This is a genomic window from Sporobacter termitidis DSM 10068, from assembly GCF_900130065.1.
In the GTDB taxonomy this organism is placed as follows: domain Bacteria; phylum Bacillota; class Clostridia; order Oscillospirales; family Oscillospiraceae; genus Sporobacter; species Sporobacter termitidis.
This window is the reverse complement of sequence record NZ_FQXV01000009.1, coordinates 57,672-115,342: the sequence shown is the minus strand read 5'-3', so window position 1 is coordinate 115,342 and position 57,671 is coordinate 57,672. Positions and strand designations below refer to the sequence as shown.

Below are 57,671 nucleotides of genomic sequence, written 5' to 3'. Positions count from 1 at the left end.
ACCAAAAATCCTGATTCTCGACGACTCGACAAGCGCCGTCGACACAGGCACGGAGGCGCTCATACGCCGGGCCTTCCTGGCCGAGCTCCCTGAAACGACGAAGATTATCATCGCCCAGCGTATCTCGTCCGTCCAGGATGCCGACAAGATCATCGTTCTTGACGACGGCCTTGTCAGCGCGACAGGCACCCACGATACGCTCCTTGAAACAAGCCAGATCTACAGGGAAGTCTACGAGTCCCAGATGAAGGGGGGCAAAGTAAATGAATAATGAGAAGAAGAACCCGCCTGTCCGCCGCATGCCGTCCGGGCCGGGGAATCCGGGCGTGCCCGGCGCCATGGGCGGCAAGGTCCGGAAAGCGACGGTCAAACGCCTTTTCTCATATATGTTTCAGTATAAGCTGCACTTCATCGCCGTTGTCGTCTGCATCATCGCCAGCGCCGCGACCGGGGCCGTCTCGTCCCTGTTTCTTCAAAAGCTGATCGACGGCTATATCACGCCGCTTTTGATGGCGTCCGCCCCCGACTACTCCGGGCTTGTCCGGATCATCCTGCTGATGGCCGGTATCTATCTGGTCGGCGTTGTGGCGACGCTTTTGTACAACAGGCTGATGGCTGTGATTTCCCAGGGGGTCTTGAAAAAAATCCGGGACGACATGTTTGCCCGCATGCAGGCGCTGCCGATCAGATACTTTGATACACACTCCCACGGCGACGTCATGAGCCACTACACAAACGATACCGACGCGCTCCGGCAGATGATTTCCCAGGCGATCCCGCAGATATTCTCTTCGGTCATCACCTTGGTGTCCGTGTTTTTCGCCATGCTTTATATCAGCGTCTGGCTGACCCTTTTTGTGATTGCGTATATTTTTGTCATGAAAAAGGTCATCTCCGTGATCGCCGGCAGGAGCAGAGGCCATTTTGTCCGCCAGCAGGAGGCGCTGGGCGACCTGAACGGCTATATCGAAGAAATGATCAACGGCCAAAAGGTCGTCAAGGTGTTTTGCCATGAGGAGAAGGCTAAGGAGATCTTCGACGGGAAAAACAAGGAGCTCGAAATGAACGCCAGGCTCGCCAACAGGTACGCCAATATCCTGATGCCGATCCTGATAAGCCTCGGCTATGTCCTCTACGTTGTCCTGGCGATCGCCGGCGCGCTGATGGACATCGGCCACGTGCCGAATCTCAGCCTGACCGGCACAGGAGCCCTGACGCTGGGCATGATCGCCTCGTTCCTCCAGCTGTCCAGGAACTTCTCCGGGCCGATCGGCCAGGTGTCGCAGCAGCTCAACGCCATCATCATGGCCATGGCGGGCGCGGAGCGCATTTTCAAGCTGATGGACGAGGAGCCCGAGCAGGATTCCGGCTATGTGACGCTCGTCAATGTCAGGCGGGAGGGCGACGCGCTCGTGGAGACGGCGGCGCGGACCGAGCTGTGGGCCTGGAAGCATCCCCACACCGACGGCACGCTCACCTACACCGAGCTCAAGGGCGAGGTGCGTTTCTATGATGTGGATTTCGGCTACGAGGAAAACAAGCGCGTGCTGCATAACATATCGCTCTTTGCCAAGCCCGGGCAGAAGGTCGCCTTTGTGGGCGCGACAGGCGCCGGAAAAACAACCATCACCAATCTGATCAACCGTTATTACGACATTGCCGACGGCAAAATCCGTTACGACGATATCAACATCAACAAAATCCGGAAGAGCGACCTGCGCCGCTCCCTCGGCATCGTGCTCCAGGACGTGAACCTGTTCACCGGGACGGTGATGGACAACATCCGGTACGGCCGGCTGGACGCCACGGACGAGGAGTGCATCGCCGCGGCAAAGCTCGCCAACGCCGACGGTTTTATCCGCATGCTGCCGAAGGGCTACCAGACGGTTCTGTCCGGCGACGGCAGCGGCCTGTCGCAGGGCCAGCGGCAGCTGATCTCCATTGCCCGCGCTGCCGTGGCCGACCCTCCCGTCATGATCCTGGACGAGGCCACGTCGTCCATTGACACACGCACCGAGGCACACGTCCAGCGGGGTATGGATTCCCTGATGAAGGGCAGGACCGTCTTCGTCATTGCCCACCGCCTGTCCACTGTCCAAAACGCCAATGTCATCATGGTGCTCGAGCATGGAGAGATCATCGAGCGCGGCACCCATGAAGCGCTGATTGCCGAGAAGGGCAAGTATTATCAGCTTTACACCGGCGTTTTTGAGCTGGAATGATCGCCTGCCGGAAATACATCGGATGAATATCTAAAGCAAAAAAAAATTTAGATATAAGGAGACAAAATCATGGGAAAGTTTGATGATCTGGTTTTCGCGATTCCACAGGAGTTTCACGATTGGTACGGCTTTGCGTCCCCCCGGGGCTTTTTCCGCGGCACCACCATGATGCCAAAGGCCAAGCTCTACATGGATTTTACCGCGGTGACGGACGAGCTCGTTATGGAAGTGCCGCACACCCATCACGCCGTGGACGAGTACTTGGTTTTCACGGGCGCCGACCTGAACAACTTCTTTGAATTTGACGCGGAGGTGGACGTCTGGCTGGGCGATGACCCGGAGCGGATGGAGCTGTTTACCCTCACGCAGCCCACCATCATCCGCGTGCCGCCTAAGCTCTATCACTGTCCCGTCAATTTCAGGCGCATCACAAAGCCCATCGTCTTCTCGGCGGTCTATCTGGACGGCGACTGGTCCAAAATCAACCGCCGCGTCAATGCGGAGGGCCGTGAGGAATTTACATACGACGGCGCCGGCATCCGCCGCTGCGTACTGGACCGCGCCAAGGAATGTATTTACTGCGGCAAGTGCTTCTCCGCGGCGGCGAAGGAATATCTGGAAAAGGCCGAAAAGGAGGGCTCAAATGACGAGCGGATCGCGCCGTATTATGAAATGGCCAAGCTGCCGCGCACGGGGAAATACGACAAATACGTCCATCCCTACAAGCCTGAATATCACAATGATCCGAACTTTTTGAGCCCGCGGGCCGGCTTCAGGGGCACCAGCGAAATGACAGAATCCAGGCTCCGCTACCTTTATGATATCGTCCGGCAGGAGTGCACGGTGGGAGAGCTCCACATGCACCACGCCGTGGAAGAATATCTGATTTTCACCGGCGCCGATATCACCAGATTCTTTGACTTTGACGCCGAGATCGAGGTGCAGCTGGGCGAGGACCCGGAGCACATGGAGACCTATACGATCACAAAGCCCACGCTCATCCGCGTCCCACCGAAAATGTGGCACGGCCCCGTGGCCTTCAAACGCGTCGGCGCACCCATCAACTTCATGCCCTTCTATCCCTCCGGCGATTATGGCCGGGTTGTCCGTGAGCCGAAAGCTGACGGCACGGCGGCCTACGTCTACAAGGGCACCGACCTGCCGGAATAAAAGCACCGGGAACAAAGCAAGTAAAATTTCAAGAACCCCTGTGATCGCAAAGATCGCAGGGGTTCTGCCATTGAGTACGAGGAAAGCGCCGGCGGTCATTTCGACAGCTCGGCGTGGACCTGCCCGAGAAGCTCGGGGATTTTTAGCGACTGGGGGCAGTGGCGCATGCAGGCGCCGCAGGAGGCGCATTGATCGGCCCCCTGGCCCTCGGAGACATAGCTCCTCTGATAGACGAATTTGTCGATGGGGTGGGAGCCCAGAAGCTGATAGTTGTTATAGAGCTTGAAGATTTCGGGGATGCTCACATTTTTTGGGCATGGCATACAGTAGCGGCAGCCCGTGCAGCCGATGCTCCGCTTCGCTTCAAAGGTTTCCCGGATTTTTACGATCAGCGCCTGGTCCCCGGCCGACATGCACCCGGATTCCGCGCTTTCAAATATCCGCAGATTGTCTTTGAGCTGCTCCAGGCTGCTCGTGCCGCTCAGAATGACGGAAACCTCCGGCATATTGTAAAGCCAGCGGAAGCACCATTCCACCAGCGGGCGCTTGTCGGGATAAGCGTCGATGAGCTCGGCTACCTCCCGCGGCGTATTATTAATGAGATATCCGCCCCGGAGCGGCTCCATGATCACCGTGGCGAGCCCCTTCTCCGCGGCGTAGTGCAGGCCCTCCACGCCGACCTGATTATACGCGTCGAGGATATTGAGCTGGAGCTGGCACATCTCCCAGCTGAAGGCGTCGACGATCTCACGGAACGCGGCTGTGGTGCTGTGGATCGAAAAGGCCTTGTGCCGGATTTTGCCTTTCTCGATCATTCTGTCCAGAAATTTGAGCCCGTCGTATTTTTTGACCTTTTCCCAGTTGCCAGGGAAGAGGTTGTGCAGGAGATAAACGTCGATATAGTCCGTCCCGAGGCGTAAAAGCTGCTCGTCCAGGTATTTTTCAAAATCCTCATACTTCTCGATGTTCCAGATCGGGCTTTTTGTCGCCAGGTAAATCTTTTCCCTGTAGCCGCCCTTCAGCGCCTTTCCCGTGGTGGCCTCGCTGTCTTTATAGACATAGGCGGTATCGAGATAATTCACGCCGTGATCGATGGCGTACCGGACCGTCGAAACGGCTTCGCGCTCGTCGGGAGGAAAGCGCATGCAGCCCAGGCCAAAGCGCGACGCCTTGAGCCCCGTTCTGCCGTATTGCGTGTATTGCATTTATATCACTCCGTTTTTTATCACGATGAGCGCAGTATACAAGTTAAAGCGCGCTCTAAGTCAAGAGGTAAAAATAACTTTATATTGCTTAGAGTACGCTTTAAGTATTATAATTCAGATACAAAGGGAGGCGACAAATTTGGGCTATACGATCAAAGAGGTGTCGGAAAAATACAATATCACGCCGTACACGCTGCGCTATTATGAAAAAGAAGGGCTCATTCCTTCTGTCCATCGTGAGGAAAACGGACACCGGCAGTACAGCGACACGGACCTCGACTGGGTGCAGATCGTCTGCTGCATGCGCTCCACGGGCATGTCCATCGAGTACATCAAAAAGTACATCGACCTGTGCCTCCTGGGAGAGAACACAATCCCCGAGCGCCGCAAGATCATCCTCTGCCAAAAGGAGATCCTGGAAAATCACATCAACGAATATAAAAAGCTCCTGAGTGTGGTCAACAAAAAGCTCAGACACTACGACGAGCTGCAGGAAAATGAAGGACATGCCGTCCATGCCTGCCTTGGAGATTAATTTTAAGAGCTTGCGTTTCCCCGCGGACGCCGCCCTGTATCGGGCGACGTCTCAGACTGTCGATAAAGCCCTCCGGGCTTTATCGACAAGGGGATGCATGCGGCTCGCTCAGCCGCTCCGGCGGCAAACTCTGCGAGGCTCTCCCCGCTGTATGCAGATTTTTTGACAAGCTGGGACGCCGCCCTGCATCGGGCGGCGTCTGCTACTTTATTTCGCCGTACCGAATGAGGTCGGCTTTTAGGTTGACGTTTATTTTAACGGTCGGATAAATCGTTTTCCAGCCCTCCAGCCCGCCGATCGATTTCCAGTAGCTGTTGTGATAAGCATGGATTTTATCGCCGAACCCAAAAACGTCGCAATCGGCCTCCTGGAGCTTTTTGAAGACCTCGTTGAGCGTTGCCGTGATGCTGGAGGATAGGCTTTGCTCCATTCTGCTTTCAAATTCCTGCTGCGTTATATCGCCCCAGGTATATTCGTCAAGCGTTGCGCTCAATCTGATATCGAAGGAAACGACGGGCGTGTTGTTCTCCAGCCGGATGCTCTGCTTTGATTTGACTTTTCTTGTGAAGATGATGCCCTCCTTTTTTTGCGTCTCCACCCCTTCGGGCAGCGCAAACGTAATTTCAGAGCCTTTATTCTTGCCCATTGCCAAAAACAGGCAGGCCGTTTCGCGCGTGTCGAGCCGGCCCGTCATCTTATCCCTGTCGATGAGAGCGGAGCCCAGTACGCGTATTTTATCGTTCTCCAGCCTGATTAAAGGAACAATGGGGGATATCCCGGGCCGGACGTTTAAAATATCATACCTGACGATATTGGTGTCCGGGCAGTAGCCCGACTTGAAATTCCGTTCCAGCAGGTCGGCGAGGTAAAGGCTTATTCTGGGCTTTTCCGTGAATTGACTGCCCTTTTCCAATAGCTCACGCGCGCTGCCGTCCACAACGATAACTGTTGACTGTACGGTGGACCGCGTATCCCGTTCGAATATTTCGAGGTATTCCGAGAGCTTCCGCTCCTGTGCCAGATCGCTGCTGAACAAAACGTTTTGGATTTTGCCGCCTTCCACGTGCTTTGTGGACGATAATCGGCCTAAATCCCGCGCTTCCCTGACCAGGTAGGTTTCCTCGGAAAAGATATCCACTTTATAGTCGGCGCTTCCGTCCCCTTTATCGCTGTAACTGCCGCCGGAGTCGCTGATATTGGGGAAAACCATCGTATAAACGGTTTTTCCGTCGTTGGAGCTCAGGTCAAATCCGATTGACAGGGCAAACCCGATGTCCTCAAACGTATTTTGATCCTGGCAGCCGCTCAGCATGGCAATGACAATAAATACCGAGACCACCGAGAAAATATGGCGCTTCATACGCTGCCGCCCCCTTTCTTCCCTCTGATCACAGCAATGACAAGAAAGATAAGCGGTATCAGAAAACCAATAAAAATTGAAACAAAGCCGGATATATTTGTCAAAGTTAAAATCAGAATGTTGTCGTCCGTCAAAGAAACGACGATGATGATTAAAACGGCGATCACCGCCATCGGTATCAGCTTTGACTTGAACTGAAATATTTTTTGCGCGGAATCATATATCAAAAAGAGGTAGGTGTTGATGACAAGATTCATTCCTATGATCCACGCGGCGATAAAATAAAGATCGATTCGTTCAAGCACCGGCAGCCTGATGAGCCTGGCAAGACCCAGCAATGAATTGAACCGTTTAAAGACAAGCGCCTCCCCGAATATGCCGATGCTCGCAAGCATGATCAGGGTGAACAGGAGCGTGGTTATCATAAGTGACAAAGAGGCCCGGCGCGTCATTTCCCCCGGGTTTTTAATATATGGATTAATAAACGCGAGGGTTTCAAAGCCCACAAATGCAAACAGCGATGAGGGGACGGCCTTGAAAATACTTAAGAAGCCGTCCTCTGCTATGGGCAAAAGCGACGTGATCCGAAAATCACGGAGGTTTAAGATAATAAGGAAAAGAATCAGCGGGATAATGATATAGAGCAAAAAGTTAAATCTGCAAATATTTTTTAAGCCTTTAAGGGCCAAATAGAAGGAGGGGATAATTAAATAAACAGCCAGAATCCAGGTCGGCGTGGACCTGAAAAACCAGATGCCGACTCCCGCGAGAAACATCTCGAAATTCCCGATTGCCAAAAAGATCAGGCCGAGCAGCAAAATAATATTGACGATAAAGGCGATATATTTGCCGCAGACGGATGTCGATATGTCCAGTATCGACTGATTGTTGAATCTTTTGCCCAGGGTCATGATAACCCTGACGGCAATTAACAAAAACAGGCCGACAATAACGACGGATATCCAGCCGTCAAGACCGCCTGACGCGACGACGGCAGCGGGCAGGACCTGTATGCCGATGCCCAGCTGTGTGGCAACGAGGAGCGTTGCGGCCTGCTTTGCCGTTATTGTATTTTTATTGTTTATCTCCAGTGTAACCCCTGCCTCTTGTTTTGTCCTTCGGTCGGGCGATATCCGGGCGCAAGGAATAGCTGGTCAAGGGTCCCCGGATAAAGATATCTTTTAAATCCTTTGCTTTAAATGGTGCGATAGGCTGCAGGTACGGCTGCCCGTAAGATTCCAGGCTGACGAGATGCGCCATTGACAGTAAAAAATAAATAGCCACCCCCACAACCCCGAATAGCGCCGCGTTGATCATATAAATAAATCTGCTGACGCGGAGTATCAGCCCCATGTCGTACTGAGGGACGACAAAAGTCGCGATGGCGGTGATGCCGACAATAACCACCATAATATTGCTGACGATCCCGGCCTGTACGGCCGTCTGCCCCAGGACAAGGCCGCCCACAATGCCGATCGTCGGTCCGAGGGTGCTCGGCAGCCGTATGCTTGCTTCCCGCAATAATTCAAAAGAGACCTCCATAATCAACGCTTCAATGATCGGCGGGAACGGCACCCTCGACCTTGATTCGGCCAGCGGCACCAAAAGGTCCAGCGGTATGGTCTGATAGTGAAAGGTCAATATGGCGATATAGAGCGCCGGTAGGACGACGGCGATGGCGGAGCCGATAAACCGCAGCAATCTGAGGAACGAGCCGAAATAGAAGTTGACGTTATAGTCGTCCGGGGTTTGATAAAACTGAAAGTAATCCACGGGCAGGATCAGCGAAACCGGCGTGCTGTCTATAAGCAGCACGATGCGCCCTTCCAGGAGATTGGCGATAGCCTTGTCCGGCCGTTCCGTTGCCTGATGCTGAGGAAAAATCGAAAATGGATTATCCGAAATGAGCTGCTCGATAGTCCCGGCCGCGCCAATATTATCAAATTCTATTTTATTCAGTCTTTCTTCCACGCGCCCGATGATTTCGGGGTTTGCGATGTCCTCCATATATAAAATGGCAACAACGCTGCGGGATCTTTTGCCGATGGTCAGTTTTTTGACCTTCAGTTTTGAGGACGAGATTTTACTTCGGACAATCGCTATATTCCGTGAAGCAGACTCGACAAAGCCGTCGTGGTGCCCCTTTAAAATTCTTTCGGTTGTCGGTTCCTCGATCGGCCTGGCTTCAATCCTCTGCAGCTCAAAGCTGAAGGCATAATCCAGCCCGTCGATCAAAACGACGGTGCTGCCCCTGAAAATCTTGTCGACAGCCTCTTCCAAAATTAATATTCTCTCGTATCTGATAACAGGAAATACCCTGTTGTCCTTAAAGGCCTCGCTGTCTATATTTTTGAGCTTCAGCAGGGTGGGGAGGACGTCGCGCTGGATCAGGTCGTAATCAACCAGCCCGTCAATAAATAAAACATTGACATCCCGTCCGCCCGCCGTTTTGATCCTTGTGACGGCAAGGTCCCCACAGTCCCTGAGCTGCTCTTGCAGCCTTTCCATGTTTTTTACCAGGGACACATCGATTTCGATATTATCCTCAGGGCTTTCGGCCACCTTTGGTCTCCTGTTCCGCAACATGTCATACTCCTGAATGAAAAGAAAAAGTAATACTATTATTCTTCTCTTGGAGAATGAAAATTCAGACCCGTGTTCAGAGAAAAAGGCAGCCGTCCTCAGAGAGCGGCTGCCTTGGGATTTATTCGGCTTTTTATCGGCTTTTGTCACCTTGCACAGGACGGTCAGCGAGAGGCTCGGCGGTTCTTTACACCCTGGTGTCCATGAGGACGTTGATAACGGCCGGCATGCCGTTTTCAACGGCCTCCCGCCCGGCCAGAAGCGCGTCCTTCAATTCCTTCGGATCGGATACCGTTTTGGCGAAGGCGCCGCCGGCCGCGGCGGCGATCATGTCCAGCTGGGCCGGGGGGTCGAAGTCCGCCCAGAAGGTGTTGCACTGCTCGGCGCAGCCGCCGGGATGCTCGCCCTTGGTGATCATTTTCGGGGCGTTCCAGCCCCGGTTGTTGAAGATCACCGTCATAAACGGCGCGTTGTATCTCCGGGCCATCCAATATACGGCGGTGGGGCAGGAGAAGATATACGTCCCGTCGCCGGTCAGGGCCACGATGTCCTTGTCGGGGCAGGCCAGCTTCATGCCCACGGCCGCGCCGCCGTGCCAGCCCAGAGAGCTGCCGCCGCTGGAAAAGAGCGTACCGGGCTTTGTGCGCACGAGCTGGCGGTCCACCGCCGGCCGGTCCGTGATGGCCTCGTTTAATATGACGGTATCCTCGCTCACGACCTCGCGGACGCACCTGGCCACGAACGCCGAGGACATGACGCTGCCGTCCAGCGCGTCCTCCTGCCATTCGGCGCGCATTTCCCTGTGCCGCGCCGAAACCTTTTCCCGCCGCCGCTCGATCAGCTCGCGCTGCAAAAGCCCGGGATTTTCGGACAGCTTTTTGTTTATCTGCCGGAGCGCCGTGCAGGAATCGGCCTTCATAAAGCGTTCGGAGGGGATGTACCACAGAGGTATCGTCTCTTTCAGGGGGTCCACGTCCAGGTAGAAGACGCGGCAGTCCCTGCCCGGCTGGGCGGCGGCGGGTACCCAGGGCACGTCGCTGTCGATGACGAGCACCACGTCGGCGTCCTTTAAGAGGCTGTGGGAGTCAAAGCCCAGGTGCATCTCGTTGCCGCCGGGGAAGTTCATGTTGGCGTGATACATTTCGACCACGGGAATCGCCAGCGATGTGCTGAGGCGGACAAGCTCGCCGACGGCGGCGGCGTTCCGGCCGAGATAGGACGTGACGATGAGCGGCTTTACCGCGCCCAGCAGCGCGCTTGTCAGCGCGTCAAGGGAGTCGCCGTCCAGACTGCCCGGCGCGACCGGCGCCCAGGCTTTGAGGTCGGCGCCGATTTTCGCGCCCGGCTCCTCCAGGACCTCTCTGGACGCCATCGTGTAAACGGGGCCCTGGGGGTCGCTTTTGGCCAGCTGCAGTGCCCGCCAGACCATCTGCGGGATGTTTTTGCCGCTGCGGAGCTCGTAATTCATCTTTGTGTAGCCGCGGACGATGCCGGGCTGGTCGCCGGTGTTCTGGAGAAACTGGATCTGGGCATTCCGTCCACCCCGCAGCTCGCCCTCCATGGTGTAGGGAGAGACGCCGGCCAGGATATAGACAGGGGTCCTGCACCGGAACGCGTTGTGGACGGCGCCGCCGAGATTCTGCGTGCCCACGTCCACATGGACGAAAACGGCCTGGGGCTGCCCCGTCAGCTGGGCAAAGCCCTGGGCGGCGGAGAGCGCGGCGTATTCATGGGGGCTGATGATGACCTGGGGTTTTTTGAGGCCGGCAGCCTCGTACTTGGCCCAGCTCTCGATGATCGGCGGGTAATCCGTCCCCGAGTTCAAAAACACGTGGGTGACGCCGGCGTCCACAAGCGCGTCGGTCAGCGCGTCGGCGCCGGTATAAATCGTTTCGTTATCAGTGCATTCCAAGATAATCACTCCTCATCTTAAATCATGGACAGGGCGCTTTCCAGGTCGCGCACCCAGCCCGTTATGATATCCGAGTTCTCTTTCAGCTTTTTGGGGTCTTTTTCATAGCCCTGCAGCAGCTTGTGCTGATGCTCATAGTACGTTTTCAAAAGCGCCAGGTCCCGGCTAAAGCGGCGCGGGGCCGAAAAATCTCCGCGTTCCAGCGCGTGCGCCATCTGCTCCAGGGTGTTTTTCATATCGTCCGCCGACCGGCCGGCGGTTTTCTTGAAGTCCCGCAGCACCCACTGCCGCTCAAAGATATTCCGCTTGAGCCAGCCGTCATACTGGTCGGCATACGTTGCCAGTATCCGGCCGATAAGCGCCGGCACGGCCGCCCGTTCCGCCGCGTCATAATCGCGTCCGCCTTTATCCTCCTGCTCGCCGGAGAAAACCCCGGCGTCGATGAGCGCCTGGATCGCGCCGATTTCCTGCCCTCTGTACCGCTCCGCCAGCGCCACGGATATAGCAAAGCCTGTGCCGGCGGCCTCGGCGTCCAGCATTTTGCTCTCGTTCATTTTATAAAATTCGTCGGTGGAGATATTCATGTATCGCGCCACCGTGTCGATGCCGCGCTGGGCGGTCTCGGTTTTCACGAGCCCGGGGCCGATGGAATACGCGGCAATATTCGTATCCTCCAGCTCGGCGGCCAGGGTGTTGCAGAGCTCCACCTGCGCCGTTTTGAAAACCTCGTAGGCGCCCATGTATGGCGCCGCGCCGGAGGACGGCACAAAAACGATGGTCCCGGCGCCGCGCTTTTTCATCTCCGGCAGAAACCTTTCAACCAGCAGGAGCGGGGCCCGGAGGTTGACGGCGTAGCTCTTGTCCCATTCCTCGATGGCTACGCCGCCCACGGGGCCGAACGGTGTGACGGTGGCATTGTTGAAAAGGACGTCAAGCCGGCCGAACCGTTCCGTGATGAACGCGCATAAGCCGCCGAGCTGCTTTTCGTCGCTGAGGTCCGCCTCGAAAAAATGCGCCCGGTCCGTGTTTAATTCCGCGTTGATCCTTTTTTCGGCCCCGGCGCCTTTTTCCCGGTCGATTTCGGCGAGGATCACCTCGGCGCCGAGCCGGACGAGCGCGCGGCCGGCCTCAAAGCCGATGCCGCCGCCTCCGCCGGTCAAAAGGACGATTTTCCCCTCCAGGCTATCTTTCTTGAGGTTGCTTTTGTCAATAAGCATTATCGGCACCGCCTTCAGGCCTTATATTTCCATAACGCTATCGTATCAGAACAGCCGCGGCATTACAATATTTTGCTTGCCGAAACTGTCTTGTTTCAGGCTGATTTCAGTATTTGGCGATAGGATGGAACAAACATGCACCATCGTCGTCACTATATAAAAGGCCGCGGCAAAACACGATTTTTTGCGAAAACACGTTTTCAGACCGCCGGCCGATATGCTATACTCTATACTATAGACAAGTACTCAAGGATTGGAGAAAAAGATGCTGGACGGGATCTCTCTGTTGGATCTGATTCTGCACGTGGACAAGTTTCTGGACGTCATCACCGTCCAGTACGGCGTCTACGTGTATATTTTGATCTTCCTGGTGATTTTCTGCGAGAACGGAATTTTCTTCCCGCTGCCCGGCGATTCTCTGATCTTCGCCGGCGCGGCCTATGCCGTCAAGGGCCAGCTGAGTCTTTGGCTGCTTTTCGTCATCTGCTTCGTGGCGGCCGTGATCGGCGGCATCCTCAACTATTACCTCGGCGTGGCGGTGGGAAGAAAGATTTACGACCGCGCCAAGGGGCGGTTTATCAGCCGCGAGAATATCGACAGGGCCACCGCCTTCTACGCAAGGCACGGCGGAAAGGCCATCGTCTTCTCCAGGTTTATTCCCATCATCCGCCAGTTCACGCCCTTCGTGGCCGGCATCAGCAAAATGGATTTCCGGAAGTTTATGATCTGGAACCTGGTGGGCGTGACGGCGTGGGTGATCATTTGTGCCGCCATGGGCTACTTTTTCGGCAATATCCCGGTGGTCAAAGAGAATTTTTCGGCCGTCGTCATCGGCATCATCGTGGTATCGCTGCTGCCGGCGCTCATCGGCTTCCTGAGGACGAGAATAAAACGGGCCTGAGCCGCCCAACCCGTCCAAAAATAAACATCAGCCTTCGGGCTGATGTTTATTTTTGTGCGGGCGCGCCGTGGTTTTGTCTATAAAACGTGAAGTGACACCGGGGCGGGGGCGATGTATAATAAATTATAAAGCCAAAATACCCCGGGCTATCAGATGATTGTTGAGGAGGAACGCGCATGTACGAATTCAGGCCGGCCACGGACCGTATCTGGCATCTGCGGGAACTCATCCGGGACAGGGTGCTGCGCATCGACGCCGAGCGCGCCGTGCTCTGGACAGAGGCTTCCAAAAAATATGAGAACGTCGTGCCGATCATCAAGCGGCCGCTGTCGCTGTACGAGCTGTGCAAAAATATGACGATCCTCTTTGAGGATTTTGAGATCATCATCGGCAACAAGAGCCCCTACTTCTTCGGTAGCCCGCAGTATCCGGAGTGGATAGGCCAGGGCTGGTTTCTGGAGCCCATTAAAAACGGCGAATGGCCGCTGAAGGATGGGATGTACTATAATCCCGAGGGCGAGCAGGTCCGCCTTTCCATCAGCCAGGAGGACTACGAGGCGCTCCTTTCCATCCAGGATTACTGGAAGGACAGGCGCGTCACCACAGTCGCCGACGCCTGGCAGCCCGACGGCTTTGACGAGCTCAAGCGCCTGAACGTCTCCAGCTACGCGGACGGCGGCATGGGCATGACCTGCCTGTCCCCCGGCCATCTGATCGCCGGTTACGATAAAATCATCGGCAAGGGCTACGCCGCCATCCGCAGGGAGGCCCAGGACTGGCTCGACGCCCATCGCGGGGACCTCATGGGCGAGGACATGAACAAGTACATGTTCTATAAGTCCGCCACGATCGCCTGCGACGCCGCCATCCTGCTGGTAAAGCGCTACGCGCAGGCCTGCCTGGACAAAGCCGCCGCCTGCGCGGACGATAAGCGCAAGGCCGAGCTTTTGAAGATGGGCGACAGCCTTATGTGGATTTCCGAGAATCCCGCCCGCAGCTTCTGGGAAGCCGTACAGGGCATTATGATGTATCAGATACTGATTAATCTTGAAACGCGCATCCCGTCGCCCGCTCTGGGTCGGTTCGACCAGTGGACCTGGCCGTATCTTAAAAGGGACCTGGAGAGCGGCGCTTTGACCATGGATGAGGCGCAGGAGATCGTGGACGCGTTTTTCCTGAAGGCCAACTGCTATTACAACGCCGGCCCGGATAAGCTCGTCAAGACCACAGGTATCGGCAATACCTATCAGCACACCACCATCGGCGGCGTCGACCCGTCAACGGGAGAGGACGCCACGAACCCGATCACCTATATGGTGCTGGAAACAGTGGGGCGGCTCAAGCTGCACGACCCCACCATCTCCCTGCGCATCAATAAAAATTCCCCCGACAGGCTCTGGGACTGCGCGCTGGAGACCTCCAGGCTGGTGGGCGGGCTGCCGCTGTTCCAGAACGACGAGGTCATCATCCCCGCCCTGCAGGCGGAGCTGGGCTTTGAGCTCTATGACGCCCGCAATTACGGCATCATCGGCTGTCAGGAGATCGTCGGCTGCGGGTGCGACTTCCCGGCGCCCAACGGCATCTATCCGCCCCACGCCTCCGTCTGGTGGGGCTCCATCTTCGACATGGCCATCAACAACGGCAGGAATCCCTTTAACGGAGAGCAGGCAAGCCTCAAAACCGGCTATCTCTACGAGATGAGCTCCATCGAGGAGGTCCGGGAGGCGGTGGCCAGGATGGGCCGGTATATCATGAAGCTGTTTATCTCCGCCAACAACTACGCGGAGTATATCTCGCCCTATTACTCCACCCAGCCCGCGCTCTCCATCTCCATGACGGGCTGTATGGAAAAGGGGCTGGACGCCGTCATGGGCGGCTGCAAATACAACTCCTACGGCGGTACGGCCACCGGCCTTGCCACCCTGGGCGACGCCCTGACGACGATCAAATACATGTGTTTTGATAAAAAGAAGTGCACGACCCGCGCGCTTTACGACGCCGTCATGGCCAATTGGGAGGGCTGCGAGCCGCTCCGCCAGCAGATTTTAAATGAGGTGCCCCACTACGGCAACGCCGACCCCTACGCCGACATGGAGGTCAAATGGTGCGTCGACCTGTATTATGATATCTGCCAGGAGCTTTACAGCGTCCGCTCCAAAAAATATAAATCCGGGCTCTACGGCGCGTCCGACCACGTGGCGCAGGGGTATCTCACCTGGGCCACGCCCGACGGGCGGAAGCTCGGCGAGCCCATTGCCGACGCCATGTCGCCCTGCCAGTCGAGGGACTCTAACGGCCCCACCGCCGTGTTCGTCTCCGCCTGCTGCTTCGACCATCATCACTATCTGGGCGGCATCGCGCTCAATCTCCGCATGCACCCCACGGTCCTGTCCCGGGGCGACGGTATCGCCAAGCTGCGGGACATGACGAAGGCCTATTTTGAAAACGGCGGCATGGAGGTCCAATATAACGTGGTGGACACGGCCACGCTCCGTCAGGCCCAGGCCGACCCCACCAAATACCGCGACCTCGTCGTGCGCATCGCCGGTTACTCGGCATATTTCGTGGAGCTGGGGCACGATTTGCAAAACGACATCATCGCGCGGCACGAAAACAGGCTATAGCCGTAAAACAGAAAGTCCGGGCATATACTGATATGCCCGGGCGTTTTCATGTCCGACGGGGCCAGCGCTGCAAAAAAATGGGTACGCGACAGTAGACAGAAAATAACAGAACGTGTATAATGGTACCATGCTACGTATTTTTGCGCCGCCCCAGACCGGCGCGGATCCTTTATCTGATTTGGAGGGGATAATAATGTACAAATTCAGGCCTTACACCGACCGTATATGGCACATGCGGGAGCTCATACGCGACAGGGTGATACAGACCGACGCGGAGCGGGCCCTCATTTTAACGGAATCCTACAGGAAAAATAAAAACGTCGTCCCCATTATCAAACGGCCGTTGGGCACCTATGACCTCTGCGCCAACATGACGGTCCGCGTGGAGGACTTCGAGCTGATCGTCGGCAACAAGGCCAGGACCTTCTGCGGCTCGGGCTTCAACCCAGACTGGATGGGCTCCGGCTGGATCATGTTCACCGACGTGGAGAACACCTGGACGCTCAAGGAGGACGGCCTGTACCACAACCCCGAGGGCGAGGAGCTGCGCCTGACCATCGCGCCCGAGGACGTGGCGGCGCTGCGCTCCATTACGGAATTCTGGCAGGACAACAGGGTCGGCGCCACGGCGGACGCCTGGCAGCCGGACGGATACGAAGACTTTATGCGCCTGGAGGCCACCGACTACCAGCCCTTCGGCATCGGCCTCATGAGCATCCCGGTGGGCCATCTGACGCCGGGCTTTGAAAAAATCATCAATGTGGGCTACAAGGCCATCCGCAACGAGGCCCAGGACTGGATGGACGCGCGGCGCGGCAACCTGATGGGCGACGATATGAGCAAATACATGTTCTATAAATCGGCCGCCATCGCCTGCGACGCGGCAACTATCTTAATCAAGCGCTACGGCCAGGCCTGCTATGACAAGGCGGCGTCCTGTGCCGACGACAGGCGGAAGGCCGAGCTCATGAAAATGGGCGGCGGACTGATATGGATTTCCGAAAATCCCGCCCGCAGCTTCTGGGAGGCCTGCCAGGGTACCATCATGTATCAGCTGTTTTTGGCCATTGACGCCGGCTATCCGGCGCCCGCCTTTGGCCGCTTTGACCAGTACATGTGGCCGTTTTTGAAAAAAGATCTGGAGAGCGGCGCCCTGACCATGGACGAGGCCCAGGAGATCGTGGATGCGTTCTTCCTGAAGGCCAACTGCTTTTACGGCGGCTTCCCCGGAAAGCTCGCCCAGACCACCGGCATCGGCAATACGTACCAGCACACCACCATCGGCGGTGTGGACCGGGATACCGGCGAGGACGCCACGAATCCCGTCACCTATATGGTGCTGGAGACGATCGGCCGGCTCAAGCTGCACGACCCGACCATCTCCCTGCGCATTAACAAAAACACGCCCGACGCGCTGTGGAGCTGCGCTCTGGAGACCACAAAGCTGGTGGGCGGGCTGCCGCTGTTCCAGAACGACGAGGTGATCATTCCCGGCCTCCAGGCGGAGCTGGGCTTTGAGCTTAAGGATGCGCGGGACTACAGCATCATCGGCTGCCAGGAGATCGTCGGCTCCGGCAACGATTATCCGGCGCCCAACGGCGTCCACGCGCCCCACGCCAGCATCCACTACGGCGTCGTGTTCGACATAGCCATCAACAACGGCATCAACCCGTGGAACGGGCGGCAGGCGGAAGTGCACACCGGCTATCTCTATGAAATGAACAACATCGGGGAGGTCCGCGCGGCCTTTGAAAAGATGGCGCGGTATATCCTCAAATGGTACGTTACCGTCAATAACTACGCCGAGTACCTGACGGCGTATCACGCACCCCACGCCGCCCTGTCCATCTCCATGGAGGGCTGCATGGAGAAGGGCATGGACGCCGCGGCCGGCGGCTGCAAGTACAACTCCTACGGCGGCACCGCCACGGGCCTTGCCACCATCGCCGACTGCCTGTCCACCATCAAATATATGTGCTTCGACAAGAAAAAGTGCACGACACGGGAGCTGTATGACGCCGTCATGAAAAACTGGGAGGGCTATGAGCCGCTCCGCCAGCAGATTCTGAGCGAGGTGCCGCACTACGGCAACGCCGACCCGTATGCCGACGACGAGTTCAAATGGGTCGTCGACCTGTATTATCAGCTCTGCACAGAGTGCTCCAATCCCCGGGCCAGGGTCTACAAGGCGGGGCTCTACGGCGCGTCCGACCACGTGGCGCAGGGGTATCACACCTGGGCCACGCCCGACGGGAGAAAAACCGGCGAGCCCATCGCCGACGCGGCGTCTCCCTGCCAGTCGCGCGATAAAAACGGCCCCACGGCCGTGTTCGTTTCCTCCTGCGTCTACGACCACCGCCGGTTTATGGACGGTATCGCCCTGAACCTCCGCATGCACCCGACAGTGCTCTCCCGCGAGGACGGCATCGCCAAGCTGCGCGATATGACAAAGGCGTATTTCGACAACGGCGGCCTGGAATGTCAGTACAATGTCGTCGACACGGACACGCTGCGCGCGGCCCAGGCCGACCCGAAGACGTACCGCGACCTCGTCGTCCGTATCGCCGGCTACTCGGCCTACTTCGTCGAGCTCAACCTGGACTGCCAGAACGACATTATCGCCAGAAACGAGAACAGATTCTAAAGAACTCACAAGCTGCATACAGAGGGGAAAGCCTCGCAGAGTTTGCCGCCGGAGCGGCAAATAAATTCAAAATTCGTTACGCAGGAGGACATGCGCCTCCGGAGTGACTCTTCTCATGCAGGGAGCGGCTGAGCGAGCTGCATGCAGCCTTTTGCCGGATAAAGCCCAAAGGGCTTTATCGACAGCCTGAAAGCTGCCTGGCGCTCAGCCGTCCGGCAGCTTTGCTGCATAAAGAACGCCGCTCCATACTTTCTGTAATAAATGGTTGACATTTGTTATCCTTCGGTGCTATCTTTAGGATAACAAATGTCAACCATTTCTGGGGAGTGTTTATGTTGGGCAAAACAGTCGGTCTGTCGGACGGCGAATGGAAGCTGATGAATTTATTGTGGGACGATGCCCCGCGCACTGTGGCGCAGCTTGTCTCCGCGCTCAGAAGCGATACGGGCTGGACGAAGGGCACCGTGTTTATGATGCTCTCGCGCATGGCGGAAAAGGGCACCGTCCGCTATGAGCAGGGCGGGCGCTCCAAGCTCTATTACCCTGTGCTGAAGAGAGAGGACGCCGCCTCCTGTGAGACGGAGAGCTTTCTCTCCAAGGTTTACGGCGGCAGCGTCGGGCTGATGGTGGCCTCCCTCGCCGGGCAGAAAGCGCTGACGAAGGAGGACATCGACGAGCTTTACGCCGTTTTGCGCGACGCAGAAAAGGAGGCCGGAGAATGACCGAGTGCATTATTACCTCGTCCGCGCTGATCCTCGCCGTCACGGCGCTGCGGTTCATATTCAGAGGCAAAATCAGCCGGAGGCTGCAGTATGCCCTGTGGGGACTGGTACTCCTGCGGCTTATGCTGCCTTTTCCGCTGCTGGGGAGCCCTATGAGTGTCATGAACCTCATAGAACCGGCTGAAAGCCCGGCCGCGTTCGATTCTGTACCTGTGCCTGACACAGCCGGCCAGCTTGCTATGATGCTGCCCGCCGTACAGCCCGATATGGCGTCGCCCGGCGGACAAGCCGCGCCTGCGGAGTTCGTACAGGAGCAGGAATCGCCTGCACGGGCCGGCGCGCCGGCAATGCTTTCACGGGCGCTCGCTCTTGCCTGGTTGATTGGGGGTGTTGCCCTGGGGCTGTGGTTTATCGGCGCAAATTTCGTATTTTACCGCCGACTTTGCAAAACACGAACGACTTTTGACGTTCCCGGCAGTAAACTGCTCGTCTATATCGCTGGGGGAATCGCCTCGCCGTGCCTGTTCGGCCTGTTCCGCCCGGCTGTTTACCTGACGCCAAAGGCCGCCAAAAACGGCGAGGGCGTCCGCCATGTCCTGGCCCATGAGACGTGCCATTACCGCCACGGCGATCATGTATGGTCGCTTTTGCGCGGCCTTGTGCTGGCGCTGTGGTGGTGGAATCCTCTTGTCTGGGTTGCCGCTGTTCTGTCCCGGGCCGACGGCGAACTGGCCTGCGACGAGGCCGTCGTCCAAAACCTCGGCAGTGGCGAACGCCTGGCCTACGGCCACACACTGGTGGATCTGATTGCCGTCAAGCCGGCGCCCTCAGGACTCGTCAGCGCCGCGACCATGATGATTTCCGGTAAGCGCAGTGTCAAGGAGCGGCTGAATATGATCGTCAAAAACCCGAAAGCGCTCATACCCGCCGTCATCGCGGTCGTGCTCATCGCAGCGCTCTGCGTGGCGCTGACCTTTACCGGGGCAGCCCGGAAAACCTCCCTGAGCGATGCCGGGCCTTCCGGCAGCCCGGAGGCCGCCGCCGACAATACCCCCCTCTCCGCCCAGGAGGCGCTGGACCTGTTTGAGAAAAGTGTCGGCTGGGCAAGCGGTGTGACCAGCTTTCGGATACCGGAGGGCTATGACAAGCCGGAGGATTGGGACATTCTGATCACCGGGCGCCAGATTACCGACGACGGCTTTTCCCACAGCGTTCAGTTTCTGGAGGCTGTGAACAGTACGCGAACCTGGCAGCCGGGCAGGCAGTATACGCTGGAGGTCGACGATTCTTCCTATACGGCGCTGCGTATAACGGCCGCTTTGCCCGGGGAGGACGGCATGCCGCTGGATAAGAGCATCGTTTTCTCATTCCCGAAGGAAAAGCTCTCCGACAGCGATAAGGAGGTGATCACAGCGCTTGTTAAAAGCTTCGGAAAAGCGATAAAAAACGTCTCGCTTCAAAAGCCTTTGGAGGTTCAAAGGAAGGGCGTCACGGATAACTATACGCAGTTTGTCACACCGGAACTGCTGGCTAAATGGTTGGAGATTCCGGTGGGAGGGCCGGGCCAGACGATCGAAACCTATGTGCCCGACAGAATCGAAATCGCGAATATCAAGGCGGATGGCGGTGTCTGCACTGTTTCGGGAACCCTCGTGGAGGTCGCAACGCAAGGCGGCGCCGACCTGACGCATCCGGTGTCGATAACGGTCATACATCAAAACGGCAAATGGCTCATATCCGGATATGCGATAGTCGCCGATATCTACTCCGTTAAGCATACTATCGGGCCGTATGAGCTTTCGCTGCCGGAGGGGTGGCAGGTCACCGGCAGCGTCTATGATCTAACGATCCGCTCCGATAAGGCGGCCGGGACGGTGAGCCTGCGGTCATACGACCCCGGAGGGACTATCAGCCAGCTGATAGATAATCATGGGGAAATACTCTCAAACAGAATCATCGTCGGGTTTAAATATCCCGCCTCGATCGTCGAAGTCCGCGCCACGCAGCCGGCCGCCGCGCAGGACAACGCCTATAAGGACGAGTTGCACATTTACATTGTCCTCAAAGATCTCCGTTACGCCTTTGACCTGTACTTTGACCCCGCGGTCATCGACAGAGACACCGCGATGAAAATCGCGCGCAGCTTCACGATCGACGATGCCGCGTTCAAGCTGGACATTGAACCGAGAACAACTGCGACTAAGTAAAAGCAGTGGGTATCTGATCGATTCCTTCACCGGCCCGGGGAGGATAACGGCTGACGAGCATACAAAGGCCGGCGCCATCGGCGCCGGCCTTTGTATGTATTTTATTTGTTATAGAACGTCCTGCCGTAGGCCTCGTATTCCTCGGTCAGCCAGCGTTTTCTGTTGTCCGTCCTGGGATCGGTGGCGGGGCCGTAGGCGCTGCCCCAGAAGCAGAAGCCGCCGCCGGGGGCAAAACGGTCGATGGTTTTGCGGACTTCGCCTTTGATAAGCTCCTCCGAGGCGCTGTCCCAGCCGGCGGGACCGGAGGAATCCCAGCAGCCGATCAGGCCCAGCTTGTTGCCGTATCTCTTTTTGATGCCGTCCAGGTCGTTCATGATCTGCGCCGGGTTCCAGGCCACGATGCTGAGATCGAACCAGTCGGGGATAAAATCCTCGCAGCGGCCGCAGTTGTGGTAGATGACGGGGATACCCGCGTCGACGGCCGGCTTCGTTTGCTGATAGTGATAGGGCTTGATCAGCTCGCGGTACATGTCGATTGAAATAAAGGGGTTTTTCGCCGCCGCCGTATCGTCGGTCAGCTCGATGAGATCGGGCTTGTAATACTCGATCATCTTTTTTGTCACTTCGACAAAGAAGTCCGCCATGTACTGGAAAAGCGCCTTGACCTCGTCTGGCTCCTCGAACATCGCGCAGAGCCCTTCTGAAAAGCCCATAAAAGCCATCAGCTGCTGGAAATAGCCGACGTGCAAGGTGCCGACGACGGCGGTGTTTTCGCGGTCTATGTCCGCAAGGTCTTTTTTTGCCATAGACGCCCAGTCGATCCGGGACATGTCGGGGGCCCTGACGATATCCCGCCATTTCGTGATATCGGTGATGAGAAAGTTATTTGGAACCGGGAGCGCGGCGCCGCCCGTTTCAGCCGTGGCGATGTGCGGAACGCCCCATGTGTCAAAGCCGCCCTCCGGCGTCCGGCGCGCGTTCAGGAAGGAAGCGGTGACGGGCAGCACGGCGGGCGGATACTTGCTGTATTTATCCGCAGCCATACCATACCTTGGTACCCACAGGGGCTGCTCGCCGTGGATGAACATCATGAAATTTTCTTTTTCAGTGATCTGTTTCAACAACGCCGACTCCTTTTTATACATATTTGTGTATATGTTACAAGGTGCGGCTGAAAATGGCAATAGCAGAATAGTGAATGTTTAGCGCCTGTGATTCCAAAAATGAGCGCCGCGATGCAATATTTTTATAGCAAAGCCGCGGCGGCTGCCTCCGGGGATGCTTATTGCCGGGAGGGTGTCAGTAGGCGCTCTCGAGCGCCTTGATTTTGTCGTGGAGCTGCTTGTTGACGGGGGCGGCGATCCCGTGCTTTGCCGACAGCGCGGCAATGGCGCCGCCGAACATCTCGGCTTCACTGAGGCGATGGGCCTCAACGTCCTGCTGCATAGAGGTTTTGCCCTTCGGATTCAGGCCGGCGAGCACCTCCAGCCAGTAGCCGATGTCCTCCCGTGTCAGGCGGACATGCTCTTTTTCGGCCAGCGCGATGACCTCTTCCATGGCGGCGATCATCGTATCCCTGAAGGGGCCGTTATTTTGGACGCCCTCGTAGTCGCACAGATAAACAGCCGTCGTCTGGTTGACGCCGGCGTTGAACATGAACTTGCTCCACTGGTGCCGCTTCATGTCCGGGGATAGCTCGTGGGCGATGCCGGTCCGCGTAAAAAGGCGGTCCACCGCTTCGGCCTTTTCGGAAAACGCGCCGGACTCCCTGTCGCCGAAAACCAGGACGCCCTTGTTATGGTAAGTCAGCGCGGGGCCGACCTTGACGGCGTCCATGCCCTGGGCCACGCAGAGGAGCAGCTTGTCCATCCCATAGGTCCGGCCGATGATCTCCTCGCTGCTGATGCCGTTCAATATGGAAAGGATGACCGTGCCGGGGCCCACATGATTTTTTACGGCCGCGATGGCCTCGTTCAGATTGTTGTATTTGACGGCGATCATGAGAAGATCCGCGGGGCCGGGGTCCTCACCCGGCGCGACGAAATTGAAATCGCAGCGTTCGCCGTTGCAGAAGATGCCGTCGCGGCGGTACCGGGCGATCCGCCCTTCGTCCGCGATGATCCTCAGATCGTCCTTTGAAAGATGCCCGGACAGCTGCTGCGCGAACAGGACCCCGAGCGCGCCGAGCCCGATGAGAGATACTTTTTTGATTTCCATACGTTCACCATTAAAATTTAAGATTTTTTGAAGCCTGACGGGACCTCCAGCGCCGCTTTCAGCAGCTTGTAGACGTCGGGAGCGGCTCTTTCGGCGTTGAGCGGCCTGAGGCCCTTGTCGGTAAACGCGTGCAGCGTCTCGCCCGTGGCCAAAAGCGCGCCGTCACTGTCCCGCACGACCTCGTACGACAGGATGATGCGGACGCGCGACAGCTCCTTGAGGCTTGTGACCACGGTGACCTCGTCCTCATACCGGGCCGGGCTTTTAAACCGGCAGGCGATCTCGTACAGCGGCATCAGGACGCCTCTGGCCTCGATATCAGAATAGGACACGCCCGTCTGCCTGATAAAGTCCGTCCGCCCGGCCTCAAACCACACCGGGTAATTGGAATGATGAACAATACCCATCTGATCGGTTTCGGCGTACCGGACCGTCAGTTTCGTTTTCGTTTTCATGGCTGCGCTCCTTTGTGACGTGTTGATAAGCATAAATACTATTTTATAACTTTGAGCGCGTATTTTCAATTACCGCGAAAAAATAACCCCGGTGTGGTGAACCGGGGTCATTGTCGTATTCGTTTTTACCGAGGCTCAGCCCGCGATGCGTTTGGCGCCGTACCAGGTTTTCGTATACCAGGCGCTGGACAGGCTGCTGATAATAACGCCGGTCTTCTCCGTCGACGCGTTGACGAAGCTGCCGCCGCCGATGTACAGCCCCACGTGCGTGACCGAAGCGCCCCCGTTGGAAGAGAAGAAAACGAGGTCCCCGGGCTGCAGGTCCGCCTTGGAGACGGATGTCCCGTTGTTCCTGTACTGCTGGGAGGCCGTCCTCGAAATGGAATAACCGAACTGGTTGAAGACGTAGTAGGTAAGGCCGGAGCAGTCAAAGCCCACTTTGGGGGAAGAGGCGCCGTAAACATATCTGTAGCCGGCAAACTGCCGGGCATAATCGGCGATCTGCTGCCCTGCCGACACGGCCGCGACGCTCACGGCCACGGCGCTGGCGTCGGTCAGCGTCAGATAATCGGAGCGGACGTAGCCCGTTTGTCCGTTGTAACTGACCTTGTACCAGCCGTCGCTGATACCGGCCACGCTCATGATGGTGCCGGCCGTGTACGTCCCCAGGACGGTGCCGGAGGTGGACGGGGTGCTCCGCATCCTGATGTCGCTGCCGTCCACTTTGCCGGCGGCCGTAAAGTCCTTGGTGGTTTCAACGTCTTTTATGTACATGGACGATACGTATCCGGCCGTCCCGCCGCTGCTGATGTGGTACCAGCTCCCGGTCTTGTCCAGGATGACGACAGTGTCCCCGCTGTGGAGCGTTGCCGCAATGCTGCCGCTTGTGCTGGCCTCCGTGCGGACATTGAGCGCGGCGCACGATACCGTGCCGGCGCCCTGAGCCGCCGAGGCCGCCGACGCGCCGATAAGGACGGCAGAGCTAATGGCCGATATGGCCAGGATCGTTATGAGCAGTTTTTTAAAACCTTTCATCAGACATCCTTTCTTATTTATTTTTCCTGCGCAGTCAACTGATGGAAACATGCCTATTGTAACCATTTGTAATTACTTTGTCAACGGTTTGTAAATAGAAAAATTAACCTGTAACTATTTGCGCACCGTAAACGCGTATGGGAACCACATTCCACGGAGGTGAAGCAGGGGCGATTCGTCAATATGGCTATTAAATTAACCCAGGAGTCCGTCAATCTAAAGGCTTCCCCTGGGGGAAGCTGTCGGCGCAGCCGACTGATGAGGGTCCGCCGCAGGCGGTTGATCTAGAAATCATGTTACGCGCCGCGAGCTCACCCTCATCCGTCACGGCTTCGCCGTGCCACCTTCCCCTTGGGGAAGGCTGACAGTGCGCACAGCTTGCTGAGCTGGCTTCATATCCAGCCCCGAAACGTCGGCAAAATGAGCAATTATCATCACTTCGCGCAACCTATGAAACGCGAAAAGCCGCTGCATCGCAGCGGCTTTCGAATATAAGAGCATAGGAAAGCACCGTTTTGGGGTGTCGGCCCGGCCCACTCCGGGGGTACGGGGCGCAGCCCCGTTGCAGGGTCATAGGGGCGCAGCCCCTATACCTCTACTGGGCGGGTGGGTGGGCTAATAGACGACGACGGTTGTGTTTGTGGGGATATTTTTGTAGAACCAGGCGATGTCCTCGTCGTACATGCGGATGCAGCCATGGCTGATAGGGAAGCCGATCCGGGCGTCCAGGATCTTCGTCGTGCCCGGATAATACAGCCGTGAATGAAAGCCGTAGGCCCAGGTGTAAAAGTTGACGACGGGCTTTACTGTGTACTCCTTGGCATTCCAGCCCGTGGTTGACCGCCCGATGATCTTGAAGACGCCCACAGGCGTATCGTTGCCCGGCGCGCCGGTGCCGGCCATAAAGGTTTTCTCCAGCTCCCAGGCTCCCCCGGAGCCGGTGAAAATATTGACCCGCTGATAGGCGAGGCTGACCCAGACGAGATATTTTGTCTTGCTCGTATAGCCCTTGACGTTGACCCACGCTGTTTTGAGGGCGGCGTCGTAATCGTGCGCCTGCGCCCATTTGAGGGTGTAATCCCCCTTGTAGCCTGTCTCCACGAGCGCGAGAACGTCTTTGGCGTCGAACTTATCCGCGCTCTCCAGGACGATATCCTTGTCTGCTCTGAGCTCCTGGTAGCCGCCCACCGGATCATCGTAGTATAAAACGAACGAAAGCGTTACGGTGACCGGGACAGCGCCCGTATTCTTCGCGGCATAGCTGAAAGCCGAGGAGGCGGAAGCGCCAAGCTTCACATCGGAGGCCGACTTCACTGCGTTGTCTATGTACCAAAGTCCGGTGCATGTACCGGCGCCGCCCGGCGACGAGATAGCCGCCGACGCTTTGAGCGTTAAGTAGGAGGGCAGGTCCTCCGGCGCGATCAGGGAGAGCCCGGCCCCGGCCAGACCGTAGCTTTCATCGGCAGTGACGTCGCCGGCCTCGACGGTGATGCGGCTGCCGCCGGTGTTGTCAAGGACGCTTTCAACGTATCCGTCGCCGCCCACGGCGGTATCGGCCCCATAGACGGCGCATGTGCCGCAGCTGCCGTTCACCGTTAAAGTGTTCCCCACGGCGGCGCCGAGAATTTTGACGTTGTCGACGGCGGTGCCCGGGGCGACCGTCACCGTGCAGCCGCTGCCGCTGACGGTGAGATTCTGTACGTCTCCGGTGAGGATCACATTCCGCCCGTCTCCGGTGACCTCCACATTCGGCACCTTGCCGATAGTTACCGTCCCGCCGCCGTCGCCGACGGCAACGGTGCCCACGCTGGAAAAAATATCGGGGTTTACGGTGACATCGCCGCTCCCGGCGGCAATGACAAGCCGGCCGATCCTGCTGGAATAAACGGAAAGCCCCCCGAGCACGCCGCTGCGCACCACGGCGCACGGCGCTTCCACGCCCTGAAGGGTGATATACGACGTTGTGCCGTCAAAATACAGATTGCCGTCAAATTTTTCCCCGATAACGGCGGCGCCGTTGTCGGACAGGACGAGCCCGCCCCCGGTGGTGCTTTGGCCGGCCTGGCGGTCATTTGGCACGATCCTGTACAGCACGGTCAAAAATTCCGCCAGAGATATATTGCTGCCGATATGTAACGCGCTGCCGTCGCCTTTCACGAATCCGGCCGAGGTCAGCGCCGCCGCCGCCATCCGGTACTTGCCGGAGAGGAGCGCGCTGTCGGAGAATTGCGCCAGCACCCCGATGTCGGGCTGCGCCGCCACGAGCTGGAAGGCGTTCCCCAATGCCGCGAGGGCCTGTCCCCGCGTGACAGGGGCCGATAAGTTGAGCCGGCCGCGCGCCGGTGTGACGATGCCCAGGGCCACGGCCTGCGCGGCGGCGGTATAGTACCAGTCGCTTTTTTTGATGTCCGTCACCCCGGACAGGTCGGCCGCCTGCTCCGGCGAGAGGACGCGGCAGAGAATGGTGGCCAGCTGCGCCCCTGTGACGGCGCCGTCGGGATCGATACCGTTTTCGCCGGCCGTGATCAGCCCGTCGCTCAAGGCCTTGTCCAGCGTCTTCTGCGCCCAATGACCCCGGAAGGAGGGGGCGCCGGCGGCCAGAGCTCCCGCCATACCGGAAAGCAGACCGAAAATAAGGATTGCCACAACCGAACGAGAAAACAGCTTCTTCATGCGATACTCCCAATGATAATTATACTTTTCGGCGCTCTGCGCCGGGCGCGTTCCTATAAAGCATACGCACATGCCGGCAAAAAACCCAGGGTATTATGTCAGGCCGCCGGCAAAGATCATGTCGGCTTCGGCCGAAAGCGTGACAGAGCGCTTAAAATTATATCACCTTGGCGGTAAAATAAATATCATAAATTCGCGCGCGCTTTGCGGGGTGCTTCCTTAACGTAAATCGCCGCGAGAATTATTCCCGGCACATAACGGCGGCGCGGTCAAAACATTAATTTTGGTTTACCGATTCACATTGGAGATACCAAACGTCTCAGAAATGAATAACGAATTTGTTGACAAATATCTACAAATTTAGTATTTTTATTAATGTTAGCCTATAGAGTTGCGAGGTTTAAATAATATCCCTCTTTTAGTTATCAGGACGATTTAAAATGACGTGTGTATTTTGAAGGTTTGGAGTGAGAAGCATGCGGATTGCCATCGTCGACGATAATATCAGCTACTTGAAGATTATGCGCGATTATTTGTCACATATCGGAGAATTTGAAGTGATCGGCACCGCGGAGAATGGGTTTGACGCCTGCAGGATGATCGAGACCCAGGAACCCGATATCGTGCTCATGGATATCGCCATGCCTCGCCTGGGCGGACTGGGTGTTCTTGAAAAGCTGCAGAGCCAGCCGATGAAGAACCGCCCACAGTTTATTATCGTGACGGCGCTGGGACAGGACAAGGTATCCCGCATTGCCGTCGACCTGGGCGCCGATTTTTTCATGATCAAACCCGTCGACCTGGACGAGCTGGTCCTCAACATAAAGCATCTCTACTCGCTGAAGAATTTCAGAGAGATCAGAAACGCTCAGCCGGAGCAGTCCGCCACCGACGAGGAACGGGAGGAGAGAGTGCGGGCGCTCCTGGATTATATCGGCATGCCCTCGCATCTGAAGGGATACGATTATATCGTCTACGCCATGGCCATCATCCTGAATGATCTGACGGCCATCAACGCCATGAAAAAGCAGGTCTATTCCAGAGTCTCCTGCAAATATAATACGACGCCGGCCCGGGTTGAGCGGGTGATCAGAAATGCGGTCGAACTCACCTGGAACAGGGGGAAGCTCGACATTATTGAAAAGCTGTTCGGATTCGACGAGAGCGGCGTCAAAACCAAACCCAGCAATTCCGAGTTTTTTATTAAGCTGGCCGCCGAGTTTATGGATAAGTACGAGCTGAAAAAACGCTCCTAGCGGTTGGAAAATTTCACAAAGTTTTAATTGTCGATGAACTTTGTCGACAACCTACCTTGAGATAGCAGGCACAACCTCGTAAGATATAACCAAAAATAGATGGGAGGTTGTTTGCCATGCCGGTTGAAACAAACAAATACTTGGCTGACTATCGGATCATCGAGGCCCCGTGCCGGACGCAGGGCTGCGAGGAGTGGATAGTCTATGGACTGCGGGCCGAATTCGCGGGAGAAACAACCGAAGTGTTCGCTGTCGGGGACATCAGCGCCAAAAAAGATGATATCGGGCGCCTCATCCTTTTGCTGAACGAATACGGCGTAGCAAAGGACCATCTGATCGATGTCATCGAGGATTTCGTTCAGGAGCTTTTCATGTGACGGCGGCGGCTTCGGCCGGAGATTTTAATATGGAATGTAAAACGCCGTGAAATCCGCAGATTTCACAGCGTTTTTTATTTGCTGGCAAGGCTTATTTTTTGCGCGCCGGGCACAGCGTGTGATCCGTAAACCACAGGCAGCGCTCGCAGCCGCGGCATTTTGTAAACGGCGTGCTGCCCAGCACGGCGTTTCCGAAGGCGGGGTCGGCGAGGAACGCCGTGCCGATCCCGGCCAGGTCCACGTAGTCGTGCTCAATCAGGAAGCGCACCTGCTCCTCGGTCCGGAGACCGCCGGCGGCGATGACCGGGATGCTGTCGACAGCCTGCTTCATCCGGCACCCGCTGTACGCCATCGGGCCGCAGATAAAGCCCTCCGGGACGTCCCCGTCGGGAAACTTCATCCCGAAGGAGACATTTATAAGATCCACGCCCGTTTCTTCAAAAAGCTTTGCGATCTCAAAGCCGTCCCTGCTTTCCGGCAGGAACTCGCCCATGCGCACGCCGAGCATGAACCTGTCGCCCGTTTTTGAGCGGAGCTCCGGGAGAATGCCGGTGAGAATCCGCGTCCTGTTCCAGGCGCTGTTTCCAAACTCGTCGGTGCGCTTATTGTAAGCGGCGTCGATGAATTTGCAGAGCGTGTACCCGTGGGCAAAATGGAATTCCGCCCCGTCAAAGCCGAGCTTGAAGGCGGTGACCGCTGCGCTCACCATCTCCCGCTGCATAGAAAGGACCTCGCCGGTCGTGAGCGCGTTGATGTCGCTGTCGCCGCAGGCCAGCTGCATCATGACGCTGACGCCGTAGTTATGGCATTTCTGCGCGATGGCCTTGAGAATCTCTTTGTCATAATCCGTCCACTGCCCGGTGCCGTCTGTCGCGCCAAAGCACTGGGTGGCCTGGAGGATGATCAGCCCGGCCCCGCCCCTGGCCCGCGCTTCGTAGTGCTCGATATGCTGCTTCCCGTAAAAGTGCCCGTCGTCGCCGTGGAAAGAAAAGGTGAATATAGGCTCCATGACGATGCGGTTTTTAACAGTGTTGCCCCTGATGACCAGCGCATCCTGCAGTTTTGACATAGATGACTCCTATTCTGTCGTGTTGGGCCCGTAACTGTCAGATGAATTTTACAGTGCCGGCGAGCGGCTTCCTGTCGGCGTGCCTTGCCGACGGCGCCGCGTCGTCGGCCGGATAGCCGAGGGGGAGGATGCTGGAGGGGACAATATTCTCCGGCAGGGAAAACTCCCGGATGACCGCGTCGGGGTCGTAGTGGCAGACCCAGGTCGTGCCAAGCCCCAGGTCGGCGGCCGCCAGCATCATGTGCGCGCAGACAATGCTGGCGTCGATATCCCCGTGGTCCTTGTTGTCGTACGGGCGCTTCCAGCTGAGGCTTTGATCGCTGCAGACGATCAGCGCCGCCGGCGCGTCAAAATGAAAGCGCGTGCAGCCTTTGAGCTTTTCCAGGGCTTCCCGGCTTTGCAGGACCAGGATGCTCTGGGGCTGGTTGTTATGGGCTGTCGGGGCCAGCCGGCCCGCCTGCAGGATCATGTCGAGCTTTTCCCGCTCGACGGGGGTGTTTGAAAATTTACGGACTGAATATCTTTTTTCGGCCAGCTCGAGAAAGTTCATACCGATTCTCCTTACTTCAGTTAAGCAACGTTATTCCGTCGGCTGCAAATTTGGGTCCAGCTCGATTCTGATCCGCCGCGAGAGGATCAGGTTGAGGAGCGCGATGACGGCCGCCGCCATAAATACGGCTTCATATCCGACAGCCGCCCACAAAAGACCCCCGAAGACGGGGATCACCATCGAGGCAATGTGCTGAAGGCTCGTGCCCGTGGACAAGGTCGGCGTGAGATCGGCGAGGTTCACGCAGATTTTCCGCGCGTATGTACTCCGCGCCATCTCCACAGCGGACATGGAGCCGTCTATGACATAGCACCCGGCGATAATCACAACGGCGATGCCTGCGGAGAAAAGCCTGTCTGCAAACGAATATCCAAAGCAGATGACAAACAGGAGCACCGCTTCCATTGTCAGCACGAACCGCTCCCCGCGGTTGTCGATCCAACGCCCGATGAGCTTTCTCGTGCCGATGCTGACGAGAGCCACCACCATGCCGAGAATGGCAAACATCTGCGGGCCGAGGTTGAACACCCTGACCAGCACCCACGGGGCAAACGTCATATAGATTTGATTTCTGGCGCCGCTGATGACCGCGAGAACATAGTAAAGCCTGTACTGCTTCCTGAAAATGAACTTTACTCTCCTGGTTTCCCGTTTCCCTTTCTTCATAAAGCCCATCATAAACGCGGCGATCACATAAAAAATCGCGGCGATGACGAACGACAGCTGATAGGAAAGGTGCATGTAATTAAAGCCGACAAAAATGAAGATGTAAGCCACGATCGTTCCGTAAAGGCTGAATGCGCTGACGGTCCCCAGCCTGTTGCCGAATTCCTCCGGCTTTGACAGAGACATGCCGATAGACGGCGTCACCGGCATGACCATGTGTGTGCCGAGGCTGAACATCATCATAAAGATGATCATGACGGCGTAGACCGGCGTGAGCATACCGAGCCCCAGCATCCCGATGCCCGAAGCGACCATGCCGACCATGGCAATCCTGATATCTCCGAGAAAGTTCAGAAGCGCCAGGACCAGCATGATGCAAAACCCCGGGATTTCCCTCGGTACCTCCAAAAAACCTCTGGCCTGCTCGGACAGATTATAAAAAGCACTGAGATAGTTGTTGAAAATCGATGTATTGATGCCGCCGCCTATGCCCGCGAAAAGCCCTGCCACAAGAAATAGATTGAAATTCTTTTCGTTGCGAAAATTTTTGAAAAACTTGAAAAGCCCCTTACCCTGGCGCCCTTCCGCGCCGACATTCTGTAATTCCTCCACCGAACCAGCCCTTCCGCCCATGTCGTTTATTTTATGCTGATTATAACACTTCGGACAGGCGGCGACAACAAATATCGGCGGCACAAAATTACATAATTCGCGCCGTCCCCCGTCTGTTCGGAAAAGCAAAAAAGGATATACCACAAAGGCATATCCTTTTGTTCTTATTTCAAGCAGAAATTATCTCTGTTTAGAGAAACAGTCGCTGCAGTAAACAGGACGGTCGTCTCTCGGCTGAAACGGAACTCTTGCTTCACGGCCGCAGGACGCGCAAATTGCCGTGAACATCTCTCTGGGGGCAGCGCCGCCATTCTTTCTGGCTTGACGGCAGGGCTTGCATCTCTGGGGCTCATTTGTAAAGCCCTTCTCCGCGTAGAAATCCTGTTCGCTGGCAGTAAAGATAAAATCTGCGCCACAATCTCTGCATTTTAATGTCTTGTCTTGGCTCATTAAGTGGGATACCTCATTTAAAAAATATTTGTTGAATCGAGAATTCAACACTGCCATTCATTATATACGCAAATTTGCCGAATGTCAACCGGCCATAGACCGATATTTTTTGCAGGATGAATAAAAAAATCGCACATTACCGTTTTCTGGACCGCGCCGGATACAATCGCGCACATATTCTCTTTTTCTATTATTTTCCTTCGCTGCCATTTGTGGTATTCTGAGCATAGACGCCGCCGGCGCCGGCAAAAACCACGCCGCTTTGCACACCGGGACTCAAATGCCCCGGCGGCTCATGAAAGGTGGTTTCGCTATGCCCTGTGTCCTCTCTGCGGGAGAGCTCCTGATCGATTTTTCGCCGGCCGGCTGGTCGGATAACAATCAACCGCTCTACGAGCAAAATCCGGGCGGCGCCCCGGCAAACGTTGCCGTGGGGCTCAGCCGGCTCGGCGTAGACAGCGGCTTTATCGGCAAGGTGGGGTCCGACAGCTTCGGGTGTTTTCTTAAGGGGACCCTCGATAACTGCGGCGTCCGCACAAAAGGCCTGAAGTATGACGCGGCGGCAACGACGCTGGCGTTCGTGCAGCTGGCCGAATCGGGAGAGCGCAGCTTCAGCTTTTACAGGAATCCCGGCGCCGATACCCGGCTTGCCCCGGCAGACCTCGATTTTGCCGAGGTCGACCGCTGCGACGTCCTGCATTTCGGCGCGCTCCTCTTCACGGCGGAGCCCGCCCGCTCGGCGATGCTTGCGCTGCTTGAGTACGCCCGGGAAAAGGGGAAGCTGATCTCCTACGACCCCAATTGGCGCCCCGCGCTCTGGCGCTCCTGCGACGAGGGGCTCCGGGACATGCGGCGCGGTCTCGCCTATGCCGATATCGTCAAGGTCTCCGGGGAGGAGCTGTTTCTTTTGACGGAATCGGCCGATATCCGCGACGGCGTCAATAAATTGCTCGTCATGGGCGCCCGCCTCGTGCTGGTGACCCTCGGTGCGGAGGGCTGCCGCGTCGCCACCCGCCGGTGTGACGCCGCGCTGCCGGCGTTTAATGTCGACGTCCTGGACACCACCGGCTGCGGCGACGCCGCCATGGCCGGGTGCCTGTGCAAAATCCTGGCGCTGGGCAAAGGGCTCGACGACTTGGACGCGGACGGCCTCCGTGCCGTCGCGGCGTATGCCAACGCCTGCGGCGCCCTCTGCGCCACAAAACGCGGCGCGATGCCGGCCCTGCCGACCCGCGTCGAGGTCGACGCGCTGCTGCGCCGGTGAGGGCTGTTTCGGCCGCGTTATTCCTTCTGCCATTGCAGAACTTTTTTGATCTGCCATTTATGATACGCCCCCCAGATATACCAGCTGGCAAACCACAGGATAAAAGAGTAATACCAGTCATAACCGTTATGATAATCAATAACGGCCGTAAAGCGCTCCAGGATCAGTTCGACACCCGTCAGGCCGATTGTCCAGACGAGCGCCCAGGCAAATTTACCTTTGGCGGTATCGGGAGTGTGTTTGACCCAGAGGATGGCGGCTGCCGGAGCGACGATGAAATTGACAGTGACAGACATGTCGCTAACGAACCCCCACAGCGCCTTGGGATAATTCCACCAGTTGAAATACAGCGCGACAAAACACACGATGTTTGCGTAAAAACTCGCGAACAGCGCGACCGGCACGAATTTTGATGCGCCCTTCCTGTCAATGACCAGCGCCGCAACAGATGCCGCGATCGCCGCGTATTGAAGGATATATTCAATATCCATCCTACATCGCCTTTCTGCAATCTCCAATTATTGTTGGCATATCAGGCAAGGTTATGTATAAGAGTACCAGCGGGGCGGGGGGCCGTCCCCGCTTTTTTCTGCGCCCCGCCCATTGCGCCATTGACACCTTCGCCGCAAGGTGTTAACATAATGTCGCTATTTCGCGGCCGGAAGGCCGCCGCTGAAAGGTTTGATTCATTTGCCGCAGTTTTTTGAAGCCGCCATGCTCGTTTGCTTTGGGCTCTCGTGGCCCCTGTCCGTTGTAAAGTCGTGGAGGTCGCGCACCACAAAGGGGAAGAGCCTGTTTTTTGAGGTGTTCATTCTCATCGGCTACCTGAGCGGGATCGCCGGCAAGCTCGTTACGCACAACATCACGTACGTATTTATTTTCTACATTATCAATGTGGTCATGGTCGTGATCGACCTGGCCCTTTATTACAGGAACAGCCGCCTGGACAAGCTGGCGGCCAAGGAAGGATAACATTCAGGCTGCAAAAGGCCGTCTCCCGTGGCGGCCTTTACATAAAAACCCCGGAGTATGACGTGTTCCAAGGTGAAAGAACGCGTCTCTCCGGGGTTTTGTTTTTTTACGCGCTGCCGGCGGGCGCCGCCTCCTCGCTGATGATATCCAGGAGCAGGCGGATAGAGGGATTTTTGCTGTTTTTCAGCCAGGAGACGCAGATGTCAACGGTCATGTCGCCGTCCAGGGCGATAAAGCGCAGGCTCGCGCCGGTGTACGGCTCCAGGCTGCGGGGCAGGAGCGTGATGCCGATTTCCGATTCCACCATCATGATAAGGCTCGTGTACTGGGTCTGGCGGCTGATGACGTTCGGGGTGAAGCCGTTGCGGAGGCAGTCGCGCTGGAGCTTCAGCGCGTCCTGGGGGTCCGGCATATCCAGCAGGACGAATTTTTCGTTGTCAAGCGCCCGCGGGCTGATGCGTGCCTCGCCCGCCAGCGGGTGGCTTCTGTAGACGACGGCGCACTCCGGGCTGGAGTCGAGCAGGAGGCAGCGTACGCCGTCCCTGTTCTGGAAGGGATAGGGCGAGGAGAAAACGACATCGACGGCCTCGCTTTCCAGGTCGCGGATGAGGACCCTGTTGTCGTCCTGCCTGATGGACAGCTCAATGCCGGGATGGGTGCGGTGGAATCTGGCCAGCAGCCTTGGAATGAGAATCTGCTCGTAGGGGCCCCAATAGCCGACGCGCAGCGTCCCTTCCGCGCCGGCCGCGGCCAGCGCCGTTTTCCGGACCGCCTCGTCGTACCGGGCCACAACGAGCTTTGCCTCGTCAAAAAACACCTTGCCCGCCGCCGTCAAATGGACGGAACGGTTGTTCCGGACGAAAAGCTTTGCGCCCAGCTCCTTTTCCATCGCCGTGATGACCTGGCTCATGGAGGGCTGGGCAATGCGCTGCTCCTCCGCGGCTTTCGTAAAATTCAGCAGCCGCGCCACGCTGAGGAAATACTTCATGTGCTGGACGTCCAAAGAGCTCATCTCCCGCCGTCAATGCTTAATCATTGGCATTGCCTATGGCTTTTCTGAATCCGTACGCACAAATTTACGCGATATATACATTTTATATGTTGTGATCGTTAAATTACTGTCGATTATCCATATAAATAATAGGGCCGGCCTATCGTATCACGTTATTTTAATATTTTACAGCCCTCCCCGGCCGATATAAACTTAAAAGCAGAAGGAAGCACGGTGATCGCGCTGCCAAGCCCAATCTCAAGGAGGAGGAAGAAAAATGGCGGATATCCCAAAGACATGCAAGGCGGCCGTCCTGACGGAATACGGCGGCCCTCTGGAGCTGCGTGAGGTCCCGATTCCCGACGTTCGGGACGGGGGGATTCTGGTCAAGGTCGAAATGGCGGGCATCTGCGGGTCGGATATACATATATCGGCCGGCAATCTCGGCATCAAGGCGCCGCTGCCGTTTATCATGGGCCACGAGACGATCGGCAGGATCGTCAAGCTGGGCCGGGGCCGCACCCATGACGCGGCCGGCGAGCAGCTCAGGCTCGGAGACAGGATCATGTGGGCGCACGCCGACTGCTATGACTGCTATTACTGCAATATTCTCCGCAAGCCCATGCTGTGCGAGCACCGGATCGGCTATGGCATGTCGCCCCCGGGCGCGCTGATGGGCGGCTTTGCCGAGTACGAATATGTTATCCCCGTGACAAAGGTCGTTAAAATCCCCAGCGAACTGACGGAAGAGGAGGCCATCGGCGTGGCCTGCGCGTTCCGGAGCGTCGTGGCCGCCTTTGAAAAGCTGGGCGGCATCGGCCTGGCGGACAGCGTCGTCATCCAGGGCGCCGGGCCGGTGGGGCTGTATTCCCTGGTGCTGGCGCGGGAGGGGGGCGCGGGCCAGGTGATTGTCGTCGGCGCGCCGAAGGAGCGGCTGGACCTGGCGAAAAAATGGGGCGCCGACCACGTGGTCAACATCGACGAGGTGACCGACCCGGCGGAGCGGAAAGCAATCATTTTCGGCCTGACAAAAAACAGGGGGCCGGAGCTTGTCGTCGAGTGCTCGGGCTTCGCCCCGGCCTTCGTCGAGGGCGTTGAGATGGTGCAGAAGGGCGGGCGCTACCTGATCATCGGGCAGACGTCGCCGCAGCCGGTCACTTTCACCCCGTATACGATCCTGCAGAAAAACATGCAGATCATCGGCAGCGGCGGCGCGATCATCCATCATTTCTACAAGGCGCTGGAGTTTATACGGACCCATCAGGCGAAATATCCCTTCGGCGATATCGTCAGCCGGCGGTACGCTCTGGAGGATGTCAACGAGGCGCTGGCCAACATGAAGGCCGGCCGGGAGATCAAGCCTGTCATCGACAACCGGGGCAGGTAGGGCCTAGAACCATTTCTTAAGCCTGAAAACGGCCAGACAGCCGACGCAGACAACAACGCTCAGAAGGATGACAAAAGCGTACCCTGAGCTCCAGCCGTATTCCGGCATCCGCAGGTTCATACCGTACCAGCCCACAATGAGTGTCAGGGGCATAAATATGCCGCTGATGACGGTAAAAACCTTCATAATCTGATTTTGCTGGATGTCAAGCTGGGCCTGATACGCCTCTCTGACCTGCGTGATATATTCGCGCAGATGCAGCACGGAGCTGAGGAGGTGGTCGATACGCCGGGAAAAAGAATAAAATCTTGCCTGGATGTCCGGCGGCAGAACGTCGTTCTCGTCCTCGGCAAACTCGCCGGCAATGAAGCCGAGCTGCTCATAATACCGTTTTACATTCAGCAGATCCCGGCGGATGGCGATGATTTTGTCCGGGCCGTTATCCAGGCGGTTTTTCCTGGTCAGCAGCATATCCTCGAGCTTTGTGATCCTGTCCTCGACCTTTTCCAGCTCATGCAGATCGTCGGTGCAGATGGTGACAAAAAATTCGAGGAGCTGACGATAGGTGTCGATCCCTTCGTCGATTTGTCCCGCGACCTTCGCGCACTCTTTGTTATCGCTGAGATAAATCAGGTGCTCCGGGCTGCAGTAAATGAACACCTTTGAGTCCTTGCGCGCGGCGTTTCTGATGTCGCAGTAATGCAGGGCGAGAAGGAACTTTCCCGGGCCGAGCTTCAGGCAAATGTGCCGCTCGGCGTTCAAAAGGTCGGCGCGGCTGATATTCACGTCGTCCTGCAGCACCGCCATTTCATTTGATTTTAAAATTTTGCGCATGAGAGCATCTCCTTCGGGCCCGATTCGTCCGCGTTTATTTTACGCCAAAATCAGGGAAAAGTCATTCGGAAATATATCATGGAGGGATTGTGATGCACAGCACGTTTTTAGCCAGTACAAACCCCATCCTCTTCGGCTGCGGCGTCTCCGGGCTGATTGGGGAGAAGCTGAAGGAGTTCGGCTGCAAAAAGGTCCTGGTGGTCTACGACAAGGGCGTCAAGGCCGCCGGTATCGCCGATAGGATTCTGGGGCACATCCACGCGGCCGGCATCGAAACCGTCTGCTATGACGGCGTGCTGCCGGACCCGCCCGACTATACGGTGGAGGCGGCCGGCGCTCTCGGCGTCCGCGAGAGGGTGGACGGCGTCGTGGCCGTGGGCGGCGGCAGCGCGCTGGACACGGGCAAGGCTGCAAAGGTCCTTTTGACGAACCCGCCGCCTATCAGCAATTATTATCTGGCTTACGAGGACGTCCAGCCCGACGACAAGACGATGAAACCCATTATCGTCATCCCCACCACCTCCGGGACCGGCAGCGAAGCTACGCCCGGCGGCGTCATCACCGATACGAAGCGGGGCGTCAAGCAAAACGTCCCCTGCGCGACGAATCTCGGCATCGTCGACCCGGAGCTGGCGCTCGGCCTGCCGCTCCCGGTGACGGCGTCAACGGCGGTGGACGCGCTGTGCCACGCCGTGGAGGCCTTTACCTCGGGCGAGCCCAACGCCATCAGCGACGTGCTGGCGCGGGAGGCGATTTCGCTCATCGGCAAAAACCTGCCGGCCGTGTTTAAAAACAGCGCCGACCTCAAGGCCCGGGAGGGGCTGCAGCTGGCGGCCACGCTGGCGGGACTGTCGATCATGGGCCCCTTCTGCAACGTCCCCCACGAGATCGGGCTCGTGCTCGGCACGGTCTTCCATCTGCCCCATGGGACGGCCTGCGGCGCGACCCTGCCGGAAGCGCTGGAATTCCTCGCCCCGGCCATCCCCGAAAAGGTCGCGGCGGTCGCCCGCCTGCTGGGCGCCGAGGTTTCGGAAAGCGCCGCCCCGGAGGAAATCGGGAAAACCGCCCGCGGGACGGTGCGCGCGCTGTACGGCCTTATCGGCATGCCGGGGCTGAAAACGCTCGTCGCGTCAAAGGAGGCGCTGCTGGCCGCCGTCCCGGACATTTTGGCGTATTCCCCGTTCCATTTTTCGGCCCGGCCGGTTTCGACCGGCGACCTGAGGGAGATCCTCGGCAAGGCTTACGACGCTTAGCTTTACATAAATACCATCCGCCCCGCCGCGCCCACCGCCGCGGCGGGGCAAATTTGCGCTTCCCTTCAAGGAATCTTGACCCAAACGATTAATCGCGCGGCTTTTTGAATCGATAATAGATGTATTAGCTGATAATGGGCCATATTTCGCGATTTGATGCTCCTTTCCTTATAAATACGCGCCCCAGGGGGAATAGTCATGAGATTCGTGCCGGCAAACTGTTTGCGGGAAGGCATGCGGGTCGCCAGAACGTTATACGGTAAAAACAACGAAAAACTGCTTATTGCCGGCGTCGAACTGAGTAAAAAGAATATTGACAGCATCCAGCGAAAGAAATTCCCCGGACTGTATATAGACGACGATTTGTCCAGAGATATCAGCGTCATCAGCACCATCAGCGACGAGCTCAGAATGGAGACCGCCAAGGGCGTCAAAAAAATATTTACGGAGGCCAAGGACCGGGGCGACCCAAAAGCGAAAATCGTGGGCATCATGCAGCAGGTCGACGGCATTGTGGACGAGCTGCTGGCAAACAGATACATGATGGTCAACATGATCGACCTGAAATGCTACGACAACTATACATATCTCCATTCGGTAAACGTCGCCGTTTTGTCGATCGTCACGGGCATCGCCATGGGCCTCGACCGGGACACGCTCTCGCGCCTGGGCCTGAGCGCCATACTGCACGATATCGGAAAGGTCTTTATCAACAAGAAGATCATCAACAAGCCGGGAATCCTGACGCCGGAGGAATTCGAGGAGGTCAAGAAGCACTCCCAGCTTGGGTACGATTACGCCAGGAACAAATTCAGGCTGCAGTCGGTCATCTACACCGGCATCATCGATCACCACGAGAAATACGACGGCTCCGGTTATCCCAACGGAAAATGCGGCGGCGAGATATCGCTGTTCGGCAAAATCATCGCCGTGGCGGACGTGTACGACGCGCTGACGTCGGAGCGGCCGTATCGGAAGGCGCAGAGCCCCTCCGAGGCGATGGAGTATGTGCTGGGCGGGGTGGAATCGATATTTGACCCGCGGGTCTCCACCATTTTTATCCGAAAGGTCGCGCCCTATCCCATCGGTACCACCGTGCGCCTCTCCAACGGGTATACGGCGATCGTCCTTGAAAATTTTGAGGAGGTCTGCATGCGGCCGCGGGTCCGGGTGATCAAGGCGGGCGGCGAGGACGTGATGCCGTTCGAGCTCAACCTGATGACCGATTATAACCTCCTCAGCATCGTCATCGAAGGCATTGTAAACGACAACAGCGCCTTTTAGGCCCGGAAAAATAAACAGGTTGCACGTAAAACGGGACCAGCCGGACAATTGCCGCGCTGATCCCGTTTTTTCAATCGTCTTTTTGCCGGTGGTACTTCCTGTACTCGGAGATCGTCATGCCCTCGTTTTCCTTGAACAGGCGGTAGAGCGTCTGGGGGGCCGACATGCCCACAAGCTCCGCGATCTCCTCCACCGGCTTGTCCGTGTAGCGGAGATAGTTCTTCGCGTAATTGAGCCGGTAAATGCTGAGCGTCTTGCGGAAGCTGGTGCCGAAATAATCGCTGAATATCCTGGTGATATGGCGCGGCGTGATGTGAAACGCCTTCGACACGTCCTCAAGGGAGAGGTTCTCCTGGTAATGCTCCTGCATGAATTTGGTGATCTTCACGGCGAGGTTTGACTGGCCGGCGTCCGGCTGCCCTTCGTCGCCGCTCCCCGCCGTGAGGATATTGCGCAGGACCTTGATAAAATACTCCCGGCAGTAATCCACGAGCAGGAGCTGCCAGCCCAGCGGTTTTTCCGTGGCCTCCCGCTCAATGGCGGACAGGATGCCGCTGCAGCTGTTTGCGTCCTCGGCGATGACGTACAGCTTTTCCGACAGCGCGCTTTCAAAAAGGCGCACGAATTCATGCTCCGGAGCGCGGCGGGAGGCGGCCTCGGAGTTCTTGTGGATGCCGAAGACGAAGACCACGTAGACCTTTTTCTCGTCGGGGTTGTAAACGGCCCCATGGGACACGCCCGGGGGGATGAGAATGAAATGGTTGGGCAGCAAAAGGTGCTCCTGCCCGCCGATGTGCATGCGCATCCGGCCCTCGAGGATATAGTAAATTTCGTAGTTTAAGTGGGTGTGCGTAAATTCCACGCAGGTCTCGTCGAGCCTTTCCAGGTATTTGACGGAGAGCTCGTAATCCGACATCTGGATCGGGATCTGATATGGTATATAGAGGTTGCTGTTTTGACCTTTTTCCATATACAACTCCCCCAAATCTATTGTATAATTAGCTGTTATTCATTATACCAATAATATTTTTCGGCGACAAGCACGATTTCGGCCCCGTCTAGCGCAGACGGACACAAACGGGCCAAACGTGTCTTGCCGGACGATTGAATTGTACGCCGGTGAATAATATAATTTAACCATGAGTCATACCATGAGGAGGTATACACACATGAAATCGGTTACTGTCGTCAAAATCGGTAGTCTGAAGGACCCGGACGAATCCAAGCGCGGTCAGGTCAAGGTCACGGATATCCCCATGCAGCCCCTGGGGCCGGAGGATGTGCGCATCAAGGTCGCCTATTGCGCCATCTGCGGTTCCGACCCGCACCTCGTGGAAAACATTTTCGGATGGGAAGTCCCGTTCGGACTGGGCCATGAGGTTTCCGGCGTCATTGTCGAGCTGGGCCCGAAGGCCACCAAGAAGGGTCTCAAGGTCGGCGACCGTGTCGCAGGGAATTTTCTCCACTTCTGCGGGACATGCTATTATTGCCAAAACGGCCAGCAGCAATTTTGCGAGCACGCCAACGAATCCAACAACCCCGGAATGAGCGAGTACGTCGTCTGGCATGAATCCCAGGTCTATAAAATGCCCGACAGCATCAGCCTGAAGCAGGCCTGCCTCCTGGAGCCCGTCTCCGTCGCCGTCCGCCTGATGGACAAGATCGACATGAAGATCGGCCAGCGCGTCATCATCGTCGGCGGCGGCCCCATCGGCCTTCTGGCCACCCAGGCTGTCCATATGATGGGCGCGTCCAACCTGACGCTCGTCGAGCCCATCGCCGACCGCCGCGCGCTGGCGCTCAAATACGGCGCCGACCATACGATCGACCCGACGGCGGTGGACATCAAGAAAGCGGCCATGGAGCTGACGGACGGCAAGGGCTACGACGTCGTCGTCGATTGCTCCGGCTCTACCCGCGCCGTCTACGACCTGCCGTTCATCGCGGCGCTGGGCGGCAAGCTCATCTATGCCGCCATGTATCCCAATACCTATGAAATGCCCCTGAACCTCTACAAGCATCTTTACGCCAACGAGCTGACCATCACGGGCATGTACGTCTCGCCCTACACCTTCCCCCGCACCTGGCAGATCTTCCCGAAATTCCAGTTGGAGGAGTTTACGTCGAAGGTCTTCTCCATCGACGACGCCGAAGAGGCCTTTAAAGCGCAGGTCTCCGGCAAGCATATCAAAATCCTCATCGAATGCAACAAATTTGAATAAGGAGAGCCCCTTATGAGTGAAAAGAAAAATTTGACAATCCCCGAACTGGAGGAAAAGGCCTATAAGATCCGCCACGACCTCCTGAACTTCATTTACAGAATCGGCATGGGCCACCTGGGCGGCGAGCTGTCCATGGTCGAGGTCGCCGTGGCCGCATACTACAAGTATCTGAATTACGACGTGCACAACACCTGCGATGAAAACCGTGACCGCTTCATCCTCTCCAAGGGTCACTGCAGCGAGACGCTGTTTACCATCTTCTCCGATCTCGGCGCCTACACAATGGATTACATGGTAGAGCATTTCGAGACGTTGGACACGGCGAAGTTCGGCATGCACTCCAACAGGAAATACTGCGAGCAGATCGAGGTTTCCGCCGGCTCCCTGGGCCACGGGCTGCCCGTGGCTGTGGGCTACGCGCTCGGCGCCAGGAAGCAGAAGAAGAATTACCGCGTCTTCGTCCTCACCGGCGACGGCGAGCTCAACGAGGGCACCAACTGGGAAGCGCTCATGTCCGGCGCCCACTTCGGCCTGTCGAATCTTGTGCTGATCGTGGACAAGAACGCCCTGCAGATGACGGGCACCACCGAGGAGATCATGAACATCGATCCCCTGGACAAGAAGCTTGAGGCTTTCAACTGGAACGTCCTGAACGTCGCCGACGGCAACGATATGGCCCAGGTCTGCGCGGCCTTTGATAAGCTCCCGCCTGTGGACCATTCGAAGAAGGGCAAACCGACCGCCATCATCGCCAACACCGTCAAGGGCAAGGGCGTTGATTTTATGGAAGGCAATCACAAGTGGCACGGCGGCGGCATCGCCAAGGAGCAGCTTGAGCAGGCTCTGGCCTCCCTTGAGAAAAGCAAAAAGGAGAAGAAATAATGAGCGTTAAATCGACTTTTAACTTTGACCAGATGCTGTCTAACGCCCGCGAGGCCTACGGCGAGGAGCTGACGCGGATGGCCGACGAGGGTCTGGACTTTGTGTTCACCTATACGGACAACGTGGCCCCCTCCTCCAGCGCCGGGCAGCTTTTGAAAAAATACCCCGAGAGATGCTTCAACTTCGGCATTGCCGAGCCGGACCAGGTCGGCGCTTCAGCCGGTCTCGCCCTCTCCGGCGAGGTGGTCTACTCCCAGGTGTTCGGGCCGTTCCTGTCCCTGCGCGCGGCCGACCAGATCCACACCGACATCGCCTATAACGACGTCAACGTCCGCCTCATTGGCACCCATGCCGGCGTGACCGCCGCCGGCGGCCCGACCCACAACTGCATCGCGGACCTGGCGCTCTATCACGCCATCCCGAACCTCACCGTCGTCGTCCCGGCGGACGCGGCCCAGTGCTGCAAAGTTATCCGCCAGTCCCTCACCTTCAAGGGCCCCATGGTCATCCGCATCGACCGCGGCGGCTCCCCCAACGTCTACGCCGACAACGACTATGACTTCCAGATCGGCAAAGCCATCGAGACGCTGCCCGGCAATGACCTGACGATCATCTCCGCCGGCTCCTCCGTCTACTGGTCCCTCATGGGCGCCAAGATCCTCAAGGAAAAGCACGGCATCAACGCCCGCGTCATCGACATGCACACCGTCAAGCCCTTGGATGTGGACATGATCCTCAAGTGCGCCCGCGAGACAGGCAACATCTTCACCGTCGAGGAGCACTCCATCAACGGCGGCCTGGGCGGCAGCGTCGCGGAGGTCCTGTGCGAGGCCGGCTTCTCCGGCAAGTTCAAGCGCATCGGCCTGCCCGACAAGTTCGCGGTCCTTGGCGATCCCGATGAAATCTACAAGCACTACGGCATGGACCCCGACGGTATCGCCAAGACGGTGAGCGAGGTCATGAGCAAGCCCAAAACGCTGTAAGGAGGCCGAATTATGAGCGCTATAGATAAAATTGCCGCGTTTTCAATGGATTATTTCAGCCTGAAGGGCAAGGTCGCCATCGTGACCGGGGCCAACCAGGGTCTCGGCATGGGCTACGCCGTCGCTTTCGCCAAGGCGGGCGCCGATCTTTATATCCCGCACTTTACGGAGGATGTCTCCGACGTCAAGCGCCTCATCGAGGCCGAGGGGCGCCGCGTGGCCTTTATCAGGGGCGACCTGACGGACAAGAATTATCTGAAGTCCGTCGTGGACGGTTGCCTGAAGGAGTACGGGCACATCGATATCCTTGTGAACAACGCCGGCACAAACCACTTCGCGGATTTCCTGGAGTTCCCGGACGAGGCGTACGACCGCGTGCTCGACCTCCAGCTGAAGGCCGTCTATTTCCTCGGTCACGAGGTCGCCAAGGTTATGGTCAAGCAAAAGAGCGGCAAGATCATCAACATCGGCTCGGCGCTGTCCTTCAGCGGCGATAAAAAATGCCCGGCCTACGTCACGGCCAAGCACGGCGTTATCGGCATCACGCGCGATTTCGCCAACGAGCTGGGCGAGTACAACATCCAGACGAACGCCATTTGCCCCGGCTTTATTCAGACGGACATGAACATCGCCGTCAGCGCCGACAAGGCGTTCTACGACCACATCACGTCGAGGATCGCCGCGGGCTACTGGGGCGACCTGAACGACCTGATGGGCACCGTGGTATTCCTCGCCTCCAAGGCGTCCGACTACGTCAACGGCGCCGAGATCAAAGTCGACGGCGGCTTCTCCTGCGTGCTGTAAAGCGGCCGGCTTGATACGCCGAACATAAAATATAAACCGCTGTGCCCCCGGCACAGCGGTTTTGTTATGCAAAAATAAGAAATATTCCGTCGTAAGACGGCTTATTTTGTACATGCCTACTATTATTTAAGGTTCGACAAAACTCGATTTTCTTCGCTCTTGCCAATTGCAGGAATATGTCATAAACTGCACGTTGTTGTACGACAAATTTAAAATAAAGGGAAGGTAAACATGAATAATATTCAGGTACATATCCCCGCGCTGCTCAGAAAAGTGCAGGAAATGTCGAGCGACGACATGGCGTATGTCAGCTTGACGATCAATGACGAAGCGATAGACCAGGGAATTTTTTACCCGGCGTTTCTGCATTTCGAAGCTTATGGCAAAAACGGGAGCGTCGCCGATTACGAGTCGATCGACGCGTTGAATTATTACGAGGATTGTCTCGAACAACAGGACGCCGGCTAGCAAAACCTGAGGAAACCAGGGTGAAAGCCCTGGTATTTTTCTGTCCCATGATTTTGGAGCGGACGCGCCGCGCTATTTTTTCCGGTTCCAGCGGAGCGTTTTCAGCATCCAGTCGGGGAGAGGCTTTTTGGGGTCCCTCTTCCGCAGGTCGAGATACCAGCCCAGCTTTTTCATAATCGGCAGCCTGTGAGTCTCCACAAATTCGATGAGCGTGCCGTCTGGGTCCTCCGCGTAAGAAAAGATGCCGGAGGCCTCGCCCATGTCGAAGGTGTCGTTTTTCTCCGCTGTCTCGGGGTTCGACTCCACGGTAAAGGGGTGGCCCTTTTCCGCGCACAGCGCCTTGAGGGCCGACATGCCGCGGATATCGTAGCAGATCTGGATATAGCCCGGGTCGCCCCAGCAGCGGTTTTCAAAAATTTTACCGGGCGTCCTGTCCAGGCACTGGACAAGCTCAATGGTGGAGGCGCCCAACATTTTGGCAAAAGCGCCCTCCCGCGGCTTTGAGTGCCCCAGCAGCACCCGCCGGAATACGCCGGCGCCGCCGGGCAGGGGATGCATATCCGGAAAGGCCCCCGTGCCGTCGTAGAGTACCTTGTCGTAGCCGAGAATTTCCCTGTAGAACCGGACAGATTTCTCCATATTGGAAACGCCGACGGAGGCGCCGATGACGCCGCCGTTCAGGGCGGGCGTTTTTGTAAATAGGGCGTCCGACTCCTCCAGCCGGATAAGATTGCCGTACAGGTCCCTGAGGCACAGCGCCCGGACGCCTTCCGGCGTCTCGACGATGCCGCCCAGGATATCGGCGTTATGCTTTTTCAGCTGCAGATAGGCCTTTTCAACGTACGGCGTCTTTATGCGGAGCAGAAAGATCCCCAGGTCGCCGGCCCGGACCTCAAAGGCCGGGGGCCGCGGCGTGCGCGACGTGTACTGCCAGATTTCCAGCCCGCCGCCGCCCTGCAGGTTGACGGCCAGTATGGCATGGCGCGACTGCGGCTGCCCGCCCGTATAGCGCTGCATTCTGTCGGCCACGCCCGGATCGTCAAATATGGGGATGTCAAAGCCCAGCACGCGGCCGTACCACGACCGGGCCGCGCCCAAATCGGCCACGCCGATACCCACCTGCTGGATGCCGCTGATGATCGGTTCCATATCTACCACCGCCTACAGATGATAATGCCGGCGTATGACGGCCTCCCGGACCCTCTCCGGCAAAATGCGCTGCATCACCGGGAAAAGCCTGGCGTTTTTGCCCACCGGATAAAAGGAGGCCGGGTTTTTCGCCCGGACGATTTTGAGTATTTGACGCGCAACGATATCCGGGGAAGAGCCCGAGTCGATATTTTTATCCCGCACGGCCCCGGCCTTTTGTATCATGCCGGCGTAGGCGGAGTTCTCGGCGCAGAACCGTTCCTGGACGATGGGCGTCTTGATAAACGTGGGCGCCACCGTCACGATTTTGACGCCAAAGGGGCGGACCTCCTGCCGGAGCCCCGCCGAAAGGACGTGCAGCGCCGCCTTGGCGCCGGCGTAGATGGACGAGCAGGGGACGGGCGTCACCTCCGCGTAGGAGCCGATATTGATGATGAGGCCGCGCCCCGCCGCGCGCATCCCCGGCAGGACGCCCTGCATGAGGCGCACGTTGCCGAACACGATCAGCTCGAACAGGCCTCGGATTTTCGCCACCGGCGTCTCCTCCACGGCGCTCATGAGGCTGGCCCCCGCGCTGTTGACCAGAACGTCGACGGTACCAACCTGCCCGAGGAGCGCGGCGATACTGTTCTCATCCATGAGGTCCAGACGGAGAAAACGGGTGCCCGCCAAATCAGCGCCGACGGTTTCCGGGGTTCTGGACGTGCCGATGACTTCCCAGCCCGCGCTTTTCAGCGCCAGCGCGGCCGCTTTGCCGATGCCGCTGGCGGCGCCGGTGACAAGCGCCGTTCCGGTCATACCTCCGGGTCTCCGTAGATGTTTGAAATGGCGTCGATATCGTAATGCAGCGTCAGGCCCCGCTCGTCCCGCAGGCTCCTGAACGCCGCCACCGTCTTTTCCACGTCCTCGTCCGTGTGCGACGCCGTCGGCACCATGCGGAACATGATATAGTTCTTCGGGATGACGGGATAGGTGACGCCGGTGACAAAAATGCCCTTGTCCCTGAGAAAGCTGATCCACTCCATCGCGGTGACCTGGTTGCCCTCGGGGATGAAAACGGGCACCAGCGGGGAGTCGACCTTGCCGATGTAGTAGCCCAGCTCGGAAAGTCCGCTTGCCAGCTTGTCCGCGATATAAAACATCTGCTTCCGGCGGGCGTCCCCGTCCCGGACCAGGTCCAGCGTCTTCTGGAGCGCCTTGACGTAGATCATCGGCAGGCTCTTGGCGAAGACCTGGGTCCTGGCGTTGTAGCGGATCCACTCCACCGCGTCGCGATTGGCGGCCGTAAAGCCGCCGATGGAGGCAAACGCCTTCGCAAATGTGCCGAAATAGAGGTCCACCTTGTCCTGCACGCCAAAGTGCTCGGCCGTGCCCCGGCCTGTGGGCCCCATAACGCCGACGCCGTGGGCGTCGTCGACAAAGAGGCGGGCGCCGTACCTGTCCTTGATCTCGCAAATGTCTCTCAGGCGCGCCACGTCGCCCGTCATGCCGTAAACGCCCTCCGTGAGGATCAGAATGCCGCCCTTGACGGTTTCGCGCAGGCTTTTCAGGCGGCTTTCCAGGCTGTCCATATCGTTGTGGCGGAAGACGCGCACATGCCGCCGGTCACTGACGGCCCCGAAGGCCGCGTCGACGATGGAGGCGTGCACCAGCTTGTCCATGACGATCACGTCGTCCGGCCCCACCAGCGAGGCCACGGTGCCGATGACGCCCAGATACCCGTAATTGAAGAGGATGGAGGATTCCTTCTGCGCGAAATCGGCCAGGCTCTCCTCCAGCTTGATGTGCTCCACGGTGTTTCCGCTCATCATGCGGGAGCCCATGGGGCCGCTGGTGCCCCAGACCTTCATGGCCTCCAGGGCGGCCTGCTTGACCTCCTCGTTTTCCGCCAGTCCCAGGTAGTTGTTGATGGACCACATCAAACAGTCCCTGCCCTGGAATTTCATGATCTTGCCCGGCACGGATTCCATGACCGGCATGGTGTAATACCGGTCGCCCTGAGCCCGGAACTGGCCGAAATAGCCCTCGCTTGTCGCGCACTTGCTAAAAATATCGTTCATCCTTGATCCCCTCAAAAAAGTGATTTGATTTTTTCTTTCATCGTCTCCGCCCCGATGTCCTCCCGGGGGACCACCAGAGACGGCGCGGCCCTGTACAGGGTGTTTTCGCGCGCCAGGGCTTCCATGCCGCCGCCGGTGATGTTCAGCATGATAACGTCGCCCCGCCGCAGCGCGCCGTCCTTCAGCTTGAGCATCAGGGACGCCAGCGCCACGCCGGCCTCCGGGCAGATGTCGCGCCCCTCTTTTTCAAGAAACAGCTGCTGTGCCTCCAGCGCCTGCTGGTTTTCCACGGCGATAACGTCGCCGTCCGAGCCCGTGAGGGCGTCGTAAAGCCCGCCGGTGATCCCGTAGGGCGGCTGCCTGTTGGACAGCACCTTGGCCACCATCGTGTCGATTTCGGAAAGCGCCTCGCCGTCGTCCATGGGGTCAAGCGTCCGGGACTTTTTGGCCCAGGCCTTGGCCATCGGCGCAAACGGCAGGTTTTGCGAGACAAACAGCCGCATCTTCTTCGGCTTGAACTGGCCGCTCTGATTCAGCCGGAGGTTGGCCTCGTAGGCCGCGATGGCGCCCGTCCCGCTGCCCACGGCCTGAAAGTAATAGTCCGGGATCTCGCCGATCGTCGTGGCGGCCGACAGGACCGTCGTCCCCATGCCGTCCCGGCGCGCCACGTTTTTGGCGCCGCCCTCGTTGACAAAGCCGTCGATGCCGCAGATGGCGTTCGAGAGCCGTATGGCGTCGTAATAGTCGGATTCCCCGCCCGCGGCAACGATCTTGACGCAGGGGTTCAAAGGCTCCAGCGACCAGAGGCTGTCCACGTTCTTTTCCGGGACGACGATCGCCATCGGGATGTCGTTTTCCGAAGCGACCTTCATAAAGGCCCTGGCCGTGTTCCCCGCGGAGGCGACCACAAGCGTCCCCGCGCCTTTCGGGAACCGCGCGCAGACGGAATAGGCCTCGCACTCCTTAAAGGTGCCGGTTTTCATCGTCGCGCCGATCTCCGGCCAATAGCCGTTGAAGGTGATGTAAAGATTCCGCAGCCCCAGGTACCGCCCCAGCTTCCGGCTCGGATACGTGACCGGTGCGCCGTCTGCCTTCAGGGTCCTGGCAATGGGCAGCCAGTCCGAGTATTTGTAAACGCCGGGCAGGTCGTCTTTAATGTCGAGCCGCTTTTTCCCGAAGATGGCGCGGAGGAGCGCCGGCCTTTTAGCCTGGGGGTTTTCCAGGATCACCCCGTCGTCGATGAGCTCGGCCTGTGTATCTAGGCAGAGCAGCTTTTGACGTCTTCTCATATTTTCACCTGAATTCCATGACCTCAAAACATCAAATATCATAAATCCGCCGTAGCTCCAACGGATTTTGCCGTGCTGTTTCGTTTCCTTCTGCTGATTATATAACATATCCCGGGCAAATGCATAACAGGCGCTCAGTTTTAACTGCGATTTTACGCCGATTTGATTGTGCGTCCGATGAATTTGCTCTAGCGAACTTTATCAGTATATCAAATAATTATCGCAGGTGCAAATTGGTTATTAAGTGAAATCCTGTAGAATTTCAGGTTCATGCATACAAAGGGGCAAAGCCTCGCAGAGTTTGCCGCCGGAGCGGCAAATAAATTGAAAATTTGTCACACAGGAGGACATGCGCCTCCGGAGTGACACCTCTCATGCGGGGCGCGGCTGAGCGCGCCGCATGCAGCCCCTTATTGATAAAGCCCAAAGGGCTTTATCAATAGCCTGAAAGCCGCCCTGTTTGCGGGCGGCTTTCAGCCTGATGCCGTTATACGCCGTTCAGTCGTAATACGCCGGAAAGCTTATTGACGGCAGATTGTCGGGGTCGTGGGCGTAGATCAGCTTATAGCCGCACGCCTCGTAGTGGAGGAGCTTTTCAACGGCGCGCATGGCCTGCCAGTTGTCCGTGCAGGTGCCGGGGAGCAGCCGGCGCTCCAGGACCTCCTTTAAGGGCGCGGCGTCGGCAGCGAGCACTGTTTTGCCGGTATTCGGCAGGTCCAGTACGACGGACTGATGTCCCCGCGAGTGGCCCCGCGTGTCGATGAGCACGATAGCGCCGTCCATAAAGATGTCGTATTCCTCGTCGTCTCCCGGCTGGATGAATTTGAATTTCCTCGTCTTCTCATAGGTGGGGAAGACGTAGCCGCCCTCGCAGGCCTCCGGCCACCACGCCGCCTTCAGCTCCTCGCGGCGGGCGATATAGGTGGAATTCGGGAAATAGTTCATATATCCCGAGTGGTCCAGGTGCATGTGGCTCATGACCACGTAATCGATGTCGTCCGGCCCCAGGCCCAGCGCCGTGAGCTTATGGAGGATCGTGTCCTTCTCCTCCATGACGGTGTTTTCGTCCCGCATTTCATAGGACTGGCCCGTGTCCACCAGCACGCGCCCCCTCGGGTGCTCGATGAGATAGGTGTAGATCGGCATCACCGCGGGCACGTTCGCGTCCCGGCACCGCGCCGCCACAAAGCCTCTCGGCAGCCGAAAGGCGCCCACCTGGATACAATAGAGCTTCATGCCGCTTTGCATTTTATGACCCCCATAGTAATCATGGCCCGATGCCCCATACCGGGCCGCCGTTCCTCCGGCTCCCTCAGACGAGGGCGCTGTCGCCCGCAGGCGACTGAAGGAGGGATGCTTGTCGGCGCGGCGGGTGACACAGGAATAAGGACCGGCGGGGCGATGCGGGCATCGCCCCCTGCAAAGAAGTTATTCTATCAGACAGATGGTGATCATCTTCTGCTCCGTGTATTCCAGCACGCCCTGGTAGCCGCCCTCCTTGCCGCCGACGCCACTCTGGCGAACGCCGCCCCAGGGGGCCTCGGCCGCGATAAAGTTGTGGGAGTTGACGGAGAAGGTGCCGACCGTCAGCTTTTTGCCCAGCTTCAGGGCGTGGGCGATGTTCGCCGTCCAGATGGAGGCCGTCAGGCCGTATGTATTGTCGTTTGCCAGCGCCATGACCTCATCCTCGTCGCGCCACTTCAGCATGACCGCCACAGGTCCGAAAATCTCGTCCCGGTAGATTTTCATTCCGGGCGTCACGTCCGTGAAGACGGTGGGGCCGATAAAGTTGGCGTCATACGTTCTGCCGTCGAGGAGGAGCCCGGCGCCCTCGTCGATGCCGCTCTGGATATAGCCCGTGACCTTGCCCCAATGCTCGCGGCTCACCAGCGGGCCCATGTCCGTCTTCGGGTCCAGCGGGTCGCCGACGGTCAAATGCCTGGCGTGGTCCAGGAACTTTTCCAAAAACTTATCGTACACGCTCTCGTGGATGTAATACCGGCCCGGCGAGCCGCAGGCCTGGCCGCAGTTGTGGAACTGGTGGTGGGCCAGGACCTCCACGGCCCTGTCCAGGTTTGCGTCCGGGAAGATGATGGCCGGATTCTTGCCGCCCAGCTCCATAACGAGCTTTTTCAGCGTGGGGGCGGCGGCCTGCATGATGGACACGCCCGTCTCGGTGCTGCCGGTAAAGCCGACGCAGTCCACCCCGGGGTGAGCCGCCATATAGGTGCCGATGGTGCCGCCCGGGCCGGTGACGACGTTCACGGCGCCCTTCGGCAGCCCCTCGACCTCAGAGAGGATTTCGGCAAACTTCAGCGAGGTGATGGCGTTGATGCTGGGAACCTTTAAAACGCAGGTGTTGCCGGCGGCCAGACTCAGCGCGACCTTCTGCGCCATGAGGAAAAACGGCATGTTCCACGGCGTGATCAGCGCGCAGACGCCGACGGGTACGCGCTCCAGGCTGTACATCCTGTCATTGTTGGATGGAATGGCGTGCCCCTCCAAATGGCGGCTGTAGGCGGCGGCCTGCTCAAAGTTGCCGGCCGCGCCCATGGTGGGCCCGATGGCGATGTGCTCCGGCAGGCCGTGCTCCAGGGCGTCCAGATGCGCCATCTCCTTGGCGTGCTTTTTGATGTGCTCGCCGATAGCGGCCACGACGGCGCTGCGCTGCCCGGGGGTCTTTTCGGCCCAGACGGGGAACGCACGCCGCGCCGCCGCCACGGCGTTGTCCACGTCGGCCTTGTCGGCCAGCGGCGCCGTGCCCAGCGGCGCGCCCGTTGTGACGTTCACTGTTTCAAATGTCTTGCCGGACTCGGCGTCGACCCATTCGCCGCCGATCCACATTTTTAAATTCCCATATACCATAGCGCTTCCTCCTTTAGCCGTTCACCAGCGCGGCCTTCAGAGCAACGCCGGAACGCATGTCTGCAAGGGCAACGTTTGCCTCGGCAAGCGGATATTTTTTGGAGATGATCTCGCCAAAGGGATATTTGTCCTTGTGGGCTTCGATAAACTTCAGGCATTTGATGTAGTGGCGGATATCGCCGCTGTGGCTGCCGATAACCACGGCGTTGTGGTGCTGGATGTCGTTGGGGACGATCGGCACGGATTTGTCGCTGGTCTGGCCGATGATGAGGTACTTGGAAGGATTGGCGAGGATTTTAAAGTTCTCCGCAAATACGGACAGGACGCCGGAGCACTCGATGATCACATCCGCGCCGCGGCCGCCGCAGAGGCCGCGTATGTATTTGACGCGCTCCGCCTCGTCGGGATGGTCCTTGGCGTTGACCACGTGCGTGGCGCCCCACTTCTTGGCAAACTCCAGCCGGTTTTCGCTGATGTCCACGGCGATGACCCTGGACGCCCCGGACTGGGCCGCCATAACGATGGCGTAAAGGCCGACGGGCCCCACGCCCGTGACGACGACCGAGTCGCCCTGACGGATGCCGCCGCAGTTATACAGCTTGTCGAACGCGTTGACGACGGTCCTCCCCGCGCAGCAGGCGCCGACGGCCTCCTCCGAGGTGACATTGTCCGGGACGCGCACAAAGTCCGTCCCGGACAGGACGACCTCATACTCGGCGTAGCCGCCCCGGAGCTCATAGGCGTTGGAAAAGCCGTAGCCCCGGCTGTGCTCGCAGAGGACGGGCTCGTGCAGGACCTTGCAGGAATAGCAGGTGCCGTCGAAGAAGTGCGACCACATGATGCGGTCCCCCGCCTTGACCGGCGTGCCCGCCACATCGGTTTTGACGCTGTCGGGCAGATAATAAATTTCCCCAACGGTTTCGTGGCCCATGATGATCGGCGTGGGCGGGTGCATGCTCAGCTCGTCGCGGGCCAGATGCACATCCGTGCCGCAGACGCTGGCGAGGTCGACCTTGACCAGCATATCCCCATCCTTCAGCTCGGGAACGGGAATGTCCAGCAGCTCCAGCGGCTGGCTGAACCTTGTGAGAACCATCGCCTTGCTTGTCTTCGGGATATCCATAGTTATGCCTCCTATATATAATTTTTTTCAGGCTAAGACGATATATCTAATAGATATATTACGTGCCCCCGTATGGGGACAGAGGCAAGGGCAGAGCCCTTGCCCTACAGGCTTGCCGCCGGTTTGGCGTATACGGTAGGGCGGGGGCTTGCTCCCGCCGTTTTTGTCGGCGCGGCAGGGTGTTCACCGGGTCATCGTATCACCCCAAATAAGGGATACCCGTGCTATAATGAAGCTAAAGAACCCGCACGCAAAAGGCCGCGCAGAAAAAATATTTATAAATATAACACAAATTGAGATTCTCGAAAATCGATTATCCAGTAACCGCAACGCTTTGACCACGTTCGGAGAGAGAAACCTTCATACTTTCGCAACATATCAAGGAAAATATCGCCCCAATCCAGCCCCTTTTTAAAGCTTTACAAGGCATTTTCGTTCAAAACCAGCCCCAAAATCTCAAATATCAGCCCTTTTTCATCCCATACAAGCCTGTTTTCCCGTCGAATCCCTCGTAGGGCGGGACGACTCGGCCCGCCGTCGGTCCTTACCCACAGGCACCCCGCGCTAACAAGAGCGGCGGGCCGAGTCGTCCCGCCCTACGGCGTATCCCCTCGTTTTTGTAGGGACGACCACTGGTCGTCCGCTCCTCCCGGCGCCGTACCGCACAAAGCTGGCATGAAAATCCTTACAGCTTTACGCAGGGGATTCACGAGTATGGCAACCTGATAAAACTGCCGGAGGCAAACACAGTTCGCCCCTACTGGCGGCCTTCCCCAGGTACATTGCAGCCGCCTCCGGGGCGCAGCCCCAACAAAAGGGGCCATAGCCGCTGCCCTATACCTCTATCGGGCGGGCTTTTTACCAGACGAGGAGCGCGATGAGCTCCCGGATATCCCCGAGCTTTTCGAGTCCCTGCACCGTATCGATGATTTTTTCGGCGTGGGCCTTCGGCATCGGCCGGGCTGAGGACTCGACGCAGCCGTGAAATTTATTTACGACCTCGTCAAAGGCGGCGGGCTTTTCGGGTGAGCCTGTGGCCGTCTCCATGAGCTTTTTGTATACCGTGCCGTCCTTCATGGTGATTTCTATGTACACGGGCTCCAGCCCGCCGGTGTCGAATTTCGGCTCGTGCTCGACGGCGACCTTGGCGGCCGCGGCGAGGATTTCCGGATCTTTGATGGCCGCCTCCGTATAGCAGGAGAGGGTGACGCGCTTTTTGGCGATGGCGGCGGCGCAGCCCCAGACGAGGCTGAACTGGCTGTCGACGAAATTGCGCGGCCTGGCCTTGACCTCCAGCGGCAGCGCCAGAAGGCCCAGAGTGCCCTTACCGGCCCAGATTTTGATGTGGTCGACCTCCTCCACCGCGATGTCATGTTCCCGGACGAGGACGAGCGTGGCGTCAATGGTGGGATGGGTGCCCCGGCAGCAGGGGTAGGGCTTGATGGAGATGTTTTCGCTTTCAAAGCGTTTGCCCAGCCCGCCGGTGAGAATCTCCTGAGAGTAGCAGCCCCCGTGATAGACCTTGTAATAGCCCTGGACGCCCTCCAGCGCGTTCCGCGCGCCGGTAACGCCCTTCTGCGCCAGCATCGCGGCCTGTATGCCGCCCCGGACGGCGAAGCCGGGGCCCAGCCGTTTGGTTAAGACGCCGTCCTTGACGGCCTGCCCGTTGCCGCAGGACTGGTGGTAGCCGATGCCGATGGCGCTCACGAGCCGTTCCTCATCGAGACCCATGATCCAGCCCGCCACGGCGGCGGCGGTCATAAAGCCGTTGAGCGTTGTAAAATGCCAGCCGTACTGGTGGATATCGTCTCCCGGCCGCGTGGCCAGCCCCATCCGGCTGATCATGTCGCCGCCCACGGCGACGGCCCGGATAAAGTCCCTGCCGGAGAGCCCGCCCATATATTCCGCCACGGCCAGGGACGTGGGGATAGTGACGACACCGGGATGCATCACCGCCGCCTCGTGGACGTCGTCAAAGTCCAGCGAGTGGACCATGGTGGCGTTGGCCTGCGCGGCGTTCGGCGCCGGGACCTTGGCGCCGCAGCCAAAAATAGTCGCCTGCGGTGCGCCGCCCCACTCAACGGCCAGCTCCCGGACCTCCCTGGCGCCGGCCTGCCCATAGCCGCCGGCAGCCACGCCGATAAGGTCCAGCACCTGCTTTTTCGTCTCGTCGACCACCTTTTGAGGCAGGTCCTCATATGTAACGTCCAAAAAGTTCCTGGCGAATAAACTGCTGGCATCCATCGGCGGCAACCTCCTAAAAATATCTGGACGACGCAAATTTATTGTGAAAAACTACAATCAATATATTCGAGAAAGTGCCCAAACTTCACGTAAAGATTGTATTACATGTAAAAATTGTTGTCAACGGATATAAATATTTTGTATATTCGTACGAAAACCTGCGTGTCCTGGACGTTTGATCACACAACTCAAAAAAGCGGCCGTGTCGATTTTCCGGGGAACTATGATGAAACGGATTATTTTATGATATAATGAACTCTAAGAATTCATTATATCGCGCATGAGCGCGAACGGCCGCTTTGAAAGCTATGATATCACCGACAGCGCCTTTGAACGGAGGGAGCTTATGCAGGAATTTTTAGATTATAAGGTCTTGGACAACACGATCCTGGACTACATTCTGTTTCTGATTGCCCTGGTCGCCTGCTGGACGGTCATCAGGATCGCCGCCAAAATATTCATGCGGCATTTCGGCGTCCGTGCCGACCCGCCGGCGTATCATCAGATCGTCAGGGATATCGGGAGGTATCTCTGCCCCGCGGCATATTTCGCGGCGTTTTATATGTGCACAAAGCTTCTGAAGCTCAGCCCCGCCCTTGAGAAAATCGTCGCCGGCCTGGCCATTGCCATCATCGTCGTGATGGGCGCCGTGTTTATTTCGTCGGTTGCCGTGTTTGCTTTCAACAGGTACTGGGAGTCCAAACGAAAGGACGAGGAGGACCTCCTTGCGGCGCGGTTCATTTCCGGCCTCATCAAAATCGTCGTCTGGGGAATCGCCATCCTCCTGTTCCTTGACAACGTCGGCGTTAAGGTCACCTCGCTGGTGGCCGGGCTCGGCATCAGCGGCATCGCCGTCGCTTTCGCCGCGCAGACGGTGCTGACGGACGTTTTCTGCTTTTTTACGATACTATTCGACAGGCCGTTTGAAATCGGGG

General features: G+C 57.7%; 49 protein-coding genes (2 of these 49 cut by a window edge). 22 read left to right on the top strand and 27 right to left on the bottom strand.

Annotated elements, in window-relative coordinates:
• The 3 genes from BUB60_RS13085 to BUB60_RS13075 all read left to right on the top strand — a co-directional run.
• On the top strand, positions 1–271 hold the end of the coding sequence (locus tag BUB60_RS13085; RefSeq protein ID WP_073079789.1) for an ABC transporter ATP-binding protein. The gene continues 1,481 nt to the left of window position 1, outside the view; the window shows 271 of its 1,752 coding nt (coding positions 1,482–1,752); its start codon lies off the left edge, out of view; it ends in the stop codon at positions 269–271.
• Positions 264–2,222, top strand: coding sequence for an ABC transporter ATP-binding protein (locus BUB60_RS13080; RefSeq protein ID WP_084726478.1), 1,959 nt, complete (start codon positions 264–266; stop codon positions 2,220–2,222). Before BUB60_RS13085 ends, BUB60_RS13080 begins: the two co-directional genes overlap by 8 nt.
• Positions 2,223–2,291: 69 nt before the next feature.
• Complete coding sequence (locus tag BUB60_RS13075) at positions 2,292–3,392, top strand: hypothetical protein (protein WP_073079787.1); 1,101 nt, start codon at positions 2,292–2,294, stop codon at positions 3,390–3,392.
• A gap of 95 nt (positions 3,393–3,487) precedes the next feature.
• Here the strand turns inward: BUB60_RS13075 and BUB60_RS13070 are convergent, their stop codons facing one another.
• Positions 3,488–4,597: an aldo/keto reductase gene (locus tag BUB60_RS13070; protein WP_073079785.1), complete on the bottom strand. Its 1,110-nt coding sequence runs from the start codon at positions 4,595–4,597 to the stop codon at positions 3,488–3,490.
• 139 nt (positions 4,598–4,736) lie between these two features.
• Here BUB60_RS13070 and BUB60_RS13065 point away from each other — a divergent pair, with 139 nt between their 5' ends.
• Positions 4,737–5,132, top strand: a complete 396-nt coding sequence (locus BUB60_RS13065) for a MerR family transcriptional regulator (RefSeq protein WP_073079783.1) — start codon at positions 4,737–4,739, stop codon at positions 5,130–5,132.
• Between the two features lie 202 nt (positions 5,133–5,334).
• Here BUB60_RS13065 and BUB60_RS13060 read toward each other — a convergent pair whose 3' ends face one another.
• The 5 genes from BUB60_RS13060 to BUB60_RS13040 all read right to left on the bottom strand — a co-directional run bounded on the left by BUB60_RS13060 (position 5,335) and on the right by BUB60_RS13040 (position 12,204).
• Positions 5,335–6,492 carry a Ger(x)C family spore germination protein gene (locus BUB60_RS13060; protein ID WP_073079781.1) on the bottom strand — a complete coding sequence of 386 codons (1,158 nt, stop codon included), beginning with the start codon at positions 6,490–6,492 and terminating at the stop codon, positions 5,335–5,337.
• Positions 6,489–7,559, bottom strand: a complete 1,071-nt coding sequence (locus BUB60_RS13055) for a GerAB/ArcD/ProY family transporter (RefSeq protein WP_278277512.1) — start codon at positions 7,557–7,559, stop codon at positions 6,489–6,491. The genes BUB60_RS13060 and BUB60_RS13055 overlap by 4 nt, the downstream gene beginning before the upstream one ends.
• A 7-nt stretch (positions 7,560–7,566) precedes the next feature.
• Complete coding sequence (locus tag BUB60_RS13050) at positions 7,567–9,054, bottom strand: spore germination protein (RefSeq protein ID WP_159435419.1); 1,488 nt, start codon at positions 9,052–9,054, stop codon at positions 7,567–7,569.
• A gap of 208 nt (positions 9,055–9,262) precedes the next feature.
• Positions 9,263–10,987, bottom strand: a complete 1,725-nt coding sequence (locus BUB60_RS13045; protein WP_242941206.1) for a thiamine pyrophosphate-requiring protein — start codon at positions 10,985–10,987, stop codon at positions 9,263–9,265.
• 17 nt (positions 10,988–11,004) lie between these two features.
• Entirely contained in the window at positions 11,005–12,204 is a 1,200-nt protein-coding gene (locus BUB60_RS13040) for an SDR family NAD(P)-dependent oxidoreductase (protein ID WP_073079777.1), read from the bottom strand.
• A 265-nt stretch (positions 12,205–12,469) separates the two neighbouring features.
• On the opposite strand from BUB60_RS13040, the gene BUB60_RS13035 reads away from it, so the two are divergent.
• From BUB60_RS13035 to BUB60_RS13015, 5 genes are all read left to right on the top strand, one after another.
• A complete protein-coding gene (locus BUB60_RS13035; RefSeq protein ID WP_073079774.1) occupies positions 12,470–13,105 on the top strand; it encodes a VTT domain-containing protein in 636 nt (211 codons plus the stop codon).
• 176 nt (positions 13,106–13,281) lie between these two features.
• Positions 13,282–15,729 (top strand): pyruvate formate lyase family protein, encoded by a 2,448-nt coding sequence (locus BUB60_RS13030; RefSeq protein WP_073079772.1) that lies wholly within the window; start codon positions 13,282–13,284, stop codon positions 15,727–15,729.
• Between the two features lie 193 nt (positions 15,730–15,922).
• The gene (locus BUB60_RS13025) at positions 15,923–18,373 is read left to right on the top strand and encodes a pyruvate formate lyase family protein (protein ID WP_073079770.1); all 2,451 of its coding nucleotides are present in this window, start codon (positions 15,923–15,925) and stop codon (positions 18,371–18,373) included.
• 332 nt (positions 18,374–18,705) lie between these two features.
• Entirely contained in the window at positions 18,706–19,095 is a 390-nt protein-coding gene (locus BUB60_RS13020; protein ID WP_073079767.1) for a BlaI/MecI/CopY family transcriptional regulator, read from the top strand.
• Positions 19,092–21,302, top strand: a complete 2,211-nt coding sequence (locus tag BUB60_RS13015; RefSeq protein WP_073079765.1) for a M56 family metallopeptidase — start codon at positions 19,092–19,094, stop codon at positions 21,300–21,302. The genes BUB60_RS13020 and BUB60_RS13015 overlap by 4 nt, the downstream gene beginning before the upstream one ends.
• Before the next feature lie 101 nt (positions 21,303–21,403).
• Here the strand turns inward: BUB60_RS13015 and BUB60_RS13010 are convergent, their stop codons facing one another.
• The 5 genes from BUB60_RS13010 to BUB60_RS12990 all read right to left on the bottom strand — a co-directional run bounded on the left by BUB60_RS13010 (position 21,404) and on the right by BUB60_RS12990 (position 27,682).
• Entirely contained in the window at positions 21,404–22,423 is a 1,020-nt protein-coding gene (locus BUB60_RS13010; RefSeq protein WP_159435418.1) for a uroporphyrinogen decarboxylase family protein, read from the bottom strand.
• Positions 22,424–22,601: 178 nt separating this feature from the next.
• Entirely contained in the window at positions 22,602–23,519 is a 918-nt protein-coding gene (locus BUB60_RS13005) for a ketopantoate reductase family protein (protein WP_073079760.1), read from the bottom strand.
• Positions 23,520–23,536: 17 nt separating this feature from the next.
• Entirely contained in the window at positions 23,537–23,974 is a 438-nt protein-coding gene (locus BUB60_RS13000; protein ID WP_073079758.1) for an acyl-CoA thioesterase, read from the bottom strand.
• Between the two features lie 135 nt (positions 23,975–24,109).
• Positions 24,110–25,009 (bottom strand): C40 family peptidase, encoded by a 900-nt coding sequence (locus tag BUB60_RS12995; RefSeq protein WP_073079755.1) that lies wholly within the window; start codon positions 25,007–25,009, stop codon positions 24,110–24,112.
• Positions 25,010–25,624: 615 nt separating this feature from the next.
• Positions 25,625–27,682 (bottom strand): L,D-transpeptidase family protein, encoded by a 2,058-nt coding sequence (locus tag BUB60_RS12990; RefSeq protein ID WP_073079753.1) that lies wholly within the window; start codon positions 27,680–27,682, stop codon positions 25,625–25,627.
• 476 nt (positions 27,683–28,158) lie between these two features.
• Between BUB60_RS12990 and spo0A the strand changes: the two genes are divergently transcribed.
• Together spo0A and BUB60_RS12980 are read left to right on the top strand one after the other, a co-directional pair.
• Positions 28,159–28,938: a sporulation transcription factor Spo0A gene (gene spo0A, locus BUB60_RS12985; RefSeq protein WP_073079750.1), complete on the top strand. Its 780-nt coding sequence runs from the start codon at positions 28,159–28,161 to the stop codon at positions 28,936–28,938.
• 116 nt (positions 28,939–29,054) lie between these two features.
• Entirely contained in the window at positions 29,055–29,315 is a 261-nt protein-coding gene (locus BUB60_RS12980; protein WP_073079748.1) for a DUF6514 family protein, read from the top strand.
• Positions 29,316–29,406: 91 nt separating this feature from the next.
• On the opposite strand, the gene BUB60_RS12975 is transcribed toward BUB60_RS12980, so the two are convergent.
• The 4 genes from BUB60_RS12975 to BUB60_RS12960 all read right to left on the bottom strand — a co-directional run bounded on the left by BUB60_RS12975 (position 29,407) and on the right by BUB60_RS12960 (position 32,662).
• Positions 29,407–30,384: an oxidoreductase gene (locus tag BUB60_RS12975; protein ID WP_073079746.1), complete on the bottom strand. Its 978-nt coding sequence runs from the start codon at positions 30,382–30,384 to the stop codon at positions 29,407–29,409.
• Positions 30,385–30,421: 37 nt separating this feature from the next.
• Positions 30,422–30,934 (bottom strand): nitroreductase family protein, encoded by a 513-nt coding sequence (locus tag BUB60_RS12970; protein WP_073079744.1) that lies wholly within the window; start codon positions 30,932–30,934, stop codon positions 30,422–30,424.
• Positions 30,935–30,964: 30 nt separating this feature from the next.
• A complete protein-coding gene (locus BUB60_RS12965; RefSeq protein WP_242941205.1) occupies positions 30,965–32,212 on the bottom strand; it encodes an MFS transporter in 1,248 nt (415 codons plus the stop codon).
• A 180-nt stretch (positions 32,213–32,392) separates the two neighbouring features.
• The gene (locus BUB60_RS12960; RefSeq protein WP_073079742.1) at positions 32,393–32,662 is read right to left on the bottom strand and encodes a zinc-ribbon domain containing protein; all 270 of its coding nucleotides are present in this window, start codon (positions 32,660–32,662) and stop codon (positions 32,393–32,395) included.
• A gap of 313 nt (positions 32,663–32,975) precedes the next feature.
• Between BUB60_RS12960 and BUB60_RS12955 the strand changes: the two genes are divergently transcribed.
• A complete protein-coding gene (locus BUB60_RS12955; RefSeq protein ID WP_073079740.1) occupies positions 32,976–33,926 on the top strand; it encodes a carbohydrate kinase family protein in 951 nt (316 codons plus the stop codon).
• A gap of 17 nt (positions 33,927–33,943) precedes the next feature.
• Here BUB60_RS12955 and BUB60_RS12950 read toward each other — a convergent pair whose 3' ends face one another.
• Positions 33,944–34,417: a CBO0543 family protein gene (locus BUB60_RS12950; protein WP_073079738.1), complete on the bottom strand. Its 474-nt coding sequence runs from the start codon at positions 34,415–34,417 to the stop codon at positions 33,944–33,946.
• A gap of 199 nt (positions 34,418–34,616) precedes the next feature.
• Between BUB60_RS12950 and BUB60_RS12945 the strand changes: the two genes are divergently transcribed.
• Positions 34,617–34,898 (top strand): hypothetical protein, encoded by a 282-nt coding sequence (locus BUB60_RS12945; protein ID WP_084726472.1) that lies wholly within the window; start codon positions 34,617–34,619, stop codon positions 34,896–34,898.
• A 106-nt stretch (positions 34,899–35,004) separates the two neighbouring features.
• Here the strand turns inward: BUB60_RS12945 and BUB60_RS12940 are convergent, their stop codons facing one another.
• Positions 35,005–35,901 carry a LysR family transcriptional regulator gene (locus BUB60_RS12940; protein ID WP_073079734.1) on the bottom strand — a complete coding sequence of 299 codons (897 nt, stop codon included), beginning with the start codon at positions 35,899–35,901 and terminating at the stop codon, positions 35,005–35,007.
• A gap of 265 nt (positions 35,902–36,166) precedes the next feature.
• On the opposite strand from BUB60_RS12940, the gene BUB60_RS12935 reads away from it, so the two are divergent.
• Positions 36,167–37,276: a zinc-binding dehydrogenase gene (locus BUB60_RS12935; RefSeq protein WP_073079732.1), complete on the top strand. Its 1,110-nt coding sequence runs from the start codon at positions 36,167–36,169 to the stop codon at positions 37,274–37,276.
• A gap of 3 nt (positions 37,277–37,279) precedes the next feature.
• Here BUB60_RS12935 and BUB60_RS12930 read toward each other — a convergent pair whose 3' ends face one another.
• Positions 37,280–38,110 (bottom strand): magnesium transporter CorA family protein, encoded by an 831-nt coding sequence (locus BUB60_RS12930; RefSeq protein WP_073079730.1) that lies wholly within the window; start codon positions 38,108–38,110, stop codon positions 37,280–37,282.
• Between the two features lie 92 nt (positions 38,111–38,202).
• On the opposite strand from BUB60_RS12930, the gene BUB60_RS12925 reads away from it, so the two are divergent.
• Together BUB60_RS12925 and BUB60_RS12920 are read left to right on the top strand one after the other, a co-directional pair.
• Positions 38,203–39,363 carry an iron-containing alcohol dehydrogenase gene (locus tag BUB60_RS12925; protein ID WP_073079727.1) on the top strand — a complete coding sequence of 387 codons (1,161 nt, stop codon included), beginning with the start codon at positions 38,203–38,205 and terminating at the stop codon, positions 39,361–39,363.
• A 198-nt stretch (positions 39,364–39,561) separates the two neighbouring features.
• Positions 39,562–40,647 (top strand): HD-GYP domain-containing protein, encoded by a 1,086-nt coding sequence (locus BUB60_RS12920; protein WP_073079725.1) that lies wholly within the window; start codon positions 39,562–39,564, stop codon positions 40,645–40,647.
• 70 nt (positions 40,648–40,717) lie between these two features.
• On the opposite strand, the gene BUB60_RS12915 is transcribed toward BUB60_RS12920, so the two are convergent.
• Positions 40,718–41,617 (bottom strand): helix-turn-helix transcriptional regulator, encoded by a 900-nt coding sequence (locus BUB60_RS12915; protein ID WP_073079723.1) that lies wholly within the window; start codon positions 41,615–41,617, stop codon positions 40,718–40,720.
• 199 nt (positions 41,618–41,816) lie between these two features.
• On the opposite strand from BUB60_RS12915, the gene BUB60_RS12910 reads away from it, so the two are divergent.
• The 5 genes from BUB60_RS12910 to BUB60_RS12890 all read left to right on the top strand — a co-directional run bounded on the left by BUB60_RS12910 (position 41,817) and on the right by BUB60_RS12890 (position 46,006).
• Positions 41,817–42,869 carry a zinc-dependent alcohol dehydrogenase gene (locus BUB60_RS12910; protein WP_073079721.1) on the top strand — a complete coding sequence of 351 codons (1,053 nt, stop codon included), beginning with the start codon at positions 41,817–41,819 and terminating at the stop codon, positions 42,867–42,869.
• A gap of 12 nt (positions 42,870–42,881) precedes the next feature.
• Positions 42,882–43,751: a transketolase gene (locus BUB60_RS12905; RefSeq protein WP_073079718.1), complete on the top strand. Its 870-nt coding sequence runs from the start codon at positions 42,882–42,884 to the stop codon at positions 43,749–43,751.
• A complete protein-coding gene (locus tag BUB60_RS12900) occupies positions 43,751–44,734 on the top strand; it encodes a transketolase family protein (protein ID WP_073079716.1) in 984 nt (327 codons plus the stop codon). Before BUB60_RS12905 ends, BUB60_RS12900 begins: the two co-directional genes overlap by 1 nt.
• Before the next feature lie 12 nt (positions 44,735–44,746).
• Positions 44,747–45,538 (top strand): SDR family oxidoreductase, encoded by a 792-nt coding sequence (locus BUB60_RS12895; protein WP_073079713.1) that lies wholly within the window; start codon positions 44,747–44,749, stop codon positions 45,536–45,538.
• 231 nt (positions 45,539–45,769) lie between these two features.
• Positions 45,770–46,006 carry a hypothetical protein gene (locus BUB60_RS12890; protein ID WP_073079711.1) on the top strand — a complete coding sequence of 79 codons (237 nt, stop codon included), beginning with the start codon at positions 45,770–45,772 and terminating at the stop codon, positions 46,004–46,006.
• 72 nt (positions 46,007–46,078) lie between these two features.
• On the opposite strand, the gene BUB60_RS12885 is transcribed toward BUB60_RS12890, so the two are convergent.
• The 8 genes from BUB60_RS12885 to BUB60_RS12850 form a co-directional block, all read right to left on the bottom strand.
• Positions 46,079–47,155: a VOC family protein gene (locus tag BUB60_RS12885; RefSeq protein WP_073079708.1), complete on the bottom strand. Its 1,077-nt coding sequence runs from the start codon at positions 47,153–47,155 to the stop codon at positions 46,079–46,081.
• Positions 47,156–47,167: 12 nt separating this feature from the next.
• Positions 47,168–47,953: an SDR family NAD(P)-dependent oxidoreductase gene (locus tag BUB60_RS12880; RefSeq protein ID WP_073079706.1), complete on the bottom strand. Its 786-nt coding sequence runs from the start codon at positions 47,951–47,953 to the stop codon at positions 47,168–47,170.
• Positions 47,950–49,215, bottom strand: coding sequence for an aminotransferase class I/II-fold pyridoxal phosphate-dependent enzyme (locus BUB60_RS12875; protein ID WP_073079704.1), 1,266 nt, complete (start codon positions 49,213–49,215; stop codon positions 47,950–47,952). Before BUB60_RS12875 ends, BUB60_RS12880 begins: the two co-directional genes overlap by 4 nt.
• 11 nt (positions 49,216–49,226) lie before the next feature.
• On the bottom strand, positions 49,227–50,504 hold the full coding sequence (locus BUB60_RS12870; RefSeq protein WP_143162351.1) for a cysteate synthase: 1,278 nt from the start codon (positions 50,502–50,504) through the stop codon (positions 49,227–49,229).
• Positions 50,505–51,002: 498 nt separating this feature from the next.
• On the bottom strand, positions 51,003–51,752 hold the full coding sequence (locus BUB60_RS12865; protein ID WP_073079703.1) for an N-acyl homoserine lactonase family protein: 750 nt from the start codon (positions 51,750–51,752) through the stop codon (positions 51,003–51,005).
• A 180-nt stretch (positions 51,753–51,932) separates the two neighbouring features.
• On the bottom strand, positions 51,933–53,369 hold the full coding sequence (locus BUB60_RS12860) for an aldehyde dehydrogenase family protein (RefSeq protein ID WP_073079700.1): 1,437 nt from the start codon (positions 53,367–53,369) through the stop codon (positions 51,933–51,935).
• Between the two features lie 13 nt (positions 53,370–53,382).
• Positions 53,383–54,492, bottom strand: coding sequence for a zinc-binding dehydrogenase (locus tag BUB60_RS12855; RefSeq protein WP_073079698.1), 1,110 nt, complete (start codon positions 54,490–54,492; stop codon positions 53,383–53,385).
• 858 nt (positions 54,493–55,350) lie between these two features.
• Positions 55,351–56,736 (bottom strand): MmgE/PrpD family protein, encoded by a 1,386-nt coding sequence (locus tag BUB60_RS12850; RefSeq protein WP_073079696.1) that lies wholly within the window; start codon positions 56,734–56,736, stop codon positions 55,351–55,353.
• 346 nt (positions 56,737–57,082) lie between these two features.
• Here BUB60_RS12850 and BUB60_RS12845 point away from each other — a divergent pair, with 346 nt between their 5' ends.
• On the top strand, positions 57,083–57,671 hold the 5' portion of the coding sequence (locus tag BUB60_RS12845) for a mechanosensitive ion channel family protein (protein ID WP_073079966.1). 485 nt of this gene lie beyond the right edge of the window; 589 of the gene's 1,074 nt are visible here — the first part of the coding sequence; it begins with the start codon at positions 57,083–57,085; the stop codon falls past the right edge of the window.

What these genes read in the sequence shown, in the direction of transcription:
- BUB60_RS12855 (WP_073079698.1), bottom strand. Translation starts at nt 54,492, where the DNA reads ATGGATATCCCGAAGACAAGCAAGGCGATGGTTCTCACAAGGTTCAGC.
- BUB60_RS12970 (WP_073079744.1), bottom strand. Translation starts at nt 30,934, where the DNA reads ATGAACTTTCTCGAGCTGGCCGAAAAAAGATATTCAGTCCGTAAATTT.
- BUB60_RS12960 (WP_073079742.1), bottom strand. Translation starts at nt 32,662, where the DNA reads ATGAGCCAAGACAAGACATTAAAATGCAGAGATTGTGGCGCAGATTTT.
- BUB60_RS13030 (WP_073079772.1), top strand. Translation starts at nt 13,282, where the DNA reads ATGTACGAATTCAGGCCGGCCACGGACCGTATCTGGCATCTGCGGGAA.
- BUB60_RS12875 (WP_073079704.1), bottom strand. Translation starts at nt 49,215, where the DNA reads ATGAACGATATTTTTAGCAAGTGCGCGACAAGCGAGGGCTATTTCGGC.
- BUB60_RS12860 (WP_073079700.1), bottom strand. Translation starts at nt 53,369, where the DNA reads ATGGTATATGGGAATTTAAAAATGTGGATCGGCGGCGAATGGGTCGAC.
- BUB60_RS13000 (WP_073079758.1), bottom strand. Translation starts at nt 23,974, where the DNA reads ATGAAAACGAAAACGAAACTGACGGTCCGGTACGCCGAAACCGATCAG.
- BUB60_RS12870 (WP_143162351.1), bottom strand. Translation starts at nt 50,504, where the DNA reads ATGAGAAGACGTCAAAAGCTGCTCTGCCTAGATACACAGGCCGAGCTC.
- BUB60_RS12910 (WP_073079721.1), top strand. Translation starts at nt 41,817, where the DNA reads ATGAAATCGGTTACTGTCGTCAAAATCGGTAGTCTGAAGGACCCGGAC.
- BUB60_RS12995 (WP_073079755.1), bottom strand. Translation starts at nt 25,009, where the DNA reads ATGAAAGGTTTTAAAAAACTGCTCATAACGATCCTGGCCATATCGGCC.
- BUB60_RS12975 (WP_073079746.1), bottom strand. Translation starts at nt 30,384, where the DNA reads ATGTCAAAACTGCAGGATGCGCTGGTCATCAGGGGCAACACTGTTAAA.
- BUB60_RS12890 (WP_073079711.1), top strand. Translation starts at nt 45,770, where the DNA reads ATGAATAATATTCAGGTACATATCCCCGCGCTGCTCAGAAAAGTGCAG.
- BUB60_RS12990 (WP_073079753.1), bottom strand. Translation starts at nt 27,682, where the DNA reads ATGAAGAAGCTGTTTTCTCGTTCGGTTGTGGCAATCCTTATTTTCGGT.
- BUB60_RS12905 (WP_073079718.1), top strand. Translation starts at nt 42,882, where the DNA reads ATGAGTGAAAAGAAAAATTTGACAATCCCCGAACTGGAGGAAAAGGCC.
- BUB60_RS12900 (WP_073079716.1), top strand. Translation starts at nt 43,751, where the DNA reads ATGAGCGTTAAATCGACTTTTAACTTTGACCAGATGCTGTCTAACGCC.
- BUB60_RS12865 (WP_073079703.1), bottom strand. Translation starts at nt 51,752, where the DNA reads ATGCAAAGCGGCATGAAGCTCTATTGTATCCAGGTGGGCGCCTTTCGG.
- BUB60_RS12885 (WP_073079708.1), bottom strand. Translation starts at nt 47,155, where the DNA reads ATGGAACCGATCATCAGCGGCATCCAGCAGGTGGGTATCGGCGTGGCC.
- BUB60_RS12980 (WP_073079748.1), top strand. Translation starts at nt 29,055, where the DNA reads ATGCCGGTTGAAACAAACAAATACTTGGCTGACTATCGGATCATCGAG.
- BUB60_RS12935 (WP_073079732.1), top strand. Translation starts at nt 36,167, where the DNA reads ATGGCGGATATCCCAAAGACATGCAAGGCGGCCGTCCTGACGGAATAC.
- BUB60_RS12950 (WP_073079738.1), bottom strand. Translation starts at nt 34,417, where the DNA reads ATGGATATTGAATATATCCTTCAATACGCGGCGATCGCGGCATCTGTT.
- BUB60_RS13015 (WP_073079765.1), top strand. Translation starts at nt 19,092, where the DNA reads ATGACCGAGTGCATTATTACCTCGTCCGCGCTGATCCTCGCCGTCACG.
- BUB60_RS13035 (WP_073079774.1), top strand. Translation starts at nt 12,470, where the DNA reads ATGCTGGACGGGATCTCTCTGTTGGATCTGATTCTGCACGTGGACAAG.
- BUB60_RS13080 (WP_084726478.1), top strand. Translation starts at nt 264, where the DNA reads ATGAATAATGAGAAGAAGAACCCGCCTGTCCGCCGCATGCCGTCCGGG.
- BUB60_RS13070 (WP_073079785.1), bottom strand. Translation starts at nt 4,597, where the DNA reads ATGCAATACACGCAATACGGCAGAACGGGGCTCAAGGCGTCGCGCTTT.
- BUB60_RS13040 (WP_073079777.1), bottom strand. Translation starts at nt 12,204, where the DNA reads ATGCTTATTGACAAAAGCAACCTCAAGAAAGATAGCCTGGAGGGGAAA.
- BUB60_RS13060 (WP_073079781.1), bottom strand. Translation starts at nt 6,492, where the DNA reads ATGAAGCGCCATATTTTCTCGGTGGTCTCGGTATTTATTGTCATTGCC.
- BUB60_RS13005 (WP_073079760.1), bottom strand. Translation starts at nt 23,519, where the DNA reads ATGGAAATCAAAAAAGTATCTCTCATCGGGCTCGGCGCGCTCGGGGTC.
- BUB60_RS12915 (WP_073079723.1), bottom strand. Translation starts at nt 41,617, where the DNA reads ATGGAAAAAGGTCAAAACAGCAACCTCTATATACCATATCAGATCCCG.
- BUB60_RS13075 (WP_073079787.1), top strand. Translation starts at nt 2,292, where the DNA reads ATGGGAAAGTTTGATGATCTGGTTTTCGCGATTCCACAGGAGTTTCAC.
- BUB60_RS12880 (WP_073079706.1), bottom strand. Translation starts at nt 47,953, where the DNA reads ATGACCGGAACGGCGCTTGTCACCGGCGCCGCCAGCGGCATCGGCAAA.
- BUB60_RS13025 (WP_073079770.1), top strand. Translation starts at nt 15,923, where the DNA reads ATGTACAAATTCAGGCCTTACACCGACCGTATATGGCACATGCGGGAG.
- BUB60_RS12930 (WP_073079730.1), bottom strand. Translation starts at nt 38,110, where the DNA reads ATGCGCAAAATTTTAAAATCAAATGAAATGGCGGTGCTGCAGGACGAC.
- BUB60_RS13020 (WP_073079767.1), top strand. Translation starts at nt 18,706, where the DNA reads ATGTTGGGCAAAACAGTCGGTCTGTCGGACGGCGAATGGAAGCTGATG.
- BUB60_RS12850 (WP_073079696.1), bottom strand. Translation starts at nt 56,736, where the DNA reads ATGGATGCCAGCAGTTTATTCGCCAGGAACTTTTTGGACGTTACATAT.
- BUB60_RS12925 (WP_073079727.1), top strand. Translation starts at nt 38,203, where the DNA reads ATGCACAGCACGTTTTTAGCCAGTACAAACCCCATCCTCTTCGGCTGC.
- spo0A (WP_073079750.1), top strand. Translation starts at nt 28,159, where the DNA reads ATGCGGATTGCCATCGTCGACGATAATATCAGCTACTTGAAGATTATG.
- BUB60_RS12955 (WP_073079740.1), top strand. Translation starts at nt 32,976, where the DNA reads ATGCCCTGTGTCCTCTCTGCGGGAGAGCTCCTGATCGATTTTTCGCCG.
- BUB60_RS12920 (WP_073079725.1), top strand. Translation starts at nt 39,562, where the DNA reads ATGAGATTCGTGCCGGCAAACTGTTTGCGGGAAGGCATGCGGGTCGCC.
- BUB60_RS12895 (WP_073079713.1), top strand. Translation starts at nt 44,747, where the DNA reads ATGAGCGCTATAGATAAAATTGCCGCGTTTTCAATGGATTATTTCAGC.